46 protein-coding genes, 3 pseudogenes and 1 riboswitch are annotated in these 48014 nt (G+C 64.7%); of the genes and pseudogenes, 15 read left to right on the forward strand and 34 right to left on the reverse strand.

What is annotated here, in order from left to right; all coding sequences use genetic code 11:
- Positions 1-27: 27 nt before the first annotated feature.
- Positions 28-1467, reverse strand: coding sequence for a FimV/HubP family polar landmark protein (locus C998_RS0111455; RefSeq protein ID WP_018871007.1), 1440 nt, complete (start codon positions 1465-1467; stop codon positions 28-30).
- Between the two features lie 171 nt (positions 1468-1638).
- Between C998_RS0111455 and C998_RS0111460 the strand changes: the two genes are divergently transcribed.
- Both C998_RS0111460 and C998_RS14120 read left to right on the forward strand, forming a co-directional pair.
- Positions 1639-2292: a rhodanese-like domain-containing protein gene (locus C998_RS0111460; RefSeq protein ID WP_196799389.1), complete on the forward strand. Its 654-nt coding sequence runs from the start codon at positions 1639-1641 to the stop codon at positions 2290-2292.
- Positions 2293-2316: 24 nt separating this feature from the next.
- A pseudogene (locus C998_RS14120) lies at positions 2317-3345 on the forward strand (esterase/lipase family protein); the annotation flags it as partial.
- Positions 3346-3778: 433 nt separating this feature from the next.
- On the opposite strand, the gene C998_RS0111470 reads toward C998_RS14120, so the two are convergent.
- Complete coding sequence (locus C998_RS0111470) at positions 3779-5944, reverse strand: hypothetical protein (protein WP_018871010.1); 2166 nt, start codon at positions 5942-5944, stop codon at positions 3779-3781.
- Between the two features lie 129 nt (positions 5945-6073).
- Here C998_RS0111470 and C998_RS0111475 point away from each other — a divergent pair, with 129 nt between their 5' ends.
- Together C998_RS0111475 and C998_RS0111480 are read left to right on the forward strand one after the other, a co-directional pair.
- On the forward strand, positions 6074-6493 hold the full coding sequence (locus C998_RS0111475) for a universal stress protein (protein ID WP_018871011.1): 420 nt from the start codon (positions 6074-6076) through the stop codon (positions 6491-6493).
- Complete coding sequence (locus C998_RS0111480) at positions 6493-6831, forward strand: DUF3634 family protein (protein WP_018871012.1); 339 nt, start codon at positions 6493-6495, stop codon at positions 6829-6831. The genes C998_RS0111475 and C998_RS0111480 overlap by 1 nt, the downstream gene beginning before the upstream one ends.
- A 42-nt stretch (positions 6832-6873) precedes the next feature.
- On the opposite strand, the gene C998_RS0111485 is transcribed toward C998_RS0111480, so the two are convergent.
- Positions 6874-7377 (reverse strand): heme-binding protein, encoded by a 504-nt coding sequence (locus tag C998_RS0111485; RefSeq protein WP_026279593.1) that lies wholly within the window; start codon positions 7375-7377, stop codon positions 6874-6876.
- Between the two features lie 135 nt (positions 7378-7512).
- The gene (locus tag C998_RS0111490) at positions 7513-8004 is read right to left on the reverse strand and encodes a hypothetical protein (protein ID WP_018871014.1); all 492 of its coding nucleotides are present in this window, start codon (positions 8002-8004) and stop codon (positions 7513-7515) included.
- Between the two features lie 499 nt (positions 8005-8503).
- Positions 8504-8758: riboswitch (cobalamin riboswitch) on the forward strand.
- A 137-nt stretch (positions 8759-8895) separates the two neighbouring features.
- On the opposite strand from C998_RS0111490, the gene C998_RS0111495 reads away from it, so the two are divergent.
- Positions 8896-11034 (forward strand): TonB-dependent siderophore receptor, encoded by a 2139-nt coding sequence (locus C998_RS0111495; RefSeq protein WP_018871015.1) that lies wholly within the window; start codon positions 8896-8898, stop codon positions 11032-11034.
- Between the two features lie 107 nt (positions 11035-11141).
- Here the strand turns inward: C998_RS0111495 and C998_RS0111500 are convergent, their stop codons facing one another.
- Together C998_RS0111500 and C998_RS0111505 are read right to left on the reverse strand one after the other, a co-directional pair.
- A complete protein-coding gene (locus tag C998_RS0111500) occupies positions 11142-11579 on the reverse strand; it encodes a hypothetical protein (protein ID WP_018871016.1) in 438 nt (145 codons plus the stop codon).
- Positions 11580-11626: 47 nt separating this feature from the next.
- The gene (locus C998_RS0111505; protein ID WP_018871017.1) at positions 11627-11998 is read right to left on the reverse strand and encodes a rhodanese-like domain-containing protein; all 372 of its coding nucleotides are present in this window, start codon (positions 11996-11998) and stop codon (positions 11627-11629) included.
- Between the two features lie 105 nt (positions 11999-12103).
- Between C998_RS0111505 and C998_RS0111510 the strand changes: the two genes are divergently transcribed.
- A complete protein-coding gene (locus C998_RS0111510; protein WP_026279595.1) occupies positions 12104-13342 on the forward strand; it encodes an MFS transporter in 1239 nt (412 codons plus the stop codon).
- 100 nt (positions 13343-13442) lie between these two features.
- Positions 13443-13676, forward strand: a complete 234-nt coding sequence (locus C998_RS0111515) for a hypothetical protein (protein ID WP_018871019.1) — start codon at positions 13443-13445, stop codon at positions 13674-13676.
- A 30-nt stretch (positions 13677-13706) separates the two neighbouring features.
- Here C998_RS0111515 and C998_RS0111520 read toward each other — a convergent pair whose 3' ends face one another.
- Positions 13707-14273 carry a DUF99 family protein gene (locus tag C998_RS0111520; RefSeq protein ID WP_018871020.1) on the reverse strand — a complete coding sequence of 189 codons (567 nt, stop codon included), beginning with the start codon at positions 14271-14273 and terminating at the stop codon, positions 13707-13709.
- Between the two features lie 77 nt (positions 14274-14350).
- Between C998_RS0111520 and C998_RS0111525 the strand changes: the two genes are divergently transcribed.
- Entirely contained in the window at positions 14351-15262 is a 912-nt protein-coding gene (locus C998_RS0111525) for a complex I NDUFA9 subunit family protein (protein WP_018871021.1), read from the forward strand.
- 6 nt (positions 15263-15268) lie between these two features.
- On the opposite strand, the gene C998_RS0111530 is transcribed toward C998_RS0111525, so the two are convergent.
- Positions 15269-16468 (reverse strand): methionine adenosyltransferase, encoded by a 1200-nt coding sequence (locus C998_RS0111530; RefSeq protein ID WP_018871022.1) that lies wholly within the window; start codon positions 16466-16468, stop codon positions 15269-15271.
- A gap of 104 nt (positions 16469-16572) precedes the next feature.
- Complete coding sequence (locus C998_RS0111535) at positions 16573-17526, reverse strand: DMT family transporter (RefSeq protein ID WP_018871023.1); 954 nt, start codon at positions 17524-17526, stop codon at positions 16573-16575.
- Positions 17527-18011: 485 nt separating this feature from the next.
- Between C998_RS0111535 and C998_RS0111545 the strand changes: the two genes are divergently transcribed.
- The 3 genes from C998_RS0111545 to C998_RS0111555 all read left to right on the forward strand — a co-directional run bounded on the left by C998_RS0111545 (position 18012) and on the right by C998_RS0111555 (position 19847).
- The gene (locus C998_RS0111545) at positions 18012-18368 is read left to right on the forward strand and encodes a hypothetical protein (protein ID WP_018871025.1); all 357 of its coding nucleotides are present in this window, start codon (positions 18012-18014) and stop codon (positions 18366-18368) included.
- A gap of 120 nt (positions 18369-18488) precedes the next feature.
- A complete protein-coding gene (locus tag C998_RS0111550; protein ID WP_026279596.1) occupies positions 18489-18887 on the forward strand; it encodes a globin in 399 nt (132 codons plus the stop codon).
- A 30-nt stretch (positions 18888-18917) separates the two neighbouring features.
- Entirely contained in the window at positions 18918-19847 is a 930-nt protein-coding gene (locus C998_RS0111555) for a patatin-like phospholipase family protein (protein ID WP_018871027.1), read from the forward strand.
- Between the two features lie 27 nt (positions 19848-19874).
- Here C998_RS0111555 and C998_RS0111560 read toward each other — a convergent pair whose 3' ends face one another.
- The 6 genes from C998_RS0111560 to C998_RS0111585 form a co-directional block, all read right to left on the reverse strand.
- A complete protein-coding gene (locus tag C998_RS0111560) occupies positions 19875-20345 on the reverse strand; it encodes an aminoacyl-tRNA deacylase (protein WP_026279597.1) in 471 nt (156 codons plus the stop codon).
- Positions 20346-20494: 149 nt separating this feature from the next.
- Entirely contained in the window at positions 20495-20881 is a 387-nt protein-coding gene (locus C998_RS0111565; protein WP_018871029.1) for a hypothetical protein, read from the reverse strand.
- 222 nt (positions 20882-21103) lie between these two features.
- Complete coding sequence (locus C998_RS0111570) at positions 21104-21400, reverse strand: DUF2149 domain-containing protein (protein ID WP_018871030.1); 297 nt, start codon at positions 21398-21400, stop codon at positions 21104-21106.
- Positions 21397-21876 (reverse strand): MotA/TolQ/ExbB proton channel family protein, encoded by a 480-nt coding sequence (locus C998_RS0111575; RefSeq protein ID WP_018871031.1) that lies wholly within the window; start codon positions 21874-21876, stop codon positions 21397-21399. Before C998_RS0111575 ends, C998_RS0111570 begins: the two co-directional genes overlap by 4 nt.
- A complete protein-coding gene (cobN, locus tag C998_RS0111580; RefSeq protein WP_255349473.1) occupies positions 21873-25844 on the reverse strand; it encodes a cobaltochelatase subunit CobN in 3972 nt (1323 codons plus the stop codon). The genes C998_RS0111575 and cobN overlap by 4 nt, the downstream gene beginning before the upstream one ends.
- A 2-nt stretch (positions 25845-25846) precedes the next feature.
- Positions 25847-27733, reverse strand: a complete 1887-nt coding sequence (locus C998_RS0111585) for a TonB-dependent siderophore receptor (protein ID WP_231364985.1) — start codon at positions 27731-27733, stop codon at positions 25847-25849.
- A gap of 398 nt (positions 27734-28131) precedes the next feature.
- Between C998_RS0111585 and C998_RS0111590 the strand changes: the two genes are divergently transcribed.
- The 3 genes from C998_RS0111590 (at position 28132) to C998_RS0111600 (ending at position 31451) form a co-directional block, all read left to right on the forward strand.
- Positions 28132-29301, forward strand: coding sequence for an alpha/beta hydrolase (locus tag C998_RS0111590; RefSeq protein WP_018871034.1), 1170 nt, complete (start codon positions 28132-28134; stop codon positions 29299-29301).
- Positions 29298-29849: a hypothetical protein gene (locus C998_RS0111595; RefSeq protein ID WP_018871035.1), complete on the forward strand. Its 552-nt coding sequence runs from the start codon at positions 29298-29300 to the stop codon at positions 29847-29849. The genes C998_RS0111590 and C998_RS0111595 overlap by 4 nt, the downstream gene beginning before the upstream one ends.
- A gap of 96 nt (positions 29850-29945) precedes the next feature.
- A complete protein-coding gene (locus C998_RS0111600) occupies positions 29946-31451 on the forward strand; it encodes a hypothetical protein (protein WP_018871036.1) in 1506 nt (501 codons plus the stop codon).
- A 36-nt stretch (positions 31452-31487) separates the two neighbouring features.
- On the opposite strand, the gene C998_RS0111605 is transcribed toward C998_RS0111600, so the two are convergent.
- The 4 genes from C998_RS0111605 to C998_RS0111620 all read right to left on the reverse strand — a co-directional run bounded on the left by C998_RS0111605 (position 31488) and on the right by C998_RS0111620 (position 34174).
- Positions 31488-31952 carry a DUF2269 domain-containing protein gene (locus tag C998_RS0111605; protein WP_018871037.1) on the reverse strand — a complete coding sequence of 155 codons (465 nt, stop codon included), beginning with the start codon at positions 31950-31952 and terminating at the stop codon, positions 31488-31490.
- Entirely contained in the window at positions 31934-33208 is a 1275-nt protein-coding gene (locus tag C998_RS15335) for an SDR family oxidoreductase (protein ID WP_018871038.1), read from the reverse strand. Before C998_RS15335 ends, C998_RS0111605 begins: the two co-directional genes overlap by 19 nt.
- A 19-nt stretch (positions 33209-33227) precedes the next feature.
- Positions 33228-33584 (reverse strand): hypothetical protein, encoded by a 357-nt coding sequence (locus tag C998_RS0111615; RefSeq protein WP_018871039.1) that lies wholly within the window; start codon positions 33582-33584, stop codon positions 33228-33230.
- A gap of 65 nt (positions 33585-33649) precedes the next feature.
- On the reverse strand, positions 33650-34174 hold the full coding sequence (locus C998_RS0111620; protein ID WP_026279598.1) for a GbsR/MarR family transcriptional regulator: 525 nt from the start codon (positions 34172-34174) through the stop codon (positions 33650-33652).
- A gap of 132 nt (positions 34175-34306) precedes the next feature.
- Here C998_RS0111620 and C998_RS0111625 point away from each other — a divergent pair, with 132 nt between their 5' ends.
- On the forward strand, positions 34307-34744 hold the full coding sequence (locus C998_RS0111625; protein WP_018871041.1) for an Sbal_3080 family lipoprotein: 438 nt from the start codon (positions 34307-34309) through the stop codon (positions 34742-34744).
- 51 nt (positions 34745-34795) lie between these two features.
- Here the strand turns inward: C998_RS0111625 and C998_RS0111630 are convergent, their stop codons facing one another.
- The 15 genes and pseudogenes from C998_RS0111630 to C998_RS14125 all read right to left on the reverse strand — a co-directional run.
- A complete protein-coding gene (locus tag C998_RS0111630; RefSeq protein WP_018871042.1) occupies positions 34796-35512 on the reverse strand; it encodes a nuclease-related domain-containing protein in 717 nt (238 codons plus the stop codon).
- Between the two features lie 123 nt (positions 35513-35635).
- Positions 35636-36736 carry a hypothetical protein gene (locus C998_RS0111635; protein ID WP_231364986.1) on the reverse strand — a complete coding sequence of 367 codons (1101 nt, stop codon included), beginning with the start codon at positions 36734-36736 and terminating at the stop codon, positions 35636-35638.
- A gap of 407 nt (positions 36737-37143) precedes the next feature.
- Complete coding sequence (locus C998_RS15230; RefSeq protein ID WP_231364987.1) at positions 37144-38094, reverse strand: hypothetical protein; 951 nt, start codon at positions 38092-38094, stop codon at positions 37144-37146.
- Between the two features lie 87 nt (positions 38095-38181).
- Complete coding sequence (locus C998_RS0111645; RefSeq protein WP_026279600.1) at positions 38182-38445, reverse strand: type II toxin-antitoxin system RelE/ParE family toxin; 264 nt, start codon at positions 38443-38445, stop codon at positions 38182-38184.
- Positions 38432-38665 (reverse strand): glucose-6-phosphate isomerase, encoded by a 234-nt coding sequence (locus C998_RS0111650; protein WP_018871046.1) that lies wholly within the window; start codon positions 38663-38665, stop codon positions 38432-38434. The genes C998_RS0111645 and C998_RS0111650 overlap by 14 nt, the downstream gene beginning before the upstream one ends.
- A 68-nt stretch (positions 38666-38733) precedes the next feature.
- Positions 38734-38980: pseudogene (locus C998_RS14600) on the reverse strand (nuclease-related domain-containing protein); the annotation flags it as partial.
- Between the two features lie 140 nt (positions 38981-39120).
- Positions 39121-39375 (reverse strand): annotated as a pseudogene (gene rhuM, locus C998_RS15300) (RhuM family protein); the annotation flags it as partial.
- A gap of 68 nt (positions 39376-39443) precedes the next feature.
- Positions 39444-39746 (reverse strand): type II toxin-antitoxin system RelE/ParE family toxin, encoded by a 303-nt coding sequence (locus tag C998_RS14610; protein ID WP_081617440.1) that lies wholly within the window; start codon positions 39744-39746, stop codon positions 39444-39446.
- Positions 39743-40042 carry a type II toxin-antitoxin system Phd/YefM family antitoxin gene (locus C998_RS14615; protein ID WP_231364988.1) on the reverse strand — a complete coding sequence of 100 codons (300 nt, stop codon included), beginning with the start codon at positions 40040-40042 and terminating at the stop codon, positions 39743-39745. The genes C998_RS14610 and C998_RS14615 overlap by 4 nt, the downstream gene beginning before the upstream one ends.
- A 92-nt stretch (positions 40043-40134) precedes the next feature.
- Entirely contained in the window at positions 40135-40959 is an 825-nt protein-coding gene (locus tag C998_RS0111655; RefSeq protein WP_018871047.1) for a lipase family protein, read from the reverse strand.
- Between the two features lie 54 nt (positions 40960-41013).
- Positions 41014-44136, reverse strand: coding sequence for a DEAD/DEAH box helicase (locus C998_RS0111660; RefSeq protein WP_018871048.1), 3123 nt, complete (start codon positions 44134-44136; stop codon positions 41014-41016).
- Entirely contained in the window at positions 44126-44944 is an 819-nt protein-coding gene (locus tag C998_RS14620) for a Hachiman antiphage defense system protein HamA (RefSeq protein ID WP_081617441.1), read from the reverse strand. The genes C998_RS0111660 and C998_RS14620 overlap by 11 nt, the downstream gene beginning before the upstream one ends.
- A 120-nt stretch (positions 44945-45064) precedes the next feature.
- Complete coding sequence (locus C998_RS14625; protein WP_026279601.1) at positions 45065-45571, reverse strand: GNAT family N-acetyltransferase; 507 nt, start codon at positions 45569-45571, stop codon at positions 45065-45067.
- 605 nt (positions 45572-46176) lie between these two features.
- Positions 46177-47400, reverse strand: a complete 1224-nt coding sequence (locus C998_RS14885) for a hypothetical protein (RefSeq protein ID WP_156001305.1) — start codon at positions 47398-47400, stop codon at positions 46177-46179.
- An 80-nt stretch (positions 47401-47480) separates the two neighbouring features.
- The coding region (locus tag C998_RS14125) for an IS256 family transposase (protein ID WP_018871051.1) at positions 47481-48014 on the reverse strand (534 nt) is incomplete at its 5' end.

The raw sequence follows: 48014 nt of genomic DNA on the forward strand, positions 1-48014 counted from the left end.
CCGGAGGGCCGGCCTCCTACGGGCGGGTTACCGGGATTCGTCGTCGGGATCGGGGAAATCGAATTCCCAGTCATCCTCGTCCTTTTCCGAGGCCTGCGGGATTTCCGCCTCGTCGGAGGAATCGTCGAACGCCGGTTCTTCGTCCGAGCCGGGTTCCGGCTCGGGTTCCGGCTCGGGTTCCGGCTCGGGTTCCGGCTCGGGTTCCGGCTCGGGTTCCGGCTCGGGTTCCGGCTCGGGCTCCGGCTCGGGCTCGGGCTCGGGCTCAGGCTCAGGCTCAGGCTCAGGCTCAGGCTCGGGCTCAGGCTCGGGCTCGGGCTCGGGCTCGGGCTCGGGCTCGGGTTCGGGTTCGGGTTCGGGTTCGGGTTCGGGTTCGGGCTCGGGTTCGGGCTCGGGTTCGGGCTCGGGTTCGGGCTCGGGCTCGGGCTCGGGCTCGGGCTCGGGTTCGGGCTCGGGCTCGGGCTCGGGTTCGGGCTCGGGCTCGGGTTCGGGTTCCGGCTCGGCGCCCGCCGACGAGCCCGCTGCAGCTGCGGCGGCTCCGGCGGCCGCGGCGCTGGCACCTTCTTCAGCCGGGGTTTGCGGTTCGGCGTCGTCCCCGCGGGCCGAACGGCCCTTGCCGGACTTCGCCTGCGCGCTTCCCTTTTTGCCGCCGGAAGCGGACTTGCCCCCGCCCCCGGTCTGACGGCGCCCCAGCATGATGCCGGCCACCAGGAACAGACCCAGACCCAGCGCCATGGACCCCAGTGCAACCAGCACCGGCGGTCGGGTCAGCTGTTCGCTCAGCGGCACCTCGTCGGGGCCCGGCCGGCTTTCCACCTCGACCAGCCGTTCCTCGACTTCGACCAGGCGGTCGCGCAGCTGATCACGCTCGGTGCGCAGGGTGTCCAGGTCCTGTTCCATCTGCTGGCGCAGTTCTTCGGCCGCGGCGTCGGTCCCCGCATCCAGACGCTCCGACTCCAGCAGGAACCGCAGCTCTTCCACGGCCTCGCGCAATTCGTCGATCTCGGCATCGCGCGAGGCCAGACGTTCTTCGATCGCGGCACGCGACATGCCTTCGCGGCCCTCGTCCACCGCTTCGAAGCGGTCCTCCACACGCACGGCGCCCGGGTCCCAGTTCTCAATGTGACGCAGGACCTCGGCGCGGGCACTGTCCCGGTCACGCCGGGCGAACGCCGACTCCGGCGGCCGCTCCAGTACCGTCCCGGCCCGGAGCGTATTCACGTTCTGTTCGGCGAAGGCCTCGGGATTGGCCTCGAGGAAGGCGAGCATGGCTTCGTTGACCGACACGCCCGGGGGCAGATCAAAGGTCTGCACGATGCTGTACAGGGTGTCGCCGCGCTGCACCTCGTGGGTCGGTCGGTCGGGCGATTCGGCCAGCACGGGCGTCACGCCTGCGGCGACCAGACCGAGCGCCAGGGTCAGGCCGCGCACGGTGCCCGCCAGTCCGGAGCCATTGCGGCTGTGTTCCACCCGTCGATCCAAACCTGAACCCTCTGTTGAAATCCGCTGGCCACGAAGCGTGGCCTCGAGGAGGGTAACGGCCCGTGCAAGCCGTGCTGAAGCCCCCGGCCGGCAGGGTGCAAGCCGACACCGTTTGACTCACAATCCCGGCTTGCGAACAAAAACATGCTGGAGGAGAAGATGCAGAAACGTTTTGCCCCCGGACTGGCCCTGGCCGGCCTGTTCACCCTGGGCCTTGCCGGGCCTGCTTCGGCGCTGGAAGTCGGCATCACCCCGGACCTGCAGTCGCTGGAGGTCCCGCACGGTGACGAGACCGTCACCATCCAGCGCATCCAGGACACCGAGAACCGGCTGGACAACGAATTCGCGAAGACCTCGCGCCCCTGCCCGCCGTTCTGCGTCCAGCCCATGGACCTGGGCCGTGGCGTGGAAACCCTCGGCGAGGCGGAGTTCCTCGAGTATCTCGGCCAGCTCGGCGAGCGCGACGACCTGCTGATCATCGATTCGCGCGGCCCCGACTCCTACGCCCGCGGCACCATCCCCGGGGCCATCAACATCCCGTGGCAGGAGCTGAACATCGACGGCGACGCCGAGCCCGCGGACGTACGCGACATCATGCTCGACAAGTTCAGCGTGATGGATCACTGGGATCTGCTGGACTTCTCCAACGCGAAGACCCTGGTGCTGTTCTGCAACGGCCCGTGGTGCGGCCAGTCGCCCACCAACATCCGCACGCTGACCAACCTCGGGTACCCGGGCCACAAGATCAAGTGGTACCGCGGCGGCATGCAGATGTGGCACACCCTGGGCCTGACCACCGTCGAAGGGCAGTAAGCGTCCCGTCCGGAGGAGGCACCCATGCAACGCCGTCTCCGGCGAACCCTTCTGATCCTCATCGCCCTGCCCCTGTTCGCTCTGGGGGTCTGGGCGCTCTGGGGCGAATTTCAGCCCGAGCAGGAGCGGGAACTGCGCGTGGAGGTCCACGACCGCCTGGAGCAGTGGTTCCCCGAGGCCATGGAACTGCCCGACGAACTGCTCGGCTTCATCCCGCGCTCGGAGCGCTATCCGGACTCCGCGGCTCCGGATGCCATCCTGCTGCACGGACTGGACGAGCCCGGCAACATCTGGGACGAGCTGGCCACCGCCATGGACACCGCCGGTTTCAATCCCGTCGAATTCCGCTATCCCAACGACCAGGCCATTGACCGCAGCACCGACCTGCTGGCCGAACACTGGGAAGACCTGGACGCCGATCATCCGGTCATCCTGATCGGCCATTCCATGGGCGGCCTGGTGATCCGCGATTTCATTACGCGCTGGCGGCACCCGGCCGAAGGCGAGCCGCGCATCGGGGGCCCGCCGGTGGACGGCGTGATCCTGATCGCCACGCCCAACCACGGCTCGGAATGGGCGCGGCTGCGCATGTGGCTGGAGCTGCGTGAATGGTTCGCCGATATCCGCGAGGAGCGGTTCTCGCTGTTCGCCGGGCTGCGCGACGGCACCGGCGCGGCCAAGATCGACCTGCGCCCGGACAGCCGGTTCCTGACCGAGCTCAACGCCCGTCCGTGGCCCGACGACATTCCGGTACGCATCATCGGCGGCGTGCTGGCCGAACCCACGCCCGAAATGGAACGCGGCCTGCAGCAGATGGGGGAACAGCTGGACGCCCCCGAGCTGCCCCGGCGCATCGCCGACTGGCTGGACCAGACCGGCGAAGGCCTGGGCGACGGCGTGGTCCCGGTCGACTCCCTGGCCCTGGAGGGGCACCCCGAACCGCTGGTCGTGGAAGGCTCGCACCGCGGCCTGCTGGTACCCACGCCGCTGACGGACACCCCGCCGGCGATCGAGCCCGTGCTGGAGATCCTGGAGCAGTGGCGCGGAGAACCGGATGATGCCCGCGCGCTGGCGGGCCTGGACGAGGCCCGTATGGTCTGGGACATCACCAACGAGCGCCCGGAGCACCTGATCGCGCGCATCAGCATTATCGAGAAGACCCTGGAGTCCGTGCGTGCGCAGGACGTGCGCGCGGACATGATCCTGAGCTTTCGCGATGCGGCCACCGCCCTGCTGGTCACGCGCGACGACCACCTCCCGCTGGAAGACGCCACCGCGGCCGGCCACGTGCGCGACCGCCTGGCGCGGCTGGCCGCGCAGGACGGCGTACGGCTGAAGGCCGATGCCGCGAGCCTGCGCCGCCTGGACCTGGCCCCGGAGGACCTGCCGGACTTCATACGGCCGGTGGAACAGGCCCCGATCGCCATGCTGCGCTGGCGCGCTGAGGGCTACACCATCCTCGACGCCACCTATTGATAGAACGAACCTAGCCCGGCAGGTCCGCCTGGTTGTGGCGCAGGAGGGAACGCCAGTAGCGGTTGGCGTCGGACAGGATGTGCGTCGCCGCGCCCACCAGCTCGCGCAGTTCCTCGGTGCGCATCCAGCGGGTCTGCTCCACGGCGTAGTCCGCCTGCACCTGCTTGTGCAGGGCGAAGGCCTCCTCGAGGGTACGAAGCTGGCGCCACACCTGGCCGGACATCGCCGACATGCGCACGACCTCGTTCTGCGCGAGGATGCCGTGGATGGCCGCGCCCCAGGCGGGGAAGAACGCGGTAAAGAACAGGCTCCACGGAAAGTGGAAAAAGAAGTGCAGCGTGACCACCAGGAAGGTCGCGAAGAACAGCGTGAACGCAAGCCGGTGCAGGTACTTGTGGTTCATCTCCAGGTTGTGGGCCGAGCGCCGGTAATACTCGCGGTGCTCGTCCAGCACGTCGTGGATGTAATCCAGGGCCGCCTCGTTGTGCTCGCTCATCCGGTAGGGCACACGGCCACGGCGGTCCTGCGGCATGCCCTCGGCCACCAGCAGGCGCTGCAGCACCCACAGTTCGGCGCTCTCCAGCTCCGAATGCCGTTCCATGGGGCGGCCTTCCGGACGGCGGTTCTCCGGCCGCCAGTACGGTGCGGAAAACGTCTTCGGGAGCACCAGTAACGGATACCCCAGACGCAGATAACGCAGCTGCTCGGCGAGGAAACGAAAGCGGATCCAGTGTCCGTGGTGATCGCGGTAGCGGGCCTTCAGCACGCGCCGCACGATGAAATGCAGCAGCACGAACTCCACCGCGATCCAGAAATAAGGCACCTCGCCGGGCGCCGCCGGCCACACCTGCAGAGCCCCGGCCACCGCGGCGAACACCGCCATCGCCGCCGCGTAGTAGATCATCCAGGTGTCGTCCTGGTGGCGCGTGGCAAAGATACCCGCCTGCTCGTCGGACCAGTTGAAGAAGTGCTCGAACGCCGGTTCGCGGATCGGGTGCTCGGCCTCGCGCTCGGGACTCGGACGCACCGCGTTGTAGCGGTTGCCGCGGGACGGCGCCGGGCGCAGGGCGCGCAGTGCCCCGCGCAGGTCGAGCATGGCCAGCGCGGAGGATGCCGCATGCAGACGGTTCACCACCCAGTGGCGGCGCACTTCGTCGCGGGCATCGGTCTGCAGCAGTTCCACCACACGCGAGGGCTGGCTGCGCGCCGGGGGCTCCAGCATCGCGTGCAGCCACATCCAGCTGCCGGTCACCCAGTTCCATAACCCCGGCGGGCGTCGGCGACGTCGGGTCAGACCCGCCAGGCCCAGCAGCCACAGCCCCCACCAGACCACGTAGTGCCCCACCCCCACCTGGTCATCGATCCGCCGGATCAGGCGATTCTCGGTGGTGGTCTCGTCGAGGGCCGGGGTGAACGGACACAGGATGCGTTCCAGCCACTCGTCGATCCGGCGGGAGTCGAGCTCCACCGGGTCGAACAGCGACAGCAGCGCCGCCGGGGTCACTTCCATCACGTCCAGGCGGGTCAGCGCCGCGTCGGTCACCCGCGCCGCCGTCAGCATCATCAGCTGCGGGGTGTCCTGCTCCGGGTCCAGATACAGCAGCAGGACGCCCTGTCGGCGCATCACCGCGTCACGGATCATCTGCCCCGCGCCGCTGGTGACCTCGTGGGGTTCCTGCCCGTCCCATACGGCCACCAGCATGTCCGAAAACGTCAGCGCCAGGTCATCCCGCAGGCGGTGCACCGACTCGGGCGGGTCCTCCGCACCATGAACGGGCTCGGCCCCCAGCACCACGCCACGGCGGGCATGCGCTCCCGGCTCGCCGGCCGTCTCGGGGCTGGTGGACATCAGATGCAGGTCCACATCCAGGCGCGCGGCCGCGGACCGCGCCAGCTCGTTGGTCCCGGTGGCACGCCCGGTGATCAGCCGCATCACCGGCGATACGTCCGCGTACACCGCATCGGTACTGGCGAAACGTTCCGCGGCCGCGCCGTACAGCCGCCGCAGCACCCGCTCCAGGGTGGCCTGCAGACTGGCCCGGCGGGCTTCGGTATCTCCGTGCGACAGCCAGTTGCGCTCCAGCCGCTGCCCGCGGTGCCCCCCCACCAGTACGGAGAACGCCGGGGTCAGCCGGACCTTGTACGGGTCTTCCCCGCCCCCTGTTTCCGCTGCCAACGCATATCCTCCGGGACGAAAACTGTGAAACCATATCACCGTGGCCGTCAGCCGACTGCCCCGCCCCGCCGGAATCTGCTATACGGCTGGAAGGTCGGGCGGGCCGACCGAACCGTTAAGGAAACAACCATGTTTGAACGAATCATGATCCCGGTGGATCTCGAACACACCGACAAGCTGCAGAACAGCCTCGAAATCGCGGCCAGGATGGCACGGGAGTACGACGCCACGGTGTACTACGTGACGGTTTCGGGGAGCCTGGCCAACCGTGCCGCCCGGACCCCGGAGGAAATGGAAAGGCATCTGGCGGACTTCGCCCGCGAACAGGGCGAGAAATACGGCATTCGCACCGATTCGAAGCTGATGCACAGCAACGACGTGGCGGTGGAGCTGGATGACAAGCTGGCTCAGGCGCAGAAGGAACTGGATGCCAACCTGGTGGTGATGGCCTCGCACATCCCGGGCGTGGCCGACCGATTGCATCTGATCAGTTCGAATGCGGGTGAGCTCGCCCGGCGCCTCCCGGTTTCGGTCTTCGTGCTGCGCTGATGATGTTTATCGCCTTTGTGCTGATGATCGGCTTTCTGATCATCGCCGCCGTTCTGCTGGTATGGCAGGTGAGCATCCTCTTCAGCGTGGTGATCGAAGAAGACGGCAGCGTGCACACCACCCGCGGGGATCCGCCGCGCAATTTCCTGCACGCGGTGCGCGAGGTGGTCAGCCGCCACGGGCTGCAGGGCGGCAGGATCACCGCGGTGCGTGGCCGCGACGGCGTTCGCGTGCGCTGTTCGCACCGGGTGCCGGAAGAGGCCCGTGCGCATCTGCAGGCGGCGGCGGAGCGGGTCAAGGTCGGCCGCCGCCGGCGCGGGCGCAAGAAGCGCCGCTGAAACCGGCCCTCCCCGGTACGGGCAGGGCCGGATAATGCACCGTCAGAGCAGATCGTCCTGGATGGCGTCGATCGCATCCATGGCGCACTGGTGGTCGACCTCGCCGCTGGGACTGCCCGACACCCCGATGCCCGCGACGATGCGCCCGTCGGAGGTGACCTGAGCGCCGCCGCCGAGGATGGTGACGTTGGGCAGGTGCTGGATGCCGTAGCTGACCTCGCCCGGGAAGGCATCATCGCGCAGCTCCAGCGTATCGGTACGGAAGCTGACCGCCGTCCAGGCCTTGCTCTGTGCAGTGCCGACGGTGTGCGGACCGGCGAACCGATCCCGCTTGAGAGCCTGAGTGGTCCCGAAGCGGTCGACCACCGCTGCGGTTACCTGTGCGTTGCGATCACGACAGGCATCCACCGCGGCCTCGACGGCCTTGGTCGCGATTTCGGGTGTCAGGCTGGGGGTGTTGAACGTGGCCGAATCGGCATGAACGGGCGCGGCGGCCAGAGTCATCAGGCCGCCGGCCAACAGTGCTGAACGCATGGATGGGGACATATCAACCTCCAGGGTTGTGTGGACTCCACCCATTCTTGTAGGCCCCGTACGGGGATTTGGCAAGCTCCGTTTCGGGACGCCCGCCACGTTCCGGTCCGGCTCAACGGTTTCCGCAACCGGCGCGGCCGACCGCCATCAGGCCACCCGGCCGACCCGCTCGGACACCGCATCATCGGCCATCACCGGCGGGTACTGGCGAGCGAGCTCGCGCGCCGCCAGCACGAAGGTGTTCACCTGCGTGGCGTGCTCGCGCAGCTTGTGCGCCAGACCCGGGTCCTCGCTGACCTCGTCCACCACCACGCCGTCCGGGCGCTCTTCCACGTGCACTTCGATGCGCCCGCGCTGCTCGAAAAGGGTGCGATACAGCGGATCACGGTCACGCAAGTGTGCGCTCTCGCGCAGCCGCCGATGCAGTTCCGGCACGTGCACCCGCAGCAGCGCGGCGAGTTCCGGATCCGTTGCCGTCGTCACCGTCCGGGTACCACCCTCGATGAACTCCAGCTCCCTCCGGATTGCGTCGTGGGACTCCAGCAGGCGCTGAAAGACCACCTGCTCACGCTCGTGCTGCTTGCGGGCTTCGGCGTCCAGGTGACCGCCGCAATCGATCATTCTCAGGTGCATCGTCATGGTCTGTCGGCCTCTTGCTGATGATCCTGCCCGGAAGAAGCAATCTCCCTGCCAACTCGTATTTCCCGCCATGACGCGGCCACATGCCGATGCCGCCGATCAGCTGACCACTCAAACTGCGAATATTGGCAGTCACTAATAAATGAAAATGCCACCTGTGACACCCGAACGCTCGCAAGTCACTGTCAAAAGGGGAAAATTATCTCCAAAAAATTTTCGAATATGGATTGATTCCAATTTGCGGCCGTGTATAATTCCCATTGTCGAGTCGACGGCAGCTCAGCGTCGGTTCGCCATGCAGGGGCCCCCTGGCCCCTTCTCTCCTCCATCTCTTCTGGATTTTGCCGTCGGCTCTCGGTGCCCCCCGCACCGACCCGGCGGCCCTTTTTTAATCCACCCGAATGGATCCCTTTGCAAACCACATGCCAGGCACTGACCGCGGCCACGACCGTGGGTCACCCGGACACTGTTGGTTTGACACCACACATTAGCCATCACTAATATTCCGTCTCCCCCGGGTGCTTCGTCGCCATCCCGACGACGAGTGAAACGGGAAGTCCGGTGCGTGCCCGGCCTCGACCTGCGCACAAGTCCGGCGCTGCCCCCGCAACGGTAGGCGGGTCACGGCAGACCCTCGCGAACCACTGCGAAGAACGCGTCCGTTCAGGGCGTACTTCGCGGGAAGGTGGTCTGCCCCGGAGCCAACGGCTCCAGCCCGCAAGCCCGGAGACCGGCCCGGAGGACAACGGAGAACCGCGGGGAGCGGTATCACCGGGCGAATCGGCATCGCTGCGCATCGGTTCACGACGCGCCGACGATGGCGCACGCCCGCACCCCCGCGGTCGACACCCACGACCACGGCGCACGGGCGGTGCGCAAAGAGAGTTCGCAATGTTCCCGAAGAAGATGTTTCCCGCGGCCCTGCTGGGCGGTGCCGCGGCCGTGCCCTTGTTGCTGGCGGCACCGCCGGCCACCGGCGAAGAAGACCCCGACGATTCCGCACGGGTACTGCCACAGGTCACCGTAACGGCGGCGACCCGCACCGAGCGTCTGGTGGAGAACACGCCCGCCTCCACCGAAGTGATCACCGGCGAGGACATCCGTCGCAGCGGGGCGACCATGCTGGACGAGGCCCTGCAGGCCGGATCCAGCCTGTTTACCGGTGCCGACGGCAACCGCTTCTCGATCCGCGGCGGCGGCCGCGCCGACATCGTCTACATGCTGGATGGCCGCCGGATCAGCGGTACCTCCGGCCGGGGGTTCGAGCTCAACCGCATCCCGGTCAGCCACGTGGAGCGCATCGAGATCGTGAAGGGCCCCGGCAGCGTGGTGTACGGCTCGGATGCGGTGGCCGGCGTGATCAACGTGATCACCCGCCAGCCGGATGCGGGCTTCGAAGGCAGCGTGGAGCTGCAGGGCGGCATGCCCGCCAGCGCCGATGGCGGGGAGCGCATCAACGGTTCGCTGTTTCTGGGCGGCGGCACCCGCGACACCCGGTTCCGGCTGCTGGCGGATGTGCTGGACCGCGAGGCCTATTCCGAAGACGCCACGGCCGACGTGCGCATCCCCGAGCAGGGCGACCGGGTCCGGCCGTCGGAGTCCGGCGCGCTGGAGGATGACCACGCGATCCAGGACCGCTATGCCTTCGACGAGGACCGCCGCGAGAGCGCGCGGGTCTACAACCTGCGCGCCGACGTCAGCCACTGGTTCACCGACGACTTCAACGTGGAGCTGGAGGCCGGCCTGCTGCGCGAAGAGCGCGAGCGGCGCTTCCTGCACGAGCGCCCGCCGGTGGCCACCGGCTACACGAACAACAATGGCGATCCGGTGCGCGCCCTGCAGTTCCCAGCACAGCGCAGCGAGGACAGCGACCGGCGCGATCTGGCCGTGGCCGCCGAATGGTTCGTGACCGACACCCTGGAGCTGAATTACCAGGTCTACGAAAGCAAGTTCGAGATGGACCGCTCCAACACCTTCCTCGAGGCCGCGGACTTCGGCTTTGATGCCACCGGGGACAGCGAATTCGGCCCGCGCGAGGTCACCTTCACCGACCGCGTCCACGACTTCGCCGCCACCTGGCGGCCCGACGCCCGCCACACGGTACTGACCGGCTTCGAACACAAGCATCAGACCTACCGCGACCGCGAACCGGCGCACGAGCCGGAAGACGACCAGTGGGTCGGCGGGGTGTTCCTGCAGCACGAATGGGCGATCAGCGAGCGCCTGGATCTGGTCTACGGCGCCCGCCACGACGAGACCTCCACCGAGGTCGACAACACCTCGCTGCAGGCCGGCGCGGTCTATCGCCTGGCCCCCGAGGCCCGGCTGCGCGTGCAGTATGCCGAGGGGTTCAAGCTGCCGGAATTGCGTTCGTTCCACGTGGACACCCTGAACCCGCGCGGACAGCGGGTGCTGGGCGCCCATGTCGTCGATCCGGCTGTCGGCAAGACGCGCCATGAACTCGACCCCGAGACCAGCCGCAATGCCGAGCTCGGCATCGCCGGCGACCTGCGCCTGAGCGACACCACCACGGGGCATTACGACGTGGGCCTGTTCTATACCGAGTTCGATGACCGGATCGCGCAGACCCGGGGCGATGGCTACTACCGCACGTTCCGCAACGTGAGCAACGCCCGCGCCCGCGGCGTGGAGACCCGCCTGGGCGCGGACTTCAACTCGCAGGTGGAGCTGCGCCTGGGGGGCACCTGGATGGATGCGATCGATCGGGACAGCGGCGAGACCCTGAGCGACACGCCGGAACTCACCATGGTGGCGAGCGCACTGTGGACGCCCACGGAAGAATTGCGCCTGCAGCTGCGCAGCCGCTACGTGGATGAGGTACGCGTGGCCGGGGACGAATGGGATCGCTCGTTCACCCTGACCAGTCTGAACGTGGAGTACGCGCCGGCGGCCTGGGAGGACGTCACCCTGCGCGGCGGGATCGACAACCTGTTCGATGCCGACAATGAAAGTTCGCTGGCAGCGGATCCCGGCCGCTTCCTCCACGCCGGGGTCCGGTACGACTTCTAGAACATCTGGTCCGGGGACCGGGAGGGCTGCCTTGATGGGCAGTTCTTCCCCCGGTTTTCATGTCGTTTCTGTCACCACCCCGCAAGAACCGGGATTGCCCGCCAGGCTCAGGAGGAGATCTCGGTCGCCTCTCCCGGCATCGGGGAGGGCCGTACCGCGGCGGCCTGCCCCCTGGCCACGAAGCCGTCCACCGCCCGGCCGTGCGCCCGGATCAGCTCGACCACCTCGGCGTCGTCACTGGTCTCCTCGACCACCACTCCATCGGCACGCAGCTCGATGTCCATGGACACCCGATGCCGCTGATCGAAGATCGCGACATACAGCGGGTCCCAGCGGCGCAACCGAAAACCTTCCTGCAGCCGACGGTGCATCGCCGGCACGTGATCATGCAGCAGCCGGACCACTTCGGGATCGCGCGAGGTCGTGACGCTGCGCAGCCCTCCGTCAATGTGGGTCACCGTACGCTGGATCGCATCGTGACGTTCCAGCAGCCGGTGAAACACGCTCTGGTCGTGCTGGTGACGGCGCTGGAGTTCCGGATTCATGCCCCGGCCACAACCGGCCGAAGAAGCGTTATTGCTCATACGAAGGACTACCCCGGGTTCGGATTGGAACCCGACTCGCTGCAATATTCCTGCCAGGCTGCCGATCCGCCGCGCAGCACGCGGGCGTCAATGTCCATCGCGCGCAGGCTCTCGGCCACCAGATGGGAGCGCCCGCGCCCGCCACAGAACACCACGACGGGCTGCGCCGGATCCTCCAGATGGGACTCGATGCTGGCCTCCAGCCTGGGCCGGGGGATGTTCACGGCCCCCTCGATGGACCCGGCCTCCACCTCCTCCGGCTGGCGCACGTCCACCAGCAGCAGCGGTTCACCGGACTCCCGCCAGCGCGCCAGCTCCGCCGGCTCCACGTGCGGCAGGGTCTGTTCCAGACGGGTGATGCGTTCTTCGAAACGGCTCATGACGATTCCTCGGGTATGGTGGAGAGGTAATTCGAGCTTGCCGGCAGGCCGCCGGAGACCGCAACCTGAGCGGTACTCGTGCGCGATACCTCCGGTGGTGCCAACATGACCGACACTTCCGACGTCCGCCGGCCGGGCTTCGTCGCCCACATGGCGACGGTCTTCATCAACGCCCTCAACGACAACTTCTTCCGCCTGGCCGTCATCTTCATCGCCCTGCGCGAGTTCGTTGCCGAGGGCGAAGGCACGTTCTATTACAGCCTGGTCGGGTTCGTGTTCCTGCTGCCGTTCGTGCTGTTCTCGCCGTGGGCCGGCTACATCGCCGACCGCTACAGCAAGAAGGCGGTGATCGTCGCCACCCGCTCGGCCGAGGCCGTGGTGCTGCTGACCGCCGCGCTCATGCTGATCATCGACTACTTCCCCGGACTGCTGGTGACCGTGTTCCTGATGGGTCTGCAGAGCACCTTCTTCAGCCCGGTGAAGTTCGGCATCCTCCCGGAGATCGTGCGCTACGCGCAGCTGTCGCGCGCGAACGGGTATATCCAGCTGTGGACCTTCCTGGCGATCATCCTCGGCACCGCGCTGGCCGGCTTCGTGATGGAGTTCGCCGGCGAGGCGCTGTGGATCCCGGCGGCGGTGATCGTGGCGCTGTCGCTCACCGGCCTGGTCACCAGCTTCTTCGTCACCCCCACCCGCGCGATCAACAATCCGGCGCCCTTCCGGCTGAACCCGTTCGCCACCGTGGTGCAGTCGATCGCCGAGATCCGGCCGCAGCGGGTGCTGTTCCTGGTGGTCCTCGGCATCGCGTGGTTCTGGGCCCTGGGCACGTTGTACCAGCTCAACGTCCCGCTGTTCGCCGAGATGCACCTGGGCCTGGGCGAGCTGGCCACCGGCATCATCCTGACGACCCTGGCCCTGGGCATCGGCACCGGCAGCATCCTCGCCGGCTATCTGTCGCGCGGCGGCATCGCCATGCACCACGCCCCGGCCGGCATGATCGCGGCCGCCCTGATCAGCGCGTTGCTGTTTTTCACGACCGACAGTTACCCGGCCACCCTGGTGCTGATGGCCCTGCTCGGCGTTGCCTCCGGTTTCTTCATCGTGCCGATCACTGCCTACCTGCAGGGCCACAGCCCGGAGGAACGGCGCGGGCGTTTCATCGCCGCGAGCAACTTCCTGTCGTTCGGGGCGATGCTGCTGGCACCGGTGCTGTTCTGGGGGCTCACCGGCCCGGCCGGGGCCAGTCCCGGCCAGGTGTTCATCATCGGCGGAGCCGCCTCGCTGCTGGTCGGGCTCGCGGCCCTGCGCCTGTACCGCCGCCACCGCGCGGAGGCGGATGCCTGACCCCCGAAGGCCCCGGCCGCGCGACCGAACCCCAGCATCCGGTGCGAACGTCTATCTTCGAAGGAAGAACTTGCCAGAGGGGCGAACCCGGGAGGCCATCATGAGCAACAACATGGCCGATGTAACCATTCACATCGACGAGACCATCGACGCCGAGGCCCGCGAACGCATCCAGGACGAGCTGCGCGGGATGAGCGGCGTGATGGCGGCATCCAGCCACGAGGAGAAGCCGCACCTGGTCGTGGTCGAATACGACCCGGAGCGGATCAACAGCCATCGCCTGCTCGACACGGTCACCGCCAGCGGCGTGCACGCCCAGCTGATCGGCCTGTAGTCGGCGGCAAGCCTTTCAGGCTCACGAGGCTCACGGACGGTGGCGGCTCGCCCCGTCGGTCACCCCGCCGGCGATCATGTGCGCGACGCGCAGCGCCTCCGGCAGGTGGCTGTGGACGCGCTGGTCCTCCAGCAGCTGCCGCGCCGCTTCGGGTTCGATCCCGCAGCGCTGGACATGGACCCCCGCCAGCGGTTCCATCGCGCCGGCGGCCTCGATCAGCCGCCACTTGCGGGCCCCTCCGGGAACATGGTCGAGCAACGCCCGTCGAACGGCCTCCATGTCGGGTTGCCGGCGTGCCACGACCATCACGGGCAAGCCGGTCCGTTCATGCAGGGCCCGCAGGTCCACCACGTTGAAGCCGGCAAAGGCGATCCCCTGCAGCAGGATCGCGTGCAGCTGCGGGGCGAACGGGCTGTCCAGCACGCATGCGGCCAGACGTTTGGTTGCATTGGCGCCGTCGCGCCGCACCCGGGTCGACACTACGCCGTCCAGCCGCGTGCCGGCGAACACCGCGCCCACCACCAGCACGTCGCCACGATACGTCCGCGCGAACGGCGCATCATCAAAACCCGCCACGTGCGATAGATGTCCCGGCATGCGTATCCCCGTTTGCCCGCGCCGTCGTACAGCTCCACGTTCTCACACAGACGAAGCCCAGCAGAAGGAGGCTCCCCATGGACCCGGATCAGGTCACGGTATTTGGCGGCACCGGCTTTCTCGGCCACATGATCGTGTACCAGCTGCTCGATGCCGGACACGCCGTGCGCGTTGCCTCCCGCCGCCCGGCGTTACCGGCCGACCTGCAACGGCACGAGCGGGTGGAACACTGCAGCGCCGACATCCGCAACGATGACGACGTGGCCAAAGCCGTGGCGGGTTCGCGTGGTGCGGTGAATGCCGTCAGCCTGTACGTGGAGCAGCGCGACCTGCGCTTCACCACCATCCACGTGGAGGGGGCCGCCCGGCTCGCCCGGGCGGCGAGCGAGGCCGGCCTGGAACACCTGGTGCACATCTCCGGCATCGGCGCCGATCCCGCCTCGCGTTCGGCATACATCCGAGCGCGGGGCGAAGGCGAGGCCGCGGTGACCACCGAGTTCCGCGACGCCCTGATGGTGCGGCCCAGCGTGCTGTTCGGCCCGGGCGATGCGTTCCTGCGCAACCTCGCGACCCTCGCGCGGCTGCCGATGGTGCCGCTGTTCGGCCGCGGCGACACCCGCCTGCAACCGGTACACGTGGCGGATGTCGCGCAGGCCGTGGCCACCCTGTTCAACGAACCGCCGGCCGGACACCGGGTGTTCGAGCTCGGCGGTCCGGACATCCTGACTTACCGCCAGATCGTGAACCAGGTGCTGGAGCACCTGGGACAGCCGCGGGTGTTCGTGCCGGTACCGTTTTTCCTCTGGCACCTCGCCGCCGGGCTGACCTCATGGCTGCCCCGCGCACCCCTGACCCGGGACCAGATCTACCTCATGCAGCAGGACACGGTTACCGACAGCACCTGCGCGACCTTCGCCGACCTCGGCATCACGCCGCGTTCACTGGAGGCCTCCCTGCCCGAGTGCCTGCCGACGAATCAGACGAACTAGTCGCAGCTACAGGCTGTGGGTGGCGAGGTTCTGCGAGAGCAGGCCTTCCCACAGGGAACCGACCCGTGCGAGATGGTGGCGCGCGATGGCCTCGGCGCGGGGCGCCAGGGCCGCGGCCTGTTCCGCGGATTCGGCGCACAGGCGGATATCGGCGATCTGCGGCTGGTCCACCGGCATGCCGATCTGGCTGACCAGCACCACCTGCGCATCCGACACTTCGTCGATCTCCGCCACGATCGCCTCGGCGATATGGGTGGCCGTCACGTTGTACAGCTTGCCGACGTGGGTAATCGGGTTCTTGCCGGCGAAGGATTCGATGGTCATCGGACGCGACGGGGTGATCAGCCCGTTGGCCCGATTGCCGCGCCCGGTCTGGCCGTCGTCACCGGCCTCGGCCGAGGTGCCGGTCACCGTCAGGTACACGCTGTCCGCGTCGGGATCGTCGGCGGTGTTAACCGACACGTCCGGCTCGCGGCCCAGGGCCTCGGTGGCCACGCGCCGCACCTGCCGGGTCGCATCGGAACGCGCGGCCAGATAGGCGTCCGCGTCCTCCAGCGGCGCCCCGATGAAGGCGCAGGCGACCGTCAGGGAGACGTCCTCGCCGCTGCGCACCCCCATCACCTTGACGTCCTGACCACGCGCCGGCGGCGCCTCCGACCACAGGCTCATGTCCGCCGCGAACACCGCCCGCTCCAGCGGGCTCAGGGGCGCATAACCCACCCCCAGCGAGGTATCGTTCGCCAGCTGCGGCACGCCATCCCGACGCTGGCGCTCGAACAGCTCCACCAGATCCTGCGATCCGGGACGGATCAGCGAGTGCACCCGCACGTGGCGCTCGACATCCAGAGCCGGCATGTGGGCGGCCAGCCATGCACGGCAGGCCTCCACCGCCAGCTCGTCCACCGCCACGGTCACGCCGCGATACTCGCGCGTGGCCCGCCCGGCGATGTACAGCTCGATCGGCTCGTCCACCTCGCCCCCGCCGAAGGCCGGGCGGGCGGCGCCGCCGCGCAGCAGGACCTTGTCCACGTTGTGGTGCAGCACGAAGTCGAAGCGCTCGCGGTATTCGCGCGACAGCGCCAGACTCACCTCCTCCGCCAGCGCATCACACAGCGTGTCCGGATGCCCCAGTCCCTTGCGTTCCACCACCTCGACAGGCTGCAGGCCCGCGGGCCGCCCCTCGAGTTCACTGACCATGATCTTCACGCTTGCCCCCCTCCGGCGACGGTCGTGACGGCGATCTTCTCACTGGTGGCCGGCCGTCGCCACATGCAGGCCGCAGCCAAGCTGCCCCGCGGTCCTGCGCGGTTTCAGTCGCTGCGCGGCTGCGGCGGAACGGCTTTCGCCTGCAGACTCGAATGGAGGCTCAGCCCCGTCACGGTCAGCAGGATCAGCGCCATGCCGAAGAGCTGGACCGCCGCCAGGGATTCATCCAGGAACACCACACCGAACAGCGACGCGGTCACCGGCTCGACCATGGCCACGATGGAGGCCACCGCCGGCGCCGTGTAGTTCAGACCGACGATGTAGAAGATGAACGACAGGCCGGCGCCCAGCACGCCGAGGATCAGGAACAACGGCCAGCTCGAGGTGCTCAGCACGTCCACCATCTGCCCCGGATCACCCAGCGAGAAAAGGATGAGGACCAGCACCGCGAACGCGATCACCAGGATCGCCTGCGGGCTGCCATGGGGCGCGGCAAACTTGAAACCGAAGATGAACACTGCGTACGAAAGGCCGGAGGCCAGACCGGCACCCGCGGCGATCAGGGTCACGTCCCCGGCGCCGATGTCGTAGATCCCGGTCAGCAGCACCACGCCCAGCAGGACCATGACGATCGCCACCCACTTGAACAGCGTGGGCCGCTCAAGCCCCAGCGCAAACGAAACCAGGTACACGAACACCGGCGCGCAGTACATCAGCGTCGCGGCCACGGCCACGCTGCCTTCCGCGATACTCAGGAAGTAGAAGGTGAAGTTGCCGGCCACGCCCAGGCCGGCCACCGCCGACCAGAGCCACATGCGACCGCTCGCCAGTCCGCTGCCCTGCGGACGCAACGCCAGCCAGGCGAGCACGAACAGCAACCCGATCGCACCGCGATAGAACGACACCACCACGGGATCCCAGCCCTGCCCCGTAAGAATGCCGCCGATCCCGCCGGATAACCCCCATGAAAACGCCGCCAGCACAACGAGCAGGGTGCTCAGCCCGGCCAGTTTTTCGTTCGTAAGGGATTTCAGCGGGTTCGGTGAGGCATTGGGCATTCACTTTCCTTTCATCGGTCGATGATGCGAGAAAACAAGGGACGTAAGTGTAACAGCCCCTCGCAAACTGCCCCGGCGCATCCACTCGATGTGGGAGAACACCCGGGCGCTGCCCCTGCCCTTGCTCGCCACGGACGACCTCGATCAGCGTGTTGAGGGCATCGCTGGCGGTGACGGGATCGGAGTTCTCCGTGCCCCCCTCACATTCCTTGCCGCCGACCGCGCAGGACGCACGGGTGTGTGACCTGCGTCGATTGCCGCACCCGAGGGGAAGGCCTAACGTCACAGGTGAGCACCCATCCCCCTGTGTGCTCGGCGCCCCGTCCTCTCCCGGAGGTCGGGGCGTTTTCGGTTGCGAGCGTCCGGACCGTGAAGAGGCCGCACTTCCGGGCGGCACACGGCGAACTCAGACATTCGGCTGATGGAAAGGCCCCACCGCTTCGCTATCTTCCGAAGTACACGCATGCACATTCGGGAGATCCGCCATGAACACCACCACCGAACAGAAGATCATCGCCGCAACCTCGGCGGTGGCCCGGCTCACCGCCCTGCACCACTGGCTGGGCGATCCCGCCGATGCACCCGGGCATATTTTGCCGGCGCCGGTGGTCCATGCCTGGGCCAAACGCGGCGAGCCGGGGAGCCAGCACGAAGCCCTGGCCGGGGCGATCGGACGCGGCTGGATCCGGGTCACCCCCGATGGCTATTGCCTCACGAGGGACGGTCTCGCCGCGCTGCAGACCTTCGTGCCGCATTTTCGCCGCCTGGCCCGCCAGGACGCCGAAGACCGCCGCCCCGGGCACCGCACCCACCCGCTTCTGAGCGGCGACGCAACGGCGTGAGCGCAACCTTGAACATGAAGGAATGCGAATCGCGTCAAACTTTCCTCCGCAGACGGTTTTTCGAAGACGCGCCTTACCGTAGGTTACTGCGCTTTTTCCAACACGGAGGCAGTGAACACGGTGAGCTATTCGGACGTTCAACAGAGTTACGGGCGTTGTCGCCGCGAAGGGGATTTCGCCGAGCGTTTCTACGAACGGTTCCTTCAGGCCGACCCCCGGGTGGCCGAAGTCTTTGCCAACACGGACTGGACCCGGCAGAAGCGGGCGCTGGGGCAAGCCATCTCCGCTGCTCTGAGTTATGCTGAGGGGGAGACATTCATGCGCTCGACCCTCGAGCGCATGGCCCAGGTGCACAGTCGCCGCGGGTCCGTCCCGATCGAGCCGGCGCTGTACGGTCTGTGGCTGAACTGCATGGTCCGGACCGCCAGCGAGACCGATCCCAAATGGACGGATGAACTCGCCTCGCGCTGGCACGGGGCGGTGAGCCCCGCCATCGATCTGTTCATCGAGCACTACTGAGCGGAGCTGCCCGAACCACCGGAGCCGCCAATGACGAGCCGCCTGTTTATCGCCGCCCTGACGATTGCCACGCTGCTCGCCGCACCGGCCCTGCAGGGCGCGGAGAAGCAGTCCGAGCGGCCGAGCATCGGTCTCGCACTCGGCTCCGGTGGCGCCGGGGGGCTGGCCCATATCGCCATCCTGCAGGTCTTCGACGACCTGGGCATCGAACCCGACCACATCAGCGGTACCAGCATCGGTGCCGTGATCGGCGGGCTGTACGCGGCCGGCCTCAGCGCCGAGGAGATCCTGGACGTCTTCGACGACTTCGGTGGCTCGCGCATCGACGCCCTTTCCGGGCTGGTCGAGTCCGATGTGCAACTCACCGAGCTGATCCCGCTGCGCCTCGGGCGCAACGCCGTGCTCGACTCAAGCGAATTCCTTGAATTCCTCGCCAAACACACCGATGCCCGGACTTTTGACGATCTGCGCATCCCCCTGTCGGTGGTAGCTACCGACTACTGGAGCGGCGAACCGGTGGTCCTCCACGAGGGCGAACTGTTCACCGCGATCGAGGCGAGCATGGCCGTCCCCGGCCTGTTCGAACCGGTGCCGCAGGGCGACGACCGGCTGCTGATCGACGGCGGCACGTCCAACCCGCTCCCCTGGAATCTGCTGCAGGAAGAGCACGACTTCGTGATCGCCGTCGACGTCTCCGCCAGCCGCAAACAGACCCCCAACGATCCACCGGGCCTGACCGATCTGCTGTTCACCACCTTCAGCATCATGCAGCGCTCGCAGATCCGCCACATGCGCGAACACGACCCGCCCGATCTCTTCCTCGAGGCCGGCAGCGCGGGCATCCGCCTGCTCGACTTCAACCGGGTCGAGGAGATCGTGGAAAAGGCGCAGCCCAGTGCCGAAAGACTGCGCGAGGCACTCGAGACCCGGCTCGATCCACCCGCGCAGACCGACCCGTAGGCCTGCCCGAGTGCAGCGCGGCCGGGCTCAGATATGCCGTGAGAAATCCCCGTGGCGGCAATGACCGAGCAGGTTGCGAAACGCCGGGCCGTCCAGTCGAATCAGCGAGACGTGGTCGCCCCCCTCCACATAGACCCTGTCCTGCGCCGCGAGCGATTCATCCAGGAGAACCTCCAGACCCCATGCGGTACCCAGCGCCGGGACTGCCCCGTGTTCGCAGTCCGGGAACACCGACCGCACCTCCTCTTCGGTCGCCAGCCCCACATGCTCGCCGAGCATGTAGTGCAGCTTGCCGAACTGCAGCCGCCGCGTGGCCGGCAGGACCGCCAGCATGTAATGGCCGGCATCCTCCACCAGCACACCCTTGGTCAGTTCATCGCCGGGTACGTGGGCGGCTTCGGCCGTCCGGCTGGCGGAATCCGCACGCGGATGGCCCACAACGTCATAATTCACGTCCCGCTCGTCGAGAAATTCCTGCAATTTAGTGCTGATCGTCATCGTTCTGCCCCTCTCGCCGCGGCCGGGTCACGCAAACGCGGATCCATGCCTTCAACCCGAGGATAGACAGGCAGAAGGCCACGAGCTCGCCACTTTCCACCACCGGGGCCCGCCCGGGTCCTTCGACGGGCTGCCCCGGTGAGGGAAAGTCAGTTTTCCAGCTGCTGCTTCAGATGGTTCAGGGTCTCGCAGTGCTCGTGCTGCGGGCTGAAGAGGATGATCTCGGCGTCCTCTTCCACCCGGAGGGTGTGCCCGGGAGGCCAGTAGAAGAGATCCCCGGCGGCTGTGGCCTCCTCGCTACCATCCCGGTAGGTCATGATCAGGCGGCCCTGAATCATGTAACCCCAGTGGGGTGACTGGCAGAGATCCTCCTTCAAACCGTGGAGCAGCGGGGTGATGTCGGTGCCCGCATCCAGCGAGAAATACTCCCCCGTCATCTCCGTGTAACCGGACGCGTCGCCGAACTCCAGGGCCTGACGCGCGACGGCCCCCGGGGCACTGAACACCTCGGGCACTTCGGACTTCGCGATGCGCATGATCTGCCTCCTTCCCGTCCAGCGGGGCTTGCTTCCAGACCACAAGGCCTTGCATGGAGTCTAGAAGGGTCCGCGGCCCTGTCCACGCGGGGCTGCCCCCGGAGTGACGGGAACAGGGCATGCTTCACATCGCAGCGGGGAGTTGCAGGGGGTTGCAGGGCCCTGCACGCCCGGGGCCGGAAGTCCGCCGGTGTGGCGGAGGTCACTGACCTGGCCCGCATGTCATTCGTTTTCGTCGGGCACGAAGACCATGGTGCCGTCTTCCAGCTGATACGTCGTACCGGCACGCACGCCCTGTCCTTCACCGATTTCGCCGCTGCTCTCGTAGCGGTCCAGTTCCTCCATGGTCTCCGGAACCACCTCACCCTGCTCCGCTGAGTCCACGTCCTGAATCTCACTGGCGGCACTCTGGGCGACCATGATCAGCAACACCACGATGATCACCAGGAACACGTCAACGATGTTGACGACGGAAAGGATGGGATCGGCCTCTTCCTCGGAATCCAGGAATCGGCTCATGTGACCGTCTCCTGCCGTTCGACCTGCTTGAGAGCGGTAAGCAGCCAGCGGCGCCGGACGGTCAGCACCCAGAAGGTGATCGAGGCGGTGATGAGTGCAAGGATCACCGCCGCGAAGGCCACCACGAGTTGTTCACCGACGGTGGCCAGATCCCCGTCACCCAGGGCCAGCAGTGCGGGCCCGAGCGGGATCATGGTGGCCACCAGTCCGAGCATGGGTGCCGTCCGCGAGACCACCCGCAAGGGCTCCAGTTGACGCAGGACCACCAGCTCCAGTTCCTCGCTGTCGGCACTCCCGAACCGGTTCCGATAATCCTGCAGGGGACAGGGTGCGACATCCCTGCGCCGCTGCCAGGCTTCGAACGCGAAGGCGCCCAGTGCATAAAAGGCGTACGCAAACAGCGCCATGATGATGAGCAGCACCGGGACGAGAAACAGGCGTCCCAGCTCGTACATGGCCATTTCCAGTGCAGTCATGATTCCGCTCCCGTTCGATGTTGGGATCCGGTGGATGATCGGCGCCCGCGCAGAGCCTGGTGGACCACACCCGCCAGGAAGAGCAAGACGAGCATTGCGATGTACACGAGGACCTGCCACGGAGGTGCGCCGAACTCTGCTTCCGGCTCCGGTTCCGCCACCGGCTCCATGACACTACCGCTGACGGTTACGGGGTCGCTCGCTCCGCTGGCATCGGCATCCGGAACCGCCACGGTATTCATGCCAAAGCCGGCCGCCGTTTCGGCCACATAGGCGTCGCGATCCTCGCTGGTCCCCGTTTCTCCATGCTCGCCAGTCCACTCCTGATGCTGCTCCACCAGGGTTTCCAGTACGGCCTCGTCCGGCGTCCAGTGGCCGGTCCGCGCCGCGTCCAGCATGCGTTCGGTGATACGGGTCAGCGCCTCCGGATTGTGCTGTTCGAACCACTCCTCGAGCCCCAGTTCGTAGGCGTCATTTACGTAGATGTCGAAAAAACGATCCCACTGGTCGTCACGCACCATCTCCGGCGCGGTCGCCTGCCAGCCCCACAGGTTCTCCACCGTGTCCTGGAGCGTGGTCGTGCCGGAGTAGCCTTCGTCCACCATGCTCTGCAACCAGCGCGGGTGGTGATAGCGCGTGCGGATCTCCCGCGAGAGGAACTGATCCGCCCGCTCCATCCTGGCGTCCACCGGGTCGCGCAGATTGCTGATATAGAGTTCCGGCCGCTCGCCACCGGCCGTCTGCACCCCCAGGGAAAGTCCGCCCAGATACTGGAACGGGTCGTCGGACGAGAGTAGCCCGAAGACGTTGGAACTGCGGGCGAAGACCGCTGCATCCACGCTCCCGAGCTGTCGCTCGAACAGGTTGATCCCCGGTACGGTCTCGCCCCAGTGGTCGGGGTCCGGTCCGTACGCGTGTTCCAGACGGTCCAGGAAAACCCGGCCCATGTAATCCTCATCCAGGGTCTCGCCCTCGGACCAGGCGTCCACATCGGCCACGGCGCCTTCCAGACCGGTACCGTACTGACCAATGTCCGCAGAGAAGGCACGGGTACGGCTCAGGCGTTGTACCGCGTCGGCGTCCAGATCGGTGCCTTCCAGTAGCTCCGCAAGCGTACGGGTCATCGCGTGGACGGGGTTATCCGGTTCTTCACGTCCGGCCACCTCGGCGGCGGCACGGGACAGCAGCTCGAGGGTACCGGCGAAGGCATCGCGGTAGAGCCCGCTGGCCTGCAGGACCACGTCGACCCGAGGACGATCGAGTTCATCCCGGGGAATGACCTCGTAGCCCTCCAGGCGACCACGGTCGTTCCAGACCGGCTCGACGCCCAGCGCTTTCATCACCTGACCCTCGACCACACCGTGGTGGCGCATCACCTCCATCGACCAGAGCGTAAACGCCAGACGTTCCGGCGGTTCCCCGTGCTCCTCCTTGTGATCGCGGATCAGCCCCTCCATGAGCTCGGCGCCGGTCTCGTACGCTGCACGGGTCGGCACCCGTGACGGATCAAAGCCATAGAGATTGCGCCCTGTGGGCAGCGAATCCGGGTTGCGCAGGGGGTCTCCACCCACCGATGGTTCGACGAAAACTCCGTTCAGGGCGTTAATCAGTCCCTCGGTCTCGCCGCCAGCCTCGCGCAGGGCATCGAGGTGGACCTGCCCCTGCTCCAGATATTCCGTCACATCGGAGTCCGCATCTTCGAGCGGGCTCCCGTCCAGCAGATGCTTCTTCAGCAGACGATACGGCTCGGACTCCACCACCGCGGTCTCGAAATCCCCCGCGAAAAGCTCCTCGGGATCCACCGTCGTGGCCTTGTGGTAGTCCTCCCCCAGCATCTGCATGACGGTCGACAGCAGATGCTCATCGTCCGCGGGACGCCCGAAGGTGTGCAGGCCAATGGGCTCGCTCTGTTGCGCCAGCTCGTGGATGTAATCGTGGGCGGCGTGCACGTAATCGTGGAAACGGCTGGCCAGCTCTTCGTCACCAAAGCCGAGATCCTTGTGCATGTCCAGCTCGCGACTGGCCTCGACGATCTGCTCTTCCACCCGCTCGCGGGTGCGCCCGTCGTCCAGTTCCTCCCAGTCGTGGATCAGATCATGGAGGTCGACCAGCTCGTGATACAGCGCCGCCGGGGCGAAGGGCGGTGTCTGATGCGACACCATGGTCGCCCGCGTCCGCCGTTTGGCGATCGTGGCCTCGGCCAGGTTGTCGACGATGTAGGGGTAGACATGAGGAAGTTCGCCAACCACCGCGTGAGGATCGTCCTCCAGGGCCAGACCGCGGCTCTTGCCCACCCCGTACTCCGCCGAGCCATGCGTGCCGAAGTGCACCAGGGCATCGGCCTCGTGGCCCTGGTGCAGCCAGGCGTAGCTGGCCAGGTAATCGTGGCTGAAGGGAAGGTCGGTATCGTGGTACTTCCCTTCTCGTTCCGGGTCACCCGGCATGGCCCGGGGCGGCTGCGGCAGCACCGCCATGTGGCCTATCTCCAGCCGCGGGACGACAAAGTGCGGCTCACCTTCGTGCTCGACGACGGTGGGCGCAGCTTCCGGCTCGCCCCACTCCTCATTTACCCGCGCACGCAACGCCTCGCCTCGCGTCGCCAGCCATTCGCGGTAGGCACTCACCGGGTACAACTCGGCCAGGTCATCGTCGACCAGCGCTTGCAGATCCGCATCCCGATAGTAGGCCCCCACCAGGCGTTTCCCGGCCTCACTGATTTGATCAGCGTCGACGGCATCCACGGTGTAACCGGCATCGGCCAAGTCCGCGAGAGTGGCTGCCAGACTCTCCGGGACGTTCATGTTGGAGGCGGAGAAATTGGTCTCGCCAGTCGGATAGTTGTAGATGTACACACCCAGGCGCTTGTCGGCGTTGGGCTTGCGCTGCAGATCCACCGCGTTGAAGGCCCGCTGCACAAGTGCATCCAGCTCCGGGCGGATCGCCACCACCTGCTGGTCGCCGGAGCGTTCCGCGGCGACCACGGTCGGATCGGTGGCCCCTGCCATTTCCGCCATGGAAAAGTAGAACGGCGTGCTGCCGCGGGGAAAGCCCACGTCATCGCCCCGCCAGTCGGCCTCGGAGCCATCCCGGTAAATCAGGCCCTGCAGTACTGGCACGCCCAGGGAAGCAAAGTCCTCGCGGCGGTCATCCGGGTTGAGCATGACCCGGTAGAACAGCAACGCGTCGATGGCCGGTTCGCCCTCCCGAGCCACCAACGGCTGCATGCCCTCGGCGTCATTCACCGGACTAAAAAACGGCAGGGCCACGCCTCCCTCGGCTTCGATCAGCTCGACGGTGGTGTCGATCCAGTCCGTGAGGGTATGGCGCACGTGGCTGTCGTGGATCGCGATACCAATCACGGGCCGCTCACCAAAATCCCCGCGCCAAGCCTCGTACTCGTCCAGATCCTCGAACACCAGACCCTCGTAGTCCGGGTGGTAAATCCCCCGGTCCGGGTATCGCACGGGATCGGGCACGGCTTCGGCGTGGCGACCGAATACCGCCGCGTCCAGGTAGGCAAAGGCGTGTTCGAAGTTGCGCGCACCGCCCTCGGTCAGGTACGCAGCGATGCGTCTGGCTGTATCGTCATCAAGGCCGTCGGCATCCGCCTGACCGCGATGGACGACAACCACTGGCGTACCGGCGTCCGCGAGGGCCTCCCGCAACGCGGCGACATGGTCCGGGTTGGCGATCGCGTGGCTCGGGGCAAAGACGATCGCCAAATCCCGGTCATGCACCCGACCGGGATCCGGCTCGGCCTCCAGGTCCTCAACCCGACCCGTATCCACATGGATGCCCTGCTCCTCGCCGATATGTTCGAACTCCTGAAGCACCCCGGGGCGCACGGTTTCATTGCCAAGGAGCAGCATGCGGGGTGTATCTGCGGCTGCCGCCGACGCGACACCCGCCAGGATGAGGAACGCAAGAGAGCGCGACCACCGGGCCAGGTCTCCTCGAAGGATCCTCATGGTCAAAACTCCCAACTGGCAGAGACGTAGTAGAAGCGACCGCGGATCTCACGGCTGAAGGCCTCGTCGATATCCCCCAGCCGCTGATCGGTGACGTTCTCGATACCCGCCTGCACCGAAAACCCGTCGGCCAGTTCCTGACTCATGCCCAGGTGGAACAGCGTGTAGTCGCGCGTGCGCTCACTCCCCCGCCGCTGGGAACCGATGTATTCAGCGCGCAGGTTTGCAGTGGCCCCGGGCCAGACAGCCGCCTCGGTGAGGAGGTTGAAACGCTGCCGTGGCCGGTTTTCCAGGGTCTTGCCCGTGTCCCGGTCCTCGGTGTCCAGATACGTGTAGTTGGCGCGGACGATGCCGGACTCGCCGAACCGGTACCCGGCCTCAAGCTCCACGCCCTGAGTCAATGCGCTGTCGACGTTCTGATACTGTCGAACCTCGGGATTAGCCGGGGTCCGGAAGTCGCAGTTTTCGATGCAGCGGGTATTGATGAGGTCCTCGATCTCGTTACGAAACAGGGTCACGCCGAACTCGCGCTGGCCGTCATCGTGCTCGAAACCCAGGCTGTAACTGTCACTGCGTTCGGGCTCCAGGTCCTCATTGCCGATGATTACGAGGGTCGGGATAGGGGGGCCACCCTCAAAGGTATCCGTCGAGCGACGCAGGTCCGGCGCACTGAAGCCGCGGCCGTAATCCGCCTTCACCCGCGTAGTGTCGGTGAAGTTGTAGACCACGCCGGCACTCGGGGTGATCTCACCGGTGTAATTGGTGTGGTCGTCGAAGCGCGTACCCAGCGTGACAATCAGTCGGTCTTCCAGCAGGTAGCTGCGGTTCTGCACAAACGCACCGCGGTGGGTTACCGTGTCGCCGAATTCGCGTTCACCCCCGCGCTCGCGCCAGAAACTCTCGCGCCGATAATCGGCGCCCGCCGTGACTTCCTGTCCTTGCCCCCAGTGACGGGAGGCGCTCACGTCGATGACATCGTCGGTGTGCTCGTCTTCCCGATCCACATGCCGCGACTCGCTCTCGCTTCGGGAGCGGTATGCGTCGAAGCGGGCATCCCATGGACCGATTTCCACGTCGTAACGGATCCCGGCGCTGTAGCGAAGGAGGTCCAGCCGACGTTCGCCGTCCTCGCCCAGATTCGCACGACGCTGGTCATCAGCGACGTTGAAGAACACCTCGATCTCGTGGCCCGCAGCCGGCCGGTGGAAAAGACTGCCATACCCGGTAACCGCTTCCCGACCCTCGATCTCGTCCACGCCCTCCTCATCGGGATTGCGAGAAGCGTTCCGGTTCAGGAAATCGAGGCTCAGCAGCGCACCCGTGCGCTCTCCCAGCGGACCGGCGGTGTACAGCGAAAGATTGCGCTCTTCGCCGCCCGGGCGGGGATCCGTGACACCGACACGTGTCCGGACTCGCCCGGTCCATTCATCCTCCGGCGGACGAATGATCGCATTGACCACGCCACCAAGGGCATCCGCCCCGTACAGAGAGGACAGGGGCCCGCGCACCACCTCGAGGCGCTCAATGGCTGCCGTCGGGAGCTGTGTCAGGCGGAAATTACTGTGGCCCACCAGCGCATCGGTGTTGTTGATCCGGCGACCATTGACGAGCATCAGCGTCTGCGATGGTTCGAACCCGCGGATCCGAATCTGACTACGCCCGTCCCGCTCGTTATCCACGGCAACGCCCGGCAGATCGCCCAGCAGATCCGCCAGGGACGTGGCCGGCTTGCGTTCCACATCGTCACGCGTGACCTCGGTGTAACCCGAGGGAGCTTCTTCCTTGCGGATGGCGGAACGGGTTGCCGTTACCACCACCGGCTCAATGGAGGGCGTCGATGCGGTCTCGTGATCATCTTCCGTCTGCGCCATGGCCGGAAAAGCAAGCATGAAGGAGCCGGTCAGTAACGGCGCGAAAATCGGGTGGAATGTTTTCATTGTTGGCCTCGAACCTGAGCACAAACTTAACGTTATATCGTTTCTTTTTTGGGGCGCAGACGACGCTCGAACCCGGCGAGGGAAACCGATGCGAGGGAGATAGAGGCCCACGCCAGACGGGGAGCGGTGCGTCACGCGAGAGGCGGGAGCTGCAGGGGGCGCGCATCCCGCTTAACGAAACGTTATCTTATAACATTCCGATTCCGCAAGCGGGACTGACGGCGGCAAGGACGCCCAGGGACGCATCCGGCCGGCGACGTGAACGTTTACGGACTCGTCACCCCCGGGCGGCAACGCGTCGATTGCCCCATACTCCCGAGGCAGCAAGTCCGGACTGACGGGAGAAGGGCATGCTTCGCATCGCGGCTGTGCTGTTGCTGGGCCTTGGGATCTTCGCCGGCTGGATCGCCGCGCAGAGCTGGGAGGCCATGCGCGTGCTCCAGGACATCGAGGCCGGCGCGGGGCCGAGCGCGCTGAAGGAGCGAACCCCCGAGCCCGCGCGCGAAACGCTGTCGCTCACGACGGACGAAGGGGACATCGCGGCCGACCTGTACCATCCCCGACAGGAGGTGGGCGCGCGCATCGTCCTGGTACCGGGCTTTACGCCACAGGGCAAGGACGACCCGCGGCTGGTGCAGCTCGCCCATACGCTGGCGCGGGCGCGCTTTCTGGTGCTGGTGCCCGACCTGCAGGGCTCGAGAGCGCTCAGCGTGCGCCGCGAGGATGCCGCGACCATCGGTGATGCCGCCGCCCTGCTCGCCCGCCTGGAGGTGGAGCGCGCACCGGACGAACAGGACGTGGGGGTCGCCGCCATCTCCTACGGCGTGGGCCTGGCCGTGCTGGCTACACTCAAGCCGGAGGGAAAGGAAACCATCGACTTCCTGGTCGGGATCGGCGGCTACTACGACACCGGGAACGTCGTCACCTTCGCCACCACCGGGGCCTACCGGGAACCCGGCTCGAACCGGTGGCAGACGCGCACGCCCGACCCGCTGGCGAAGTGGCTCTTCCTGTGGGGCAACCTGCATGTGCTCGATGACCGCGCGGACCGCGCGCTACTCGACGAAATCGCCCGCCGGCGCGCCGCCGACCCCGAGGTCCCCATCGACGACCTGAGCGACCCGCTCGGCGAGGAGGGCCGAAGCCTGCTGGCGCTGATCCTGAACGATGACCACGAGCGGGTACCGCAGCTGCTGGATGACCTGCCGGCCGGCGCGCGGGAAGCCATCGAGTCCTGGTCCCTCGCCGAGCACGATCTCTCGCATCTTTCCGGCCGCGCCCTCCTGATCCACGGCCGGGACGACACGATGATCCCGCATACCGAAAGCACGCGCCTCGCCCGTGCCATCGGCGACACCGACCTGCACCGGATCGACGGCTTCTCCCACATCGACCCGCATGGCGTCGGGCTCATCGGCCAGTGGCGGCTCCTGCGCGCGATGACGGACCTGCTGGCATGGCGCGACGATGGCGCCGTACACTCCGAAAACCGAACCCCGCGAACCGAGGACTTGCCATGAAGGGCTTCACGAACCCGTTGCTGATGCTCGCGCTGTTCCTGGCGCTGCTGGCCGCACCCGCGCACGCGCTGGACGGCGACACGATCGACCGCTGGCTGGCGGCGACCGAGGAACTCAACGAGTGGAGCGCGCAGCAGCCCGACGTGCAGGAACCGGAGATGGACGCGCAGGACGACGAAGCCTCGATGGCGGAGATTCGCCAGGCCATCGAAGAGGTGGCGCGCATGGAGCAGGAGGTGGAGGAGATCGCCGCGCGTCACGGCTTCGACAGCAGCCACGAACTGACCGAGATCGGCTCGCAGATCTTCAACGCCCGGCATGCGCTGGAGATGGAGCGCCGGCTCCCGGAAATGGAGCGCGAGCTGGACGAAAGCCTGCAGCGCATCGAGGACGATCCGGACATGCCGGCGGAACAGAAGGCGACCATGCGCGACGCCCTGGAGCAGCAGCGCGAGATGCTGCACAACGTCGCACCCGACGTGCCCGAGCAGGACATGGAGGCGGTGCGCAGCCGCGAGGACGAGCTGGAGGCCCTGTTCAGCAACTGATACCCCCCTTGTTTGGAGGGGGCACATCTCCGGGGACGGTGCCATATTGATCCTGTTGAGAATGCAACAGGACCGTCCGGATCCAGGAGATGTTCGATGCCCGCGAAGACCCGTTTCCGCAGCCGTTCGCTGGTGCTGGCCCTCGGCCTGCCCGCACTGGCGATCCCCGCGTTCACCGCTTCGGCGGATGAGTCGCCGATCCAGCTCGAACCCCTCGCCCTCGATGGCGGGGGCGATCACTACCGCTACGGCGTCCTGACCGACATCCAGGGCGACGAGATCCGCTGGACGGTGACCCAGGGCCCGGAGATCACCCGCATCCATCCCGACGAGGACTACCGTTCCGGCCTCGGCGGGCGCGAGGACCTGTTCACCGGACCGGCCCTGGATGGCGAGTTGTATCGCAAGGAGCAGGAGCTGGGGGTTCTGCTGCCGGTGTTCCAGAGCGAACAAGTGGAGCCGCCGCACACGTTCCAGGACATGTTCGACAACCAGCGGCGAGTGGAAGAATATCGCGTACACGTGGCCGCCACCGGCGAGACGCGCGAGATCGCCGGGGAGACGGCACAGGGCTACCGCCTGGCCGCGGTCACCGAGATGACCAACCTCGACAGCGACGATGAAGAGGCCCTGTTCTCGGTGAACCACGGAACGGTGTGGGTGTACGAGGACGTACCCTTCTCGTCGGCGCTGCTGCAGCTGAGCCCCGGCATGTTCCGCATGGCCATCGGGCCCAACGTGCCGAACGGCCTCGAGGCCCATTACCTCCACACCTTCGGCGAGGCCCTGGAACCGCTCGGCATGCCGGCCGGCCTGCAGCTTCAGGGCTTCCACACCTCCGCCGACACCCTGGAAACCATGGAGGCCCAGGACTGGGCGCTTGAAGAAGACCAGTCACCCGGCCAGGCCTCGGGCATCGCCTACCGGATCGAGGTGACCGAATTCAGCGACGACGCCGACGCACCGGATTACGCCGCCCTGCAGGAGTACCCGCGCGCCGGCGCAGCCGCCTTCGAATACCTCCGCACCCCGCCCGTGCTGGCCGACATGCTGGATGCCTGCATCCCTCTGCCCGCGGACATGCCCCGCGACGAGCTGGCGGCGATGCTGGAAGAACAGGCGACCTTCGACGGGGCCCTGGAAGGAGCCCACTCGGGTGCACTGCTCGGGCAGGCGGCCTGGGGCGGCCAGGAAGATCCGCAGCGAGGCGACGGCTTCGCCCTGGTCGTGGAGGCCTTCCTGCCGGAGCTCGAGACCGCCGCCTGCATGATCTTCACCCGGGTGGGCGCGGGCGTTCCCGATGACACCGGCACCCTCGAGATCGCCGACCCGCGCAGCACCGAGGCCGAAGGCCGGCTGGCCGCGCACCTGCTGGTGGGGGATGTCAGCGAACCCGGCGACATCACCTTCCTGACCGTCGGCCAGGGCCTGAGCGGAGAGGTCCGGCTGGATACCGCCGAACCGGACGGCACGTTCCACGGCCACCTGGACGTGGAGGGCATCGCCACCCCGCTGGACGACCTGGGCGCCAGCGACGGGTTCCGCCTCGAGGGCGAGTTCTCGGCCATGCAGTACTGGGACCGCGTGCCCGTCGCTCGCTGATTCGCGTGCGTGACGCCCCGCCCCGGTGCGGGGCCGTCACGCCGGGCGGAACACCATCAGGGCCACCACGACGAGCATCGCCGAGAAGGCCGGGACGCCCAGCCAGAACCACAGTCGCATGCGGCGGGCGTAGTCGGGTGGCAGATCGACGCCCTCGCGGATCGCGCGGGCCGAGGTCTCGCGCATCCGCAACTGGAGCCAGACCACCGGCAGCCAGCAGGCCCCGGCCAGCACGTACAACGCACCGGTCCACAACAGCCATGCGCTGTCGAGCGGCCAGCCGGCCAGCCACACCATCACGAACCCGGTCAGCGGCTGCAGAATCACCGCCGGGGTGGTGAACCACCAGTCCGCGCGAACCACCAGACGGTCCGTGACCGCAATGGCCGCCGCGCTGCCACTGCGCCACACCATGTACTTGTAGAACGCGCTGCCCAGACCGGTCCCGAACAGCAGGATCGCCCCCAGCACGTGCAGCGTCTTCAGTCCGAGGTAGAGCATCGCCGGGGCCCCTCCATTGCGATCAGCATCAGCGTGGCCACGATCAGGGGCAGGTTCTTGCTGAGCGGCCCGAACGGGTCGATCCACAGCTGCGGAAGCAGCAGCCCCGCCCCCAGGGTGTAACCGGCCATCATTACGACCTGGATCCACGCCACCTCGCGCACCCGCCAGCCCGCGAGCAGTGCCAGGCCCAGCAGCACGTCCACCAGCGCCAGACCGTAAAGGGCGGTGACGCCCGGGGCGCCCGTCAGACCGGCCGACGCCAGCAAGTCCAGACTGGCCTGCGGCGGATGCAACAACGCCGACACCAGCCCGGTCCAGATCCAGACGAAGGCCAGCGCGAAGCGCAACAGCGGGCGCAGGCCGTACAGCCGCGCATGCCACAACTCCGCCTCGCTGGACGGCCGGGCCGCCAGCGCCCCGGCAAAACCGCGCGGACGCCACCCGAACGCGCGTTCGAATGGCTCCACCGGGGCCGTGCTGCCCCGCCGCAACAGGTCCACCATCGACCCGTTCACCGGAGCCACGCGCAGCCGGCCTGCCAGCGCCGCCCCCGCGCGCGCAAGCCGCGGCGCCACCGGCAGGGCTCTCCAGCGCCCCGCCCCCAGCCAGGCGCGCCAACGGGCCAGCACCTGCGCCGCCGTCACCGGCTCGCCCCCCACACAGTCCAGCACCTGGCGGCGCGGCTCGCCGCACTCGACCGCCTGCACCACCGCGCGCACCAGGTCATCGACATGGACGGGCTGAACCATCTGCCCGCCGTCGCCCACCAGCGGCACCCACGGCAACACCGCCAGGGCCCGCAGAAAGCCGGTACTGGCCCCGCCTTCGCCATGCACGATGGACGGCCGCAGGATCAGCCAGTCCAGCGGCCTGGCGGCCAGATCCGCATCCGAGCGCCCCCGGCTGCGCAGCCAGGGGTCGTCGGCGGCCAGGTCCGCGCCGAGTACCGATATCTGTATCACACGGCCGACCCCCGCCTGCTCGCAGGCCGTGAACAGCGCGGCAGGGGCGCGCTCATGCACGGCCGCGAACGACTGCGCACCCTGCTCGCGGGCAATGCCGGCGGCATTGATCACGGCATCCATGCCCGTCACGCGTCCGAGCCAGTCCTCCGGCCGATGATCCCGGGTGAAATCGCAGTGGACCGGTGCGGCGCCACGCGCGCATCCGACCACCTCGTGGCCGCGCTCGCGCAGCGCCCGCTCCAGATGGCGCCCCACAAAGCCCGTGCTTCCGGTCAGCAGAATGCGCATCCCGTTGCCCCCGGCGCGCTCATTCACCGCCGGCCGCGCCGCGGGCGCGGTCGGTCAGTGCGACCTTCCAGATCACCAGGCCGATCACCGACAGGGCCAGGAACACGCCTCCCAGCGCGTGGAACAGGGTCCCGCGGATCAGCTCCACGGAGCCCATGCCGCCGTGTTCGGCCGCCAGCAGGATCACCTGCAGCAGCGGCGCGATCAGCACCATCAGCCGCGTGAAATTGACCCAGAAACGCGCAGCGGCCTCGCTGCCGCACACCTCCCCGAGCAATGGCTCAAGGGCCGGCTGAATCAGATGAATGACGACCAGACTGATGCCCAGCGCAGTGGCCATCTGGATCCCGAGAATGACAAGCGGCTGGATTTCCATGGCATGACTCCTTTTCCTTGGTTTCGGTTATTTCTGTCTATACAGAAACTGCCGGGCAAATTTTTTTACTTGCCCAGCAGGCTCTGGATCCGCGCCCCCATCTTCATCAGCTTCACCAGGGTATCGCGGTCCAGTCCCCGCATCTGCTCGTACCAGCCAAGCAGCTGCTCGAGGAACTCGAGGGTATCGTTCATGCGCGCCTTCGCCTCGGGGGTGGTTTGCGCATCGGATTCGCTGTCCAGCACACACTGACGCAGGGTCGTAAGGGTCGGGTCCAGCTCGCGTTCCTTGCGCCCTTCGAGGATGGTCATGAAGATGTCCCACACATCCTTCTGCGACACGAAGTGATCGCGTCGGTCACCCAGTTCGTGCACCACCTTCACCAGCCCCCAGGACTGCAGCTCGCGCAGGCTGGTGCTCACGTTGGAACGGGCCACGCCCAGGGTCTCGGCGATGGTCTCCGCGGTCAGCGGGTGCTCGCTCAGGTACAGCAGCGCATGGATCTGCGCCACCGTGCGGTTCACGCCCCAGCGCGATCCCATCTCGCCCCAGTGCAGGACGAACTTTTCCATGGTCGGGCTCAGTTGCATCGGTCCGTTCTCGTATTTCTGTTACGACTGAAATTAGCGAACACATCGAAGCCCGTCAAGCTGCCCCAGCTTCCTCCAGCCCCGCGAAAGCGTGATAGCCTTCACGCTTTTTCAACAGGGGAAAACCACGCCATGCTTCGACTGTCCGCCGCCATCCTTGCCGCCCTGTTCGCCTCCGGCTGCGCGATCTCGCAGGAAGTCGAACCCGTGCCGGAGCGTCAGGCCATCGAAATGGTCTACGTGGAGCACAACCCGGACGTGCATATGGAGGAGCTGAACGACTCGCTGGTGGGCATGTTCGAGGACATGGGCATCGAGTCCGAGCAGTACCGGGGTACGCGGCCGGACGACGCCGAGCATCACCTGGAATTTACCGCCAACTGGACCTGGGACCTGGCCATGTACCTCACCTACTTCGACGCCCGGCTGTACGAGCAGGAGCAGCTGATCGGCACCGCCGAATACGACGCACGCCGCGGCGGCGGACGCCCCGACAAGTTCGGCCCCACCGAAGAGAAGATCCGCCCGCTCATGCAGGAACTCATCACCGGCGAGCCAGCCGAGGATTAAGCGCCCGGGCGGGACCGGCCGGCCCTGTCCGGACCCTGGTCCCGCCCGGGTTCAGCCCTTCAGCGCCGCGATGGCCCGGACCGTGTTCTCCTTCACCGGGCGCGGGCGCTCCGGGCGGAAGCGGCGGATGTACTCCACCAGCTCCGGCCCCGTCAGCACCGGTACCGACAGGCCGTCCGAACGCCCCAGCGACACCTCCGGGTGCGTGAACAGCACGATCGGCTGGATCCAGCGCCTGGCCTTGCGGCCCTTGAGGTACTCGCTCAGCAGCCACACCTGCTTCTTCACCTGCCGCACCGGGTTGCGCATCTGCTTGGTGTAGCGGCTGCCGCGCCGCCCGGTCTTGCTCACCGTCCACTGCGAGGCCTGCTCGTCGCAGTCGATGGCCCCGCTGTTGTGCTTCACCTCGATCACGAACAGCGCCTCCGGCCCCGCCACCACCAGATCCGCCTCGGTCACGCCCGTGCGCGAACGCTCGTCCGGCAGATCCACCTGGTTGAAGACCGTGAACGAGTCGGGCAGCTCCGCCAGATACTCCAGCGCCGCATCCTCGCCGCGCGCGCCCGCCTCGATGACCGCGCTCCCGCCCACCAGACCCACCAGTGCGACCACCCCCGCCAGCGTCACCAGCCCCACCAGCGGATGCACGAAGAACGCCCCGAGCGCCACCGGCAAGCCCAGGAGCAGCGCCAGGTTGCGCCCGCGCCTCTGGATCGCCTGCGACTCCTCGGTCAGACGGTTTGCGGTGATGTAGCGGGTATCAGCCATGGGTACGGAAGCAACCCCTATTGTCTGGGCGGGTCAGCTGCGCTTGCAGTTATGCTAAGACCCAACGGTGTTCTGGCGCCAAGGCAGCACGGCATCAAGCAGGTTGCTGATTCACCCCCGCCTTCAAGGCGTCCGTATGCTTTCGAACACGCGCAGTTCGACATCCGGCGCATCGGGATCCAGCGGCGCCACCACGCGAAGTTCCAGCTCCGAGCTTGCGCCCGGAGCCAGCGCGGGCACGATGGGGCGTAGCCCGTCCGGCCCGGGAAAGATCTCCGCCACCGAGACCCGCCAGTCGGAACCGAAGACGGACCGTACCTCCGGGTGCCTGACTCGTCCTGCCCCCACCAGTACGGGCTCGGCCTCAGCGGAGAAACCGATGACCAGATGGAGGGGGCCGACCAGCGCCATGTCGGAGTGGTTGGTCATCCGGACGGTCTGACGAAGCGCAAAGCCACCGGACGGTCCCGGTTCGCGAGTGTCCCCGACTTCAAAGGTCACCTGATCGGTCACATCGGCCGGCGTGGAATCCACCTCGTCTTCATCCGACACACGAACGCCGATCCACTGCGTGGCCGCGCCCGCACGGATCTCGACGGCACTGGTCCCGGGCGCGCGAGATCTCAGCGCCCAGCGATCCCCCTCGGGCGCTCGCACGACCTCTACGACCGAGGCGTCCGTGACACGCACGCGGCTCCCCTGGCCCGGTCGGGACAGGTTCGAACGAGTGCCCGGGAACGTCCGCCCGTGCAACTCCAGCGTTCGTATCTCGTCGGGGCCCAGATAAAGCCCGTTGGGGCGCACTTCGAGAGATCGGGGCTGACCCAGAACACTCAACGCCGCCAGTCCCGCCCGGGTGGCCAGGGGCTCCTCGAGTGCCCGACGGACCTCCCCTGTCCCGGCGCTCGAACTCGACCGCACCGCGTCCGCCACCGGGAAATGCGCGCCCCAGCCGAGAGTACCCGCGACCAGCGCCACGCCGAGCAGAGCAGGACCACCAGAGCCCCGGGGACGCAACATGAGCCCCACAAGCCCCGCCAGCAGCAGGGCCGGCCATGGCCATCCTCCGAAAAGCGTCCCCACTTTCAGGCCCAGGTCGCCCAGCCACCCCGCGGGGATCCCCAGCGCGGCCCGGACCCAGAAAAGCCCCGTGAGCAGAAAACCGGCCAGCCCGACGGCCAGCAGCAGCCGGACTCCCGTAGCGTTCGTCAGAGCGGGGGCCAATCTCCGGCCCTGCCAGGCATTCGCCAGAGCGAGGCCCCAGGCACAGGCGACCAGAACAACGACACCCCATCCCCACCGACCCCCGATTTCGGCCGGAGGCAGCGCCACGAGGAGCAGGATTGCCCCGCTCGCTACCGCAAACGCACTCCATCCGGGCGCACCCGCGCGCACCTGGGCTGGCCCCGTCGTCATCTCTGCGCGACCCACCAGACACCCCCCCACAAGAAAAGAATCAATGCCGAAATCACGGGTATCATCCTTCTCCACGGTCGGACACAGGCCAGCGCCCAGATGTTTTGCGGCCAGGGCCGTACAAGTGAGACCGCAGTAGCCGGTTCCTTACCATGAGGATACTGGCTTTTACCTTGGGGGTACTCGAATCACATGGGAGCCAACAGCGTCCGGAGCTAGTCGAAGGGAGATTGCCAGGCGAAGACCGCCGACTCTGCTTTCCCGGGTCGCCTCAGACACAGATGCAGTTCCTGGTCATTGCGCCATTGCATGGCGTAGACGGCGCCGCTGAGCAGTTGCACGGGCTCGGCGTCGACAGCCGTCAGCCAGGTATGCGACAGCCCACCCCAGCTTCCGCGCAACTCGCGAACCACGTAGGCAAGCTGCGTCTGATCGGGTGACCAGGCGTGATCGGATACCATCAGCGAGCGCGTACTCCAGCGAACGGGTCGGTGTTCACCCAGCACGCGGCCACCCGATAGTTCCAGCCTGATCAGGCGCGGATCCACCTTCTTGACTTGCACCTTGCCCAGTTGGGTCCAGTCATCCCAATACGAATACGGCGCCTGAAATCGCCAGTGACCGATGTCTTCGGCACCACATGCAGCGGTATCGGCGAGTTCCATTCGATCGGGCCGGTCAAGGTCGATTGCGTGAACCACAGCCGGTCGTTGCTGGCCACGCGGTTTCACTCTCAACGATGCGGAGGACTGCTGCACGGGCGTCGCCTCGTTGGCGTCGGGAGGCAACACACCGGTCAGGAGGCGTTGTCCATCACGACTCCAGCAAAGCTTGTCGATTCGCGGTGCGGCGGATGCCGCGTCGCCGCTGCTGTCGCGCCCATCGGGTTCCGGCAGATGGCGGATGCCAGTGTCCAGATCGAGCAAGGCCAGCCGATGCTCGGGAGGGGCATTTTCACCGCGATTGGTCCACAGCCAGAACGCCAACCATTGCCCATCGGGCGAATAACTCAGCGGCAGATGGTCGCCGCAATCGATGCCCTCGGTACCGGCTACCCTCTCACCGCCGGTACTGGCAGGTTCGGTGTTCGGGTGACATCCTGCCAGGCTAACAACCAGCAAACCGATCAGTGCCAGCCCCGCCAACGCCCGTTCGAAACACTGCATAGCCCCCCAGAGCCCCCGACCGCAAAGCCGCCCTGAACGGCATGCCAGACTCTCAATAACAGCTGGCTCAGTTATTTCCAGGGCGGGTCAGCTGCGTCTGTAGACCTGCTTACGATGACCGACCTTCACAACCGTCACGACCAGGAGGTCATCCACCACTTCGTAAATGATTCGGTACACGCCTTGCCGGATGCGGTAGCGCTCCTGTCCCGAGAGCTTTTCACTGCCGACCGGACGGGGATCATCCTGCAGCGCCTCCATGCGCTGAAGAATGCGAGCCACATCTTTGTTCGGGATTGAACGAAGGTCTTTGGCAACGGACTTCTTGAATACAAGCCTATATCTTTCCATGAGCCTTCAAATCATCGAGCAGGGCCTCATAGCTCATGGTTGGCTCGGAGACCCGTTCCTCGAACGCCGCCAGATCTTCCTGATCCTCGGCCAATGCCGCACGAACCGCCTCGTTGACGATATCCGACAAGGAACGATTCGTATGCGCAGCCTTCAGCCGCAGCGCCGCATGCAACTGAGGATCGAAATAAACCGTCGAACGTTTCGGTGTCTCGCTCATGGAGCTCCTCCACACAACCACACCAAGAGATTTTAGCGTCAAGACATCACAACGTCAAGACATCAAGCGCTGCCACATTGCGGACAACCGGGTGCCACCAGCGCCGCGTGACGCTCCCGCAAACCCTCCACGTACGCCCGTCGGGTCTGGCGCAACGGGTTCTGAAGCCGGAACGACCGCCGGTAGATCTTCCGGGTCCACTGGGCCTGAAGCTCACCGCCGAAGATCCAGCCCCCGCATGTTCTTCGTCTCGATGACGAAGATGCCGAACCGCGACACCAGCACATAAGCGATCTGCGTGGTGCCGACCGCGGTCTACAAGGCCCATGGCCCCCAGCCGCATGGCAGAGGAGGCAGCATTCATGGCTTGCCCTCCTTCCTGATCCGCTCCTCCAGCGCCTCCAGCTCCTGCAAGTCCTCGGCATCGGCCTCCGGTGCCTCGTCTCTGCGCCGCCGGGATCCTTCAGGCGCTGGTCGTCCATGACGAAGCCCTTGACCAGGTACTCCTCCAGATGGGCAGTGGCCCACTGGCGAAACTGGGTGCCCCGGGGGGAACGCACCCGGTAGCCGACGGCCAGGATCATCGGCAGGCTGTAGACACTCACCTTGCGCCGCACCTGGCGCGCCCCTTCCTGACGAACTATTAAGTTTTCCTTAATAGTTGCCTCGGCGGGCAGCTCGCCGCTCTCCAGGATGTTCCTGACGTGGGTGTTGATCGGGTCACGCGCCGGTTTGGAGCCAAGAAGCGGCGGAAAATCGGTCGCTGTGTAGCCGGTGGTTATGTTTCGTCATCATCAAGGTCGGACATACGCAATAGCTGACTACTGCGACGCACAGTCAGAATATCAATCTGATCCTTGATGCTATAAATCACCCGGTACGCTCCAAATATCAGCTCCCTTATGCGAGGTGATCCCACCTCCGGAACCATTCGTCCACTTTTGGGGAAATCAGCTAACCGCTCTACTGCGGCAAATAAATCATCAACCCACCGTACCGCAGCATCCGGACTATCTTCTGAAATATACCGCGCCATGTCCTCGACACGCTCCAGCGCAAGCGGGGACCAGACGATCTTCATTGGGTCAGCCCATTCAAAACCCGCCCCTTCGCATCTTCATGCTCTGTACCATCCCCGGAGGCTATTTGTTCTTCCGCCTTATACACTTCTTCTAGTATTTCCAGACGTTCTTGCATCTTCTCGTACTCGTGAACATCCACCAGTACTGCAACGCCACGACCCCTTTGTGTCAGCACCATAGGACGACGGGTTTCATGGAGCTGCTTTACGAATGTGGCTACCCCTGCACGAAATTCAGACAGAGGACGGATATCTTCATCGACTCGAACCCTTGACATGGAAACCACCCAGTACATTTTGGCGTACGTTTAAGAGTACAGCCTTGCCTGAAGGCAAACAAGGTATCCGAGGGAAGGAACAGCCGGGCTCAAGAGTCCCCGCAGTAGAACTACCCGATCACCCGCCCCTCCCGCACCCCACGCGCATACGCCTCCATGAAATGGTCGCTGACGAGGCGCCAGCGGGCGCGGGTCTTGCCGGGGAACAGGCGCAGCAGCTTCGGCAGCAGTTGCACCGCGGCGATGGCGAGCACGGCCATGACGATGCCCTTCGCGTACCATGGCAGGGTCACCATGCCGAGCGCCTCCAGTCCGGTGAGGCCGCCCCATACCAGCAGCAGCGTGAGGCCGACCAGCACCGCCTGACGCCAGCCGACATCCTTGAAGACGCTCCACCAGGACGGGTCCTTGCGGATATCGCCGTTGCGCTCGATGTAGACGTTGCGGCCGGTGTGTCGGAACCCGCGCGCCACCGGCGGCACCCGAGGCACCAAGTCGGCGCCGTTGACCACCCGGAAATGGGGGTAAGGCGACGCGCGCTCCAGGTGCCTGGCCTGCTCAGTGCCGAACACTCTGGGAGAACCGAAGGTGTAGACGGCCGCGAGCTGGCCGCTGTCGCCGAACAGGTCGCGGTAGAGGTAGAAGGCGGCGAGTTGGGCCAGCGCGCCGCCAAGACTGTGTCCGGTGCCCACGAGTCGGTCTTGTTCGCCGACTTCCCTGGCGATGATGTCCTGATAGTCGGCCTCGGTGCCCCGCCACGCCAGCACCCAGCGTCGGCCGCCCTCCCCCGGCGTTGAACCGCAGCGCGCCAGATAGGCGTTGGTGCCGCCGTCGCGGAAGATGACGACCTGCTCGTAGCCGGCGGCGGTGAAGGTTGTGGCGATCTCGCGGTATGCAATCAGGCGAAACCTGACATCTATGCGCCATAACGACAAAGCTCACCGGCGGCCATGCAGTGCAGCGGAATGGCCGTCCGGTGCAGCGCCTTGTTAGCCCAAGATTTCATTCATTCGCTCCTGGAAGTAGCTTGGATATTTTTCCATCACCGCATTTGCTCCGTCCCGGTCTTGTTTCAGTGCCTTCGCGAGATCCTTCTTCTGAGTCGCTGCCAGGTTCAAGGATACGGCAAGGTCCTGAGCGATGACTCGGTCCGAAAAGCCAAGCTCATAAAGGGCAATGGTGGTTTCGGTGGGCAGACCATATTTCAGTCGCTTTTGAAAAAGCTGCAAACGATTGATCAAGTCTCCGGTGTCATCTTGGTCGAGAGTTTCGATGAATTCGCACACAGCGCCTACAACAAGCGCTCCGTCATATGCGAGCGTCCCTTCGCAGACATCGATGACATGATCGATTTTGAACTCCCTCCGGCGGGTACCCCATATCATCTTGGCTTTTCGCTTACGGATGATTTCCAGAAGATCGCTGAACGGCTTTCCACTGATCCATCCATGTGCGATCTCTTTGAGTACCTCCGGTTTATCGAACTTGGTGAATATGCCACCGTTTATATGCCGGGTGAGCAATGGCCAGGCAAGATCGAGCGCTTCTGTTTCATCAACAATCGAAAGCAGGCTGTCAGCGCTGGACTGAACCCATCCCTCAATGGCTTGGGCATCCAGAATACCGTAAAGCGTCCTGCCGTAGATTTTACGGCGAGCCGGATCGGTGATGTTTGCCGAGATGTTCCCAGCGAGAAGCTGAAACAACTCGCGGATATGCTCCCTTTTCTGATCATCAGCCAGGAAGAAAGCAAGCGTCCCTTCGGCCAGGCGGGTCACATCTGCTTCCGAAAGACCATCCTCCGATTCATCCCAATGGGATAATAGAAAGCTCTCGACGGCACAGATGAGGCTGATTCTCCAGGCGACTTGCCGCTCGACACCGTCTCGTGAGAAATTTTTTTCTCCATGTTGTGCAGATATCCCGGCAGCCAATTTGGCAACTTCATCAGGATCGTCGATATAGGCCTTGGCAAAATCCAGAGCCTCCATGGTGATGGTGTATTTCTCGTCATCGCTCTTGATGGGGTCGAAGATCGATAGAAGATTGCTGATGCATGGCTCAGAATTGCGCGGCTCCAGAAGTTCTTTCACCTGTTCCCAGCGCCATTTATCGTTTCTGGCCTTTCGCTTGTCAAAGATCACCGGATCGGCAAACAGGATGCTGCCTTCGGTATGCATCCCGGCTCGGCCAGCTCGGCCAATGAGGTTATGGAAATCGCGAACTTTGATGCGCTCCATACCCTGGTAGACACTGGTCACGATGAGGTATCGAATCGGAAGGTTTACACCCTGCGCCAAGGTTGATGTGCAAACAACGAGTCGCACAAGGTCGTCACGCATGGCATGCTCCACCGCCAGCCGAATACCATGCGGCGTATTGCCATGATGAGAAAAAATTCCGTATGCCGCGCTCTGAGACGCCGTAGCGACAGCGCCGAGATTCTCGACATGCAGATGAGTCAGCCGCTCAACTTCCTGCGCGTCTGAAAAATCAGACGGCCAGGCCAGGGGCGCTCCTCGCTCAATAATATCGACGGCCTTTTCGCATACGCTCGCCGCTGTCGACTTCCTTCCGCAGAAAACAGCGATACTGCCATTCGGGACCAATTTCAGGCCAAGGTATAGTGCGATAGCCTGCCCATCAGTCTTTTCAGGAAAACAACGGTCCTTCCTTTCCCGCTTCTTCCTCCCGAGATTGAATCTTTCAATCACCCTCGGAACGAAAAACTCGTTTTGTTCGGCGTCACGGCTGTCGACGTACTCGATCCTTCCCAACTGATCGAGCCAGCTCGCGAATCCGACCGACCTGAAAGTCGGAATCAGGGTTGTGCCTTCGACGACATTGGGTTCCCCGTTCAGCCATTCCCCAACAGCCTCGGCGTTGCTGATGACCGCTGAGATCAGCACCTTCTGGGTTCCTTCAGGAATCATGGATCGCAGCGACGTCAGGAGCAGCTCGTATGTGATACCTCGGGTGCCGCTGTCGAACTGGTGGCCTTCATCAAAAACCAGCAGGCCAACGTGGTCAGCGAGTTCCGGAGCGTGCCGAAGGACGTAGAGCAGCTTTTCGGGGGTTACGACCAGGATTTGTTGGTGCCCCAGGAGTTCGGCAATCTCGAAATCGGTTTGTAGGGCGTCGGACAATTCATCCACCTTGGTGGGTTCGTTGTGGAATGCCTCGACAAGGCTGTTCTTGATCTCATGGCACAGCGCTCTGAACGGGGCGATGATGATGGCCAGTGACACGCGCTCGGCCAGAAACGCGCTTCGAAGGATCAGTTCAGTTGCCTTCGTTTTGCCAGCGCTGGTGGGCATTTGAACGATGGCAGACTCACCTTTGAGAACATCCGCCTTACCCAAAAGGTGTTGCGCAGGCCAGAGTTCCTTGATGAACGAATCCTTTTGCAGCGCATGGAGCCATTTGTCGCGGGGCAGCCCGGAATATGACGGCAAAGCCCTCCAGGCAGAATTTTCGAGCTTTTTCCTCAGAACCGCCGCGATCATATCGCCAAACAGAAGCTGCCTGGGTGTGCCGAATTCATAGACGGCTTCCCTCAGCTTCGTGGCGAGATCGAGAAGATTTTCTTCGCCATTTCCATCCTCGAAAAACTGGAGAATCCATTTTGAAATCTCGTCGATGAATCCACCGAATGGTCCCTCCGTTTCATCAAAATAGGTTCGCAGATCAGCCTGCAACAGCCAAAGCAACAGCTCTTCCAAAGCATCGCCATCCAGATCCGGACAGTCACCATCGATGCGCTTTGCTAATACCGAAGCACTCCCAGGCAGATCGCACAGATAATAGGAGGCGGAGCCCAGAAGCACGAGGTAGGGATCAAGTGTCTCGTTCAGCTTTGACTGGAGGTAGGAGTCGAAAAAGCGGGCGGAAAATAGCAGATTGGTTTTCAGCTCTGCGATAGAATCGGGATCTGGCTCCTCCCGGTTGATGACGGCGGCGAGGTCACCGAGCAGGCCAATCGAGATGGTGAAGAGCTTGGCCGGATCTTGGGTGATCTTGATGTGATGCTCTTCAGGAACACCGTACTCGAGCATCTTGGCCTTTGACCGTGTGACGCCCAGCAGGAGTTGGGATTTCTGTTCAGGCCTCATCCGCAGCCCTCCTGTAGAGCTCATGGACGAGTGCCATCATCTGATCCCCTTTGATGACCACTAACGCAAGCTCACCTGAATGCGGATGAGAGGAGGCATCGGTCGAGGATGTCAGGTGGCCGTCAAAAAGCGGATTCTCAAAGAGCGCGACAGCCCCATAAACTTCCTTGTATGGGTGATCTACTTCGTTTTGGAAACGCTCAATTTTTTCGGCATCATCGAGCTCATTCCTGCCATGCAGCCTTTGCTTGACGGCATTTAAGGACTCCGCCTTCCGTGCGATGTCTTTTGCCGAGCCATCTACCGCATCTTGAAGTCTCGCCTTGGCTTTCTTTCCTGAGAAATGCGCCTTCGCTTCAAAGATCGCCAGCCTATCCTTCGAAGAGGCTTTGCCATCCTTGACGATATGAAAGCCGATGATGTCACTGCCTTTTGTCGACTCGTTCCGGATGGTTTTGTCACCATAGCGAGTACGTGGAACCCAGTAGCCAAGCAGATATTCAAGAAAATCGGCAACCAGCACTTCTCCAAAGTCGCCAGCGCGGATGCTTGGTCCTGGCGCATCTTTTGGGTCCGGGAACTTTATAGTGTTGAGATACTCTCCGCGAGAACACTTGTACCCTCTGCGCCAATAATCGATTTCGCTGTCAAAGCAGTAGTGATTCCGAAAATGCCTGGCCCAGGCCGAGAGCACTGCCGCGTCGCTCTTATGACGGAACTCCCAGACCTCGACTTCCTTGCCGTCGGCAGTCTTCAGTCGTTCGCCGGTGTCGACGAGCCATTTAGTGTGTTCCGAAGTCCAAGGCATTCCATTTCCGTGTCTTAGTATGGGGGGGCTAACGCGGCGCATCAGCGGCCTGCGGAAGGGGCGCTTTTCTTGCGTAAGCAAGAAAAGTGACGCTTTCGCAGGTCCGCTGCATGCGCATGGTTAGGCCTTCTGATGCCACACATACCTCACTTCCACAACCTGAAGGCCGCCGATTGAATCGTTTTTAGTGCTTCCTTCGAGCCGCCAGCCTGTTGCGGCATAGAAATCTCGGGCGCGAGTATTGCCCTCGAGCACCCAGAGCGTCAGCTTATCCCAGCCACGGCGCACGGCAGCAGCCTTCGCCCAGTCCATGAGGTCTCGCCCAATGCCTTGGTGCCAGATTGATGGCTCCAGGTAAATGGCCGTGAGCTCGCCGGTCGCATCATCGGCATCTTCGTCCCGAGAAGGAGCAAGGCTGACGAAGCCGGTGATCTCTGAGCCCGTATCGGACACCGCGATCTCGACAGTTCCCTGCGAGAGGGCTTGTTGCCAAGAGCGAGCTCTTCTCTCTGGCGAAAGCGAGTCGAGGTACTCCTCCGGAAGGTGCCCTCGGTAGATCGCTTTCCAGCTCTCTACATGCACCTGCGCAATACCAGTGGCATCAGCTATTGTTGCACGGCGTATCATGGCGCTCGGCCTAACGCTTGCAGCATGGGCAAAATTGGAGCGTAGCCGAAATTTTGTCCCTGTGCCTGCACTTGTTAAAACTTGGATAATCCGGTGAGCAGTGGTTCGCCATAGCTCCATACCAGCGCACCGAACGCAGCATAGACAAGGACTGCGCGGTGAAGAAAAGCGACTCTATGCTCAAAAAGTACGAGCTTCGCGTAATACTCCGTCTCAAGGCGAAGAGCCGCCATGTCAAGCGTACCCTCTATTCTCCGCGCCCGAAATTCCGCTATGAGCCCAAACACGCCAACCAAAGCACCAGACCGCTCGAACCAAGAACCAATTGATTCCTCACCCGGCCTGATCCCTGGCGCCAAATTCAAGACCAGAAAAAGGCCAAGAAGACCCGAAAGCCATGCAATGGCCCATAACCAATCTCGCTGGGCTGCACGCCTAAACTCAGGGAAGAGCTGGTTGTCATAAACCTCATCTGGAAATGACTGCGGCCTCTGCATTCGACTCCCGTAGTTTTAACGCCGCGCTCTGCGGCAAATTTGGAGTGCAGCGGAAAATTTGTCCGACAGCAGCGCCTTGTTATGTGAATTAACTGTACAATCAAATCCTCAGCGTCTCTCTGCAGAGCTGAGCTCACGAATCAGCTTCTTCTCTACTTTTGATTGTGAAAGATCTTCCTTGTGAGAAAAATAAACGACCTTAATCCCATTATCACGGCATAGCTTCAGTTTTAGCTTGTCCCTTTCTTTCGTTTTCTTTAGCCCTTCTTCCCCGCCGAATAACGCCACAGGACGATAGTGCTGCTCACCTTGGTACTCTATTGCCAATGCGAGATCTGGGATAAAAATATCTAACCTTTGTTTTCCGAGCCAATCTGGGCTTGCCTCCCGGATCACCTCGTATTCCGAAAACAACGACTCTACGAGCCGAAACAACTGCGTCTCGCTAACCCATCGCTCGCCGACTTTAGGGATACCCAACATTTCTCGCACCTTATTTTCAGCATCCCGCACAGAAAGTTCGTCCTGTATTTCAAACTTTCTCATATAGGCGCCATATTTGACTCGCACAGAGCTTCCATACATAGGATGACAGAAGAACAGGTTAGAAGGCTTTCCCGTGCACAGATGACAGATGCCGGCTCTATATTCAGACTCGTCAACCGAACGGAGAAACCTATGCGGCCATCCAGAACTGGAGTAATTGGCGCGCTTCTGTTTTGCGACTTCTAGGTGTTTCTCTACCGCGGACCTAAAACAATCGCATATATAAAGACTACCGCAGTTTATGCAGCAAAATTGCTGGAGCCACTCCCACACTCCATGTTTTACCGGACGCAATAAAGAATCATGGCAGTTGCATTTTTCTACGATTTCCTTTCGGATCTCTTCCAGCACGCCAACTAAGATGACTGGCTGAATTAATTCAACCAGATACCTTTCTCTGGTTTTCATTTCCTTGTGTTTAAATTTTATTGTCTTTGAGCCATCCCCGTATCTCACAGAGTTAAGCCTAACACAGCCACATACATTCAAGTCAGATTCACTAATCTTGACGCCAGGGATAAGATCAACCTGAACTTTTACATACCAGAACGGATACCCACCTGAGTCTACCGCCTCCTTTAGTGAGTGCATCGACGGCGAACCGTTCTCGGTTACTTTTACATTCATCAATTGACCATCGTGAAACGATCTGGCGACTGATTTTTCGATCTCTGATTTCAGGGTGTCAGATAGAAGCTCATGCAGGGTTGAAGCCCTTATACCAAGCCCATCCTTGACTTGGCGAACAAAACAATCTTCGTTAACATCTACAGCCAACACTGGCATTCTAATTACGCCTTATTGCTAATCTCGGAAGCACATAACGCCGAGTTATGGTCAAGTCTGGTGTATGAGCGATCGCTGGTTCAGGCGGCGCTCCGGTCGGTGATGGAGGATGCCTCGTCGTTGGTCGGTTCGGTCTGCTCGACACCGTCGATGAACGTCACCCCGCGCTCGAGCTTGTCGAGCCATTCGTAACCCCGGAGCCGACGCCAGCGCTTCTGCGCGCTCTGGCCGAGCTTGAACGTCAGGCTCAGGACGGTGTCGCGGGTCACGCAACCCCGGGTCTTGTGGGTGCGCAGCCGCACGGTGGCGAAGGTCGATTCGATCGGGTTGGTGGTCCGGATCGACTGCCAGTGCGCGGCCGGGAAGTCGTAGAACGCCAGCAGGTCTTCCCGGTCCTTGGCCAGCGTCTCGGCGGCTTTCGGGTACTTGTCGCCGTAGGCGGTCAGGAAGGCGTCGAAGGCCTGTTCGGCGTCGGCGCGGGTTTCGGCCATCCAGATCGCCTGTAATGCCGACTTGGCCTTGGGCTGGCTGCGCTTGGGCAGCCGGTTCAGCACATTGGCGGTCTTGTGGACCCAGCAGCGCTGGCGGCGGGTGTCCGGGTAGACCCGGGCCAG

Source organism: Thioalkalivibrio sp. ALgr3, from assembly GCF_000377325.1.
Classification (GTDB): Bacteria; Pseudomonadota; Gammaproteobacteria; order Ectothiorhodospirales; family Ectothiorhodospiraceae; genus Thioalkalivibrio.

What these genes read in the sequence shown, in the direction of transcription:
- C998_RS0111460 (WP_196799389.1), top strand. Translation starts at nt 1,639, where the DNA reads ATGCAGAAACGTTTTGCCCCCGGACTGGCCCTGGCCGGCCTGTTCACC.
- C998_RS0111475 (WP_018871011.1), top strand. Translation starts at nt 6,074, where the DNA reads ATGTTTGAACGAATCATGATCCCGGTGGATCTCGAACACACCGACAAG.
- C998_RS0111480 (WP_018871012.1), top strand. Translation starts at nt 6,493, where the DNA reads ATGATGTTTATCGCCTTTGTGCTGATGATCGGCTTTCTGATCATCGCC.
- C998_RS0111485 (WP_026279593.1), bottom strand. Translation starts at nt 7,377, where the DNA reads ATGTCCCCATCCATGCGTTCAGCACTGTTGGCCGGCGGCCTGATGACT.
- C998_RS0111490 (WP_018871014.1), bottom strand. Translation starts at nt 8,004, where the DNA reads ATGACGATGCACCTGAGAATGATCGATTGCGGCGGTCACCTGGACGCC.
- C998_RS0111495 (WP_018871015.1), top strand. Translation starts at nt 8,896, where the DNA reads ATGTTCCCGAAGAAGATGTTTCCCGCGGCCCTGCTGGGCGGTGCCGCG.
- C998_RS0111500 (WP_018871016.1), bottom strand. Translation starts at nt 11,579, where the DNA reads ATGAATCCGGAACTCCAGCGCCGTCACCAGCACGACCAGAGCGTGTTT.
- C998_RS0111505 (WP_018871017.1), bottom strand. Translation starts at nt 11,998, where the DNA reads ATGAGCCGTTTCGAAGAACGCATCACCCGTCTGGAACAGACCCTGCCG.
- C998_RS0111510 (WP_026279595.1), top strand. Translation starts at nt 12,104, where the DNA reads ATGACCGACACTTCCGACGTCCGCCGGCCGGGCTTCGTCGCCCACATG.
- C998_RS0111515 (WP_018871019.1), top strand. Translation starts at nt 13,443, where the DNA reads ATGAGCAACAACATGGCCGATGTAACCATTCACATCGACGAGACCATC.
- C998_RS0111520 (WP_018871020.1), bottom strand. Translation starts at nt 14,273, where the DNA reads ATGCCGGGACATCTATCGCACGTGGCGGGTTTTGATGATGCGCCGTTC.
- C998_RS0111525 (WP_018871021.1), top strand. Translation starts at nt 14,351, where the DNA reads ATGGACCCGGATCAGGTCACGGTATTTGGCGGCACCGGCTTTCTCGGC.
- C998_RS0111535 (WP_018871023.1), bottom strand. Translation starts at nt 17,526, where the DNA reads ATGCCCAATGCCTCACCGAACCCGCTGAAATCCCTTACGAACGAAAAA.
- C998_RS0111545 (WP_018871025.1), top strand. Translation starts at nt 18,012, where the DNA reads ATGAACACCACCACCGAACAGAAGATCATCGCCGCAACCTCGGCGGTG.
- C998_RS0111555 (WP_018871027.1), top strand. Translation starts at nt 18,918, where the DNA reads ATGACGAGCCGCCTGTTTATCGCCGCCCTGACGATTGCCACGCTGCTC.
- C998_RS0111560 (WP_026279597.1), bottom strand. Translation starts at nt 20,345, where the DNA reads ATGACGATCAGCACTAAATTGCAGGAATTTCTCGACGAGCGGGACGTG.
- C998_RS0111565 (WP_018871029.1), bottom strand. Translation starts at nt 20,881, where the DNA reads ATGCGCATCGCGAAGTCCGAAGTGCCCGAGGTGTTCAGTGCCCCGGGG.
- C998_RS0111570 (WP_018871030.1), bottom strand. Translation starts at nt 21,400, where the DNA reads ATGAGCCGATTCCTGGATTCCGAGGAAGAGGCCGATCCCATCCTTTCC.
- C998_RS0111575 (WP_018871031.1), bottom strand. Translation starts at nt 21,876, where the DNA reads ATGACTGCACTGGAAATGGCCATGTACGAGCTGGGACGCCTGTTTCTC.
- cobN (WP_255349473.1), bottom strand. Translation starts at nt 25,844, where the DNA reads ATGAGGATCCTTCGAGGAGACCTGGCCCGGTGGTCGCGCTCTCTTGCG.
- C998_RS0111585 (WP_231364985.1), bottom strand. Translation starts at nt 27,733, where the DNA reads ATGCTTGCTTTTCCGGCCATGGCGCAGACGGAAGATGATCACGAGACC.
- C998_RS0111590 (WP_018871034.1), top strand. Translation starts at nt 28,132, where the DNA reads ATGCTTCGCATCGCGGCTGTGCTGTTGCTGGGCCTTGGGATCTTCGCC.
- C998_RS0111595 (WP_018871035.1), top strand. Translation starts at nt 29,298, where the DNA reads ATGAAGGGCTTCACGAACCCGTTGCTGATGCTCGCGCTGTTCCTGGCG.
- C998_RS0111600 (WP_018871036.1), top strand. Translation starts at nt 29,946, where the DNA reads ATGCCCGCGAAGACCCGTTTCCGCAGCCGTTCGCTGGTGCTGGCCCTC.
- C998_RS0111605 (WP_018871037.1), bottom strand. Translation starts at nt 31,952, where the DNA reads ATGCTCTACCTCGGACTGAAGACGCTGCACGTGCTGGGGGCGATCCTG.
- C998_RS15335 (WP_018871038.1), bottom strand. Translation starts at nt 33,208, where the DNA reads ATGCGCATTCTGCTGACCGGAAGCACGGGCTTTGTGGGGCGCCATCTG.
- C998_RS0111615 (WP_018871039.1), bottom strand. Translation starts at nt 33,584, where the DNA reads ATGGAAATCCAGCCGCTTGTCATTCTCGGGATCCAGATGGCCACTGCG.
- C998_RS0111620 (WP_026279598.1), bottom strand. Translation starts at nt 34,174, where the DNA reads ATGCAACTGAGCCCGACCATGGAAAAGTTCGTCCTGCACTGGGGCGAG.
- C998_RS0111625 (WP_018871041.1), top strand. Translation starts at nt 34,307, where the DNA reads ATGCTTCGACTGTCCGCCGCCATCCTTGCCGCCCTGTTCGCCTCCGGC.
- C998_RS0111630 (WP_018871042.1), bottom strand. Translation starts at nt 35,512, where the DNA reads ATGGCTGATACCCGCTACATCACCGCAAACCGTCTGACCGAGGAGTCG.
- C998_RS15230 (WP_231364987.1), bottom strand. Translation starts at nt 38,094, where the DNA reads ATGCAGTGTTTCGAACGGGCGTTGGCGGGGCTGGCACTGATCGGTTTG.
- C998_RS0111645 (WP_026279600.1), bottom strand. Translation starts at nt 38,445, where the DNA reads ATGGAAAGATATAGGCTTGTATTCAAGAAGTCCGTTGCCAAAGACCTT.
- C998_RS0111650 (WP_018871046.1), bottom strand. Translation starts at nt 38,665, where the DNA reads ATGAGCGAGACACCGAAACGTTCGACGGTTTATTTCGATCCTCAGTTG.
- C998_RS14610 (WP_081617440.1), bottom strand. Translation starts at nt 39,746, where the DNA reads ATGAAGATCGTCTGGTCCCCGCTTGCGCTGGAGCGTGTCGAGGACATG.
- C998_RS14615 (WP_231364988.1), bottom strand. Translation starts at nt 40,042, where the DNA reads ATGTACTGGGTGGTTTCCATGTCAAGGGTTCGAGTCGATGAAGATATC.
- C998_RS0111660 (WP_018871048.1), bottom strand. Translation starts at nt 44,136, where the DNA reads ATGAGGCCTGAACAGAAATCCCAACTCCTGCTGGGCGTCACACGGTCA.
- C998_RS14620 (WP_081617441.1), bottom strand. Translation starts at nt 44,944, where the DNA reads ATGCCTTGGACTTCGGAACACACTAAATGGCTCGTCGACACCGGCGAA.
- C998_RS14625 (WP_026279601.1), bottom strand. Translation starts at nt 45,571, where the DNA reads ATGATACGCCGTGCAACAATAGCTGATGCCACTGGTATTGCGCAGGTG.
- C998_RS14885 (WP_156001305.1), bottom strand. Translation starts at nt 47,400, where the DNA reads ATGCCAGTGTTGGCTGTAGATGTTAACGAAGATTGTTTTGTTCGCCAA.